At 34.4% G+C, this 57,671-nt stretch carries 47 protein-coding genes (2 of these 47 only partly in view); 23 read left to right on the forward strand and 24 right to left on the reverse strand.

Annotated elements, in window-relative coordinates:
• The 4 genes from coaBC to LX80_RS06475 form a co-directional block, all read right to left on the reverse strand.
• Window positions 1-914, reverse strand: partial view of a bifunctional phosphopantothenoylcysteine decarboxylase/phosphopantothenate--cysteine ligase CoaBC gene (gene coaBC, locus LX80_RS06460; protein ID WP_111294427.1) — the 5' portion only. It extends 289 nt beyond the left edge of the window; 914 of the gene's 1,203 nt are visible here — the first part of the coding sequence; the start codon lies at window positions 912-914; its stop codon lies beyond the left edge, outside the window.
• Between the two features lie 88 nt (window positions 915-1,002).
• Complete coding sequence (locus tag LX80_RS06465; protein WP_111294429.1) at window positions 1,003-1,347, reverse strand: DNA-directed RNA polymerase subunit omega; 345 nt, start codon at window positions 1,345-1,347, stop codon at window positions 1,003-1,005.
• A complete protein-coding gene (locus LX80_RS06470) occupies window positions 1,316-2,170 on the reverse strand; it encodes an outer membrane protein assembly factor BamD (RefSeq protein ID WP_111294431.1) in 855 nt (284 codons plus the stop codon). The genes LX80_RS06465 and LX80_RS06470 overlap by 32 nt, the downstream gene beginning before the upstream one ends.
• Before the next feature lie 187 nt (window positions 2,171-2,357).
• Complete coding sequence (locus LX80_RS06475; protein WP_111294433.1) at window positions 2,358-3,872, reverse strand: OmpA family protein; 1,515 nt, start codon at window positions 3,870-3,872, stop codon at window positions 2,358-2,360.
• Window positions 3,873-4,089: 217 nt separating this feature from the next.
• Between LX80_RS06475 and LX80_RS06480 the strand changes: the two genes are divergently transcribed.
• Complete coding sequence (locus tag LX80_RS06480) at window positions 4,090-5,052, forward strand: polyprenyl synthetase family protein (RefSeq protein ID WP_111294435.1); 963 nt, start codon at window positions 4,090-4,092, stop codon at window positions 5,050-5,052.
• Window positions 5,053-5,163: 111 nt separating this feature from the next.
• Window positions 5,164-6,912, forward strand: coding sequence for a single-stranded-DNA-specific exonuclease RecJ (recJ, locus tag LX80_RS06485; protein ID WP_111294437.1), 1,749 nt, complete (start codon window positions 5,164-5,166; stop codon window positions 6,910-6,912).
• A 108-nt stretch (window positions 6,913-7,020) separates the two neighbouring features.
• On the opposite strand, the gene htpG is transcribed toward recJ, so the two are convergent.
• The 3 genes from htpG to LX80_RS06500 all read right to left on the reverse strand — a co-directional run bounded on the left by htpG (window position 7,021) and on the right by LX80_RS06500 (window position 13,691).
• The gene (gene htpG / locus LX80_RS06490) at window positions 7,021-8,907 is read right to left on the reverse strand and encodes a molecular chaperone HtpG (RefSeq protein ID WP_111294439.1); all 1,887 of its coding nucleotides are present in this window, start codon (window positions 8,905-8,907) and stop codon (window positions 7,021-7,023) included.
• A gap of 139 nt (window positions 8,908-9,046) precedes the next feature.
• Window positions 9,047-11,125 carry a DUF5689 domain-containing protein gene (locus LX80_RS06495; protein WP_111294441.1) on the reverse strand — a complete coding sequence of 693 codons (2,079 nt, stop codon included), beginning with the start codon at window positions 11,123-11,125 and terminating at the stop codon, window positions 9,047-9,049.
• 10 nt (window positions 11,126-11,135) lie between these two features.
• A complete protein-coding gene (locus LX80_RS06500; RefSeq protein ID WP_111294443.1) occupies window positions 11,136-13,691 on the reverse strand; it encodes a TonB-dependent receptor in 2,556 nt (851 codons plus the stop codon).
• 152 nt (window positions 13,692-13,843) lie between these two features.
• Between LX80_RS06500 and LX80_RS06505 the strand changes: the two genes are divergently transcribed.
• Window positions 13,844-14,884 (forward strand): endonuclease/exonuclease/phosphatase family protein, encoded by a 1,041-nt coding sequence (locus tag LX80_RS06505; RefSeq protein ID WP_111294445.1) that lies wholly within the window; start codon window positions 13,844-13,846, stop codon window positions 14,882-14,884.
• On the opposite strand, the gene LX80_RS06510 is transcribed toward LX80_RS06505, so the two are convergent.
• The 4 genes from LX80_RS06510 to LX80_RS06525 form a co-directional block, all read right to left on the reverse strand.
• Entirely contained in the window at window positions 14,879-16,780 is a 1,902-nt protein-coding gene (locus LX80_RS06510) for a sensor histidine kinase (protein ID WP_111294447.1), read from the reverse strand. The genes LX80_RS06505 and LX80_RS06510 overlap by 6 nt on opposite strands.
• Before the next feature lie 122 nt (window positions 16,781-16,902).
• Complete coding sequence (locus tag LX80_RS06515; protein WP_111294449.1) at window positions 16,903-17,868, reverse strand: YitT family protein; 966 nt, start codon at window positions 17,866-17,868, stop codon at window positions 16,903-16,905.
• Window positions 17,869-17,975: 107 nt separating this feature from the next.
• A complete protein-coding gene (locus tag LX80_RS06520; RefSeq protein ID WP_245898006.1) occupies window positions 17,976-20,477 on the reverse strand; it encodes a M14 family metallopeptidase in 2,502 nt (833 codons plus the stop codon).
• 123 nt (window positions 20,478-20,600) lie between these two features.
• A complete protein-coding gene (locus LX80_RS06525) occupies window positions 20,601-21,005 on the reverse strand; it encodes a hypothetical protein (RefSeq protein WP_111294451.1) in 405 nt (134 codons plus the stop codon).
• A 241-nt stretch (window positions 21,006-21,246) separates the two neighbouring features.
• Between LX80_RS06525 and LX80_RS06530 the strand changes: the two genes are divergently transcribed.
• Together LX80_RS06530 and LX80_RS06535 are read left to right on the forward strand one after the other, a co-directional pair.
• Window positions 21,247-22,194 carry a fasciclin domain-containing protein gene (locus tag LX80_RS06530; protein WP_146250404.1) on the forward strand — a complete coding sequence of 316 codons (948 nt, stop codon included), beginning with the start codon at window positions 21,247-21,249 and terminating at the stop codon, window positions 22,192-22,194.
• Window positions 22,195-22,475: 281 nt separating this feature from the next.
• On the forward strand, window positions 22,476-23,207 hold the full coding sequence (locus LX80_RS06535) for a LytR/AlgR family response regulator transcription factor (protein WP_111294455.1): 732 nt from the start codon (window positions 22,476-22,478) through the stop codon (window positions 23,205-23,207).
• A 150-nt stretch (window positions 23,208-23,357) separates the two neighbouring features.
• Here the strand turns inward: LX80_RS06535 and LX80_RS06540 are convergent, their stop codons facing one another.
• Together LX80_RS06540 and LX80_RS06545 are read right to left on the reverse strand one after the other, a co-directional pair.
• A complete protein-coding gene (locus tag LX80_RS06540; protein WP_111294456.1) occupies window positions 23,358-24,515 on the reverse strand; it encodes a homogentisate 1,2-dioxygenase in 1,158 nt (385 codons plus the stop codon).
• 214 nt (window positions 24,516-24,729) lie between these two features.
• Window positions 24,730-25,200, reverse strand: a complete 471-nt coding sequence (locus tag LX80_RS06545; RefSeq protein WP_111294458.1) for a hypothetical protein — start codon at window positions 25,198-25,200, stop codon at window positions 24,730-24,732.
• A 208-nt stretch (window positions 25,201-25,408) separates the two neighbouring features.
• Here LX80_RS06545 and LX80_RS06550 point away from each other — a divergent pair, with 208 nt between their 5' ends.
• From LX80_RS06550 to LX80_RS06570, 5 genes are all read left to right on the forward strand, one after another.
• Window positions 25,409-26,233 (forward strand): tetratricopeptide repeat protein, encoded by an 825-nt coding sequence (locus tag LX80_RS06550; protein ID WP_111294460.1) that lies wholly within the window; start codon window positions 25,409-25,411, stop codon window positions 26,231-26,233.
• Window positions 26,234-26,277: 44 nt separating this feature from the next.
• Window positions 26,278-26,928: a ribulose-phosphate 3-epimerase gene (gene rpe, locus LX80_RS06555; protein ID WP_211307713.1), complete on the forward strand. Its 651-nt coding sequence runs from the start codon at window positions 26,278-26,280 to the stop codon at window positions 26,926-26,928.
• Window positions 26,929-26,947: 19 nt separating this feature from the next.
• A complete protein-coding gene (locus tag LX80_RS06560) occupies window positions 26,948-27,433 on the forward strand; it encodes a DUF1003 domain-containing protein (RefSeq protein ID WP_211307714.1) in 486 nt (161 codons plus the stop codon).
• A gap of 3 nt (window positions 27,434-27,436) precedes the next feature.
• Entirely contained in the window at window positions 27,437-28,108 is a 672-nt protein-coding gene (locus tag LX80_RS06565; protein ID WP_111294464.1) for a MarC family protein, read from the forward strand.
• 233 nt (window positions 28,109-28,341) lie between these two features.
• A complete protein-coding gene (locus LX80_RS06570) occupies window positions 28,342-29,322 on the forward strand; it encodes a PhoH family protein (RefSeq protein ID WP_111294466.1) in 981 nt (326 codons plus the stop codon).
• Between the two features lie 46 nt (window positions 29,323-29,368).
• On the opposite strand, the gene LX80_RS06575 is transcribed toward LX80_RS06570, so the two are convergent.
• Window positions 29,369-30,571, reverse strand: coding sequence for a bifunctional 3,4-dihydroxy-2-butanone-4-phosphate synthase/GTP cyclohydrolase II (locus LX80_RS06575; RefSeq protein WP_111294468.1), 1,203 nt, complete (start codon window positions 30,569-30,571; stop codon window positions 29,369-29,371).
• Window positions 30,572-30,775: 204 nt separating this feature from the next.
• Between LX80_RS06575 and LX80_RS06580 the strand changes: the two genes are divergently transcribed.
• Both LX80_RS06580 and LX80_RS06585 read left to right on the forward strand, forming a co-directional pair.
• A complete protein-coding gene (locus tag LX80_RS06580) occupies window positions 30,776-34,066 on the forward strand; it encodes a TonB-dependent receptor (protein ID WP_111294470.1) in 3,291 nt (1,096 codons plus the stop codon).
• Window positions 34,067-34,234: 168 nt separating this feature from the next.
• Entirely contained in the window at window positions 34,235-37,519 is a 3,285-nt protein-coding gene (locus tag LX80_RS06585; RefSeq protein ID WP_170120393.1) for a TonB-dependent receptor, read from the forward strand.
• A gap of 79 nt (window positions 37,520-37,598) precedes the next feature.
• Here the strand turns inward: LX80_RS06585 and LX80_RS06590 are convergent, their stop codons facing one another.
• On the reverse strand, window positions 37,599-38,408 hold the full coding sequence (locus LX80_RS06590) for an alpha/beta hydrolase (protein ID WP_111294472.1): 810 nt from the start codon (window positions 38,406-38,408) through the stop codon (window positions 37,599-37,601).
• 216 nt (window positions 38,409-38,624) lie between these two features.
• On the opposite strand from LX80_RS06590, the gene LX80_RS06595 reads away from it, so the two are divergent.
• The 5 genes from LX80_RS06595 (at window position 38,625) to LX80_RS06615 (ending at window position 43,828) form a co-directional block, all read left to right on the forward strand.
• The gene (locus LX80_RS06595; RefSeq protein WP_111294474.1) at window positions 38,625-39,578 is read left to right on the forward strand and encodes an ATP-grasp domain-containing protein; all 954 of its coding nucleotides are present in this window, start codon (window positions 38,625-38,627) and stop codon (window positions 39,576-39,578) included.
• Window positions 39,579-39,612: 34 nt separating this feature from the next.
• Entirely contained in the window at window positions 39,613-40,722 is a 1,110-nt protein-coding gene (locus LX80_RS06600; protein ID WP_111294476.1) for a carboxylate-amine ligase, read from the forward strand.
• Between the two features lie 155 nt (window positions 40,723-40,877).
• Window positions 40,878-41,414, forward strand: coding sequence for an RNA polymerase sigma factor (locus tag LX80_RS06605; protein ID WP_111294478.1), 537 nt, complete (start codon window positions 40,878-40,880; stop codon window positions 41,412-41,414).
• Entirely contained in the window at window positions 41,414-42,817 is a 1,404-nt protein-coding gene (locus tag LX80_RS06610; protein WP_111294480.1) for a hypothetical protein, read from the forward strand. The genes LX80_RS06605 and LX80_RS06610 overlap by 1 nt, the downstream gene beginning before the upstream one ends.
• Window positions 42,818-42,844: 27 nt before the next feature.
• Window positions 42,845-43,828 carry a hypothetical protein gene (locus LX80_RS06615; protein WP_111294482.1) on the forward strand — a complete coding sequence of 328 codons (984 nt, stop codon included), beginning with the start codon at window positions 42,845-42,847 and terminating at the stop codon, window positions 43,826-43,828.
• Window positions 43,829-43,844: 16 nt separating this feature from the next.
• Here the strand turns inward: LX80_RS06615 and mbfA are convergent, their stop codons facing one another.
• The 9 genes from mbfA to LX80_RS06660 form a co-directional block, all read right to left on the reverse strand.
• Window positions 43,845-44,798 carry an iron exporter MbfA gene (gene mbfA / locus LX80_RS06620; RefSeq protein WP_111294484.1) on the reverse strand — a complete coding sequence of 318 codons (954 nt, stop codon included), beginning with the start codon at window positions 44,796-44,798 and terminating at the stop codon, window positions 43,845-43,847.
• A 188-nt stretch (window positions 44,799-44,986) separates the two neighbouring features.
• Complete coding sequence (locus LX80_RS06625) at window positions 44,987-45,952, reverse strand: hypothetical protein (protein ID WP_111294486.1); 966 nt, start codon at window positions 45,950-45,952, stop codon at window positions 44,987-44,989.
• Window positions 45,949-46,524, reverse strand: coding sequence for a peptide deformylase (gene def, locus LX80_RS06630; RefSeq protein ID WP_111294488.1), 576 nt, complete (start codon window positions 46,522-46,524; stop codon window positions 45,949-45,951). The genes LX80_RS06625 and def overlap by 4 nt, the downstream gene beginning before the upstream one ends.
• Window positions 46,525-46,583: 59 nt before the next feature.
• A complete protein-coding gene (gene ruvX / locus LX80_RS06635; RefSeq protein WP_111294490.1) occupies window positions 46,584-47,000 on the reverse strand; it encodes a Holliday junction resolvase RuvX in 417 nt (138 codons plus the stop codon).
• 13 nt (window positions 47,001-47,013) lie between these two features.
• Complete coding sequence (locus LX80_RS06640; protein ID WP_111294690.1) at window positions 47,014-47,922, reverse strand: UbiA-like polyprenyltransferase; 909 nt, start codon at window positions 47,920-47,922, stop codon at window positions 47,014-47,016.
• A gap of 18 nt (window positions 47,923-47,940) precedes the next feature.
• Window positions 47,941-48,561 carry an RNA methyltransferase gene (locus LX80_RS06645; protein ID WP_317046462.1) on the reverse strand — a complete coding sequence of 207 codons (621 nt, stop codon included), beginning with the start codon at window positions 48,559-48,561 and terminating at the stop codon, window positions 47,941-47,943.
• Between the two features lie 53 nt (window positions 48,562-48,614).
• On the reverse strand, window positions 48,615-51,011 hold the full coding sequence (gene lon / locus LX80_RS06650; protein WP_111294492.1) for an endopeptidase La: 2,397 nt from the start codon (window positions 51,009-51,011) through the stop codon (window positions 48,615-48,617).
• Between the two features lie 195 nt (window positions 51,012-51,206).
• Entirely contained in the window at window positions 51,207-51,776 is a 570-nt protein-coding gene (locus LX80_RS06655) for a porin family protein (RefSeq protein WP_111294494.1), read from the reverse strand.
• A 123-nt stretch (window positions 51,777-51,899) separates the two neighbouring features.
• Window positions 51,900-53,141 carry a metallophosphoesterase gene (locus LX80_RS06660; RefSeq protein WP_111294496.1) on the reverse strand — a complete coding sequence of 414 codons (1,242 nt, stop codon included), beginning with the start codon at window positions 53,139-53,141 and terminating at the stop codon, window positions 51,900-51,902.
• A 126-nt stretch (window positions 53,142-53,267) separates the two neighbouring features.
• Here LX80_RS06660 and LX80_RS06665 point away from each other — a divergent pair, with 126 nt between their 5' ends.
• The 6 genes from LX80_RS06665 to LX80_RS06690 all read left to right on the forward strand — a co-directional run.
• Entirely contained in the window at window positions 53,268-53,948 is a 681-nt protein-coding gene (locus LX80_RS06665) for a metal-dependent hydrolase (RefSeq protein ID WP_111294694.1), read from the forward strand.
• A 230-nt stretch (window positions 53,949-54,178) separates the two neighbouring features.
• The gene (locus LX80_RS06670; RefSeq protein WP_111294498.1) at window positions 54,179-54,979 is read left to right on the forward strand and encodes a ParA family protein; all 801 of its coding nucleotides are present in this window, start codon (window positions 54,179-54,181) and stop codon (window positions 54,977-54,979) included.
• Between the two features lie 43 nt (window positions 54,980-55,022).
• Window positions 55,023-55,946 (forward strand): ParB/RepB/Spo0J family partition protein, encoded by a 924-nt coding sequence (locus LX80_RS06675; protein WP_111294500.1) that lies wholly within the window; start codon window positions 55,023-55,025, stop codon window positions 55,944-55,946.
• 2 nt (window positions 55,947-55,948) lie between these two features.
• On the forward strand, window positions 55,949-56,611 hold the full coding sequence (locus tag LX80_RS06680; protein WP_111294502.1) for a DUF5683 domain-containing protein: 663 nt from the start codon (window positions 55,949-55,951) through the stop codon (window positions 56,609-56,611).
• Between the two features lie 14 nt (window positions 56,612-56,625).
• On the forward strand, window positions 56,626-57,345 hold the full coding sequence (dapB, locus tag LX80_RS06685; RefSeq protein ID WP_111294504.1) for a 4-hydroxy-tetrahydrodipicolinate reductase: 720 nt from the start codon (window positions 56,626-56,628) through the stop codon (window positions 57,343-57,345).
• 131 nt (window positions 57,346-57,476) lie between these two features.
• On the forward strand, window positions 57,477-57,671 hold the beginning of the coding sequence (locus tag LX80_RS06690) for an RrF2 family transcriptional regulator (protein WP_111294506.1). The gene runs 219 nt beyond the window's last position; only the first 195 of its 414 coding nucleotides appear in the window; it begins with the start codon at window positions 57,477-57,479; its stop codon lies off the right edge, out of view.

Below are 57,671 nucleotides of genomic sequence, written 5' to 3' on the forward strand. Positions count from 1 at the left end.
GTTGTTTTAACTAAAGTCAACTGCCATTCCGATTCTGATTTTTCTTTTTTAATTTTCTGTGTTGCTTGCTGAACAGGAGTAAAATCAGCTACCGCCGCATTCATTATGATAATATCTGCTGTTGGTGCTTCAGTTTTGCATTGTTCCAACATTTCATTGGCAGTAGTAATATTTATGCGCTTTATTTCATCATAGTTCAGTTTTTCAGAGGAAGGACCTGCAACTAAAACTACATCAGCACCTTGCAAAAAACAAGCTTCAGCAATTGCAAAACCCATTTTTCCCGATGAATGATTGCCAACAAAACGAACCGGATCGATGGGTTCATAAGTAGGGCCGGCAGTTACCAGTACTTTTTTATGTTGCAATAAGTGTCCTCTAAAAAAATGAGCAACCAAAAAATTAATGATATTTTCAGGTTCGGCCAAACGCCCCTCACCGACTAAACCGCTGGCTAATTCACCATAACCAACAGGCATTACGGCAACTCCATCTTGTTCAAGCAATTTCAAATTACGTTTTGTTGAAGGATGTTTCCACATATCTTCATCCATTGCAGGGGCAACGGCTACGGGACATGTGGCGGAGAAGTAAACAGCCAACAATAAATTTTCGCAAATGCCATTGGCCATCTTAGCCAATGTGTTTGCACTTAAAGGGGCTATCAAAAAAACATCGGCCCAACGTCCAAGCTCTACATGGTTTGCCCAAGTAGATGCACTGGATAAGTTTTGCAATACCACATTTTTGCTAAGTGTTTCCAAAACCAAAGGACTAACAAACTTTGTAGCAGATGGTGTCATAATTACTTTTACTTCCGCACCCTGTTTTGTTAGCATCCTTACCAGACCTATTATTTTATATGCTGCAATACTGCCAGTAATACCAATTAAAATTTTCTTATTTTGAAGCATATATTGAAATTTATTTCAATTAATAAAACAGGCAGTATAAAAATATATACTGCCTATTTTTTATTAATTATAAAGATATTTAAAACTATTAGCGAAACAAGTCGTTGTCAGTATTTAATCTGTAATAAATTTTTCCTTCCATAAATTCATTTAATGCCAATATTGCGGGATTAGGCATTTTTTCATAAGCACGAGAAATTTCAATTTGTTCTTTGTTTTCATGAATTTCTTCCAAGCTATCCGTGTGACTGGCGAATTCATCTAACTTATTGTGCAACTCTTCACGAAGCGTAATATTAATTTGATTGGCACGACGTGCAACTATGGCAATAGATTCGTAAAGATTGCCGGTAATTTCTTTAATATCTTTCAAACTTTTAGGCTCAACAGAGCTAGGTATATTAGCGCTGAGCTGTCTTCTTAGCTTGCTCATTTTGTATGTTTTTTATTAAGTTATTTGTTTCTGTTTTTATTTTTTGTATTTCGTTGGTGTATTTGCTTCCTTGAAAACGATCCATGAATTCAGAACAATCGGCTTTTACCTTCTCATAACGTTCTAATTGTTTGTCCGGATAACTCATTTCAGCATATTTAAAATAAGAAAGCACTGCTTGATATTTGTATAAATCACCATTCTTTGAATCAGGATAATTGTCCAAAACACCCGAAAAAGTAATGGCAGCAGCTTTATAATAGCCTAAGTTATAATACAATTGAGCATTCAAATAATCTTTGGTTTCCAGCTTTTCTCTGCATAAATCAATAATATGGTTGGCCTCATTTACTTTAGGTGAACCGGGGTGCATATTGATAAAGGCCTGCATTAAACCAATGGCTTTATTGGTATTGGTTTGGTCTAATTCAGGTTTGGGTGATTGTTTATAAAAAGTATAAGCACGCATATATTCACATTCTTCCGATTTTACGCTGGAAGGGAATGTTTCTGTGAATGTTTTAAAATAATTTTCTGCGTTCAAATAATCTTTTTGATAGTAATAGCAATAAGCCAATTTATAGTACATATCCTCGTACCTATCAGTACCTTTCACGTACGGAAATAAATCTTCAAAGAGCTGCTGAGCAAAGTTGTATTTCTTGTTTACATAAAATTGTTCAGCCATTTTAAACTTGTAATCTATGTCTTTACTTTTTAATATTTGCGAAAAGCGATGGCTTCTTTGAAGCCTAACCCCTTTGCGCGAACAGGCAGTAAATCCAACTATTATCACTAATGAAAACAATACAAGTTTCTTCATACAAGTTTGCGAAGGTAAATAATTTTGCAATATAACTATGCAGCTTTTAAGTATACGTTAATTTTTGCTATTTTTTTTAAATCTACGCAAATATTTATCATTGATTGAAAGGTATATTGTAGACAGGTTAAATAACTGAAAAAAGCCCCAAAATGGGGCTTTTTCAAGTAAGAAAACTATTATTTAATTAGTTTCTGCTTCTTAAGTTTGGATGAGGAGCAGGAACTGTATTTGGACCATCTTCAGTAGTTCCTTGTAAGTCAATAGTATTAGCATCGCCTGAACCACCATCGTATGAGAAGATGAATCTGCTTTCAGAAATACCTTGTTTATCAACTAAGTATTTAATTACGGCATTTACTCTTTCCCAAGCCATTTGTTGAGCGGCTTTGCTGGCAGCAGGATGGCCAATAACTTTTACTTTACAATCAGGATTTGCTTTAATGCTGGCAGCTGCTGCATCTAATAATTGCATAGCTTCTTTGCTCAGTTTACTTCCTTTTTTAAACTGTACACTGGGTAAGCTATTGATATTACATACCGGAGCTTTTTGCATATTAGCAATCATATCTCTTAACTCTTTGCAACATGCTGGTTCTGGGCAAGTACCAACACCGTCGGCATTAACAGGGAAACAGCTTTGTGGAGTTAAGATTTCTTTATCTCTATAGTCAGGAACACCATCACCATCGGTATCTTTTGCTCTACCATGAGAGTCAACAGGTGCACCGGCAGGTGTGTTGGGCTCTAAGTCAAATTGGTCAGTTACACCATCACCATCAGCATCAGGCAATACAACTTTAGGCATTTTCATGTGCTTGGGGCTGTTCAACTCATTGTATTCATAGTTGTAGGGGTTAATCCACCATAAGGGTTGAACTCTTTTAGCAGTTTTACCTAAGTTAATGTTTAAATGAGCAGTTGAGAAGCTGTATTGATCGCCAGAGTTACCTAACTTATTACCATCTAAATAATCGTTACCGAACATAGGAACAGTAAATCTTTGTTCAATACCAATGTTAACTCTGTTGCTTATTTTGTAAGAGATACCGGCACCATAGCTTAAACCATGCATTAATGCCCAAGTATGACGACCGTTTACAGCAGGTACATCGTTAGGGAAATTAGAAGTACCGATTAAGTTTGTTTGAGGATAATATAAGTTGTGCAATGAACCACCTTGGTTAGTCATTACTCTTGTATAAATTAAAGAGTAACCACCAAATACATAAATATCCCATTTAGGATTACCTCTGTAGTGACTCATAGAATTTAAAGATGCAATCGCATCAATTGATCCCATATGGGTATAATTTTTTGCCCATACAAAGCCGCTAGCATTGCTAGGGATAGAAACGATTGATCCGTTGTATGCACCTCTTAATGAGAAAACATGGCTAAGTGATTTGCGAAGCGAAATGCCACCAACAATACCACCATTGTAACCACCGGTTAAAATTGCTCTGTCGCCCAAAATGAATGAGCTACCGGCACTTAAACCTAATTCCCACTGATCGCGAGGTTTAGCAGGATAAGGGTATTGGTTGTTTAAAAACTCATTGTATTGAGGAATTCTTTTGGTGGGAATTTTGGAACTATCTTTCCAATCCCATCCCCAATCTGTTGATGTTTGCGCAAAACCAATGCTCTGAAACAGAACAAACATTGCCGCAAATAACGAAATGTACTTTTTGCTTGCCATAGCTTATGTTTAATGTTGATGATAAAATTCCCGACAAAAGTATTGTAATCGGAATGAACAATCAAATTTTATATTATGTTTTTACATAACTGCCTGAAAAGACAGTTATTTCCCCAAAAACGTTGCATTTATAAAATTATTGTACAACTTTTGGTTTTAACATACTGTTATCTGCTGGTTAGAATGTTTATATTGCAGCACTTTATATAAAATAGGCATGGATTTAGCGCTTCAGGTAATTAAAAATGAATTAGATGCTTTTGAAAAGCATTTTAAAACAGCTGTTCAGAGCAGGGTACCCCTTCTAGATAGGATAATGCAATACATTGTAAAAAGAAAAGGGAAGCAATTACGACCCATGTTTGTTTTACTTTCAGCTAAATTAGGAGCCCCCGTTAATGAAAGTACCTACCGGGCTGCTTCATTAGTTGAATTATTACATACCGCCACATTGGTACATGATGATGTGGTTGATGAAGCCATGGAACGGCGGGGATTCTTTTCAATTAATGCCCTTTGGAAAAATAAAGTAGCGGTTTTAGTAGGTGATTATTTGCTTTCAAAAGGATTATTATTATCACTCAACAATAACGATTTCAACATTTTAAAAATATTATCCGAAGCAGTAAAACAAATGAGTGAAGGTGAATTACTGCAAATGGAAAAAGCCAGAAGTTTAAATATTAACGAAAGTACTTATTACGAAATTATTAAAGGCAAAACTGCTTCATTACTGGCATCAGCTTGTGCAGCAGGTGCTGCTACAACTTTTCAAAATGAACAACAAGTTGAACAAATGCGACTATTTGGGGAAAAAGTAGGTATGGCATTTCAAATTAAAGATGATTTGTTTGACTATGGAAGCAATAATGTTGGGAAACCCACAGGCAATGACATTAAAGAAAAAAAATTAACCCTACCCTTAATTTATACGCTCAATAATTGCTCAAACAAACAAAAACGAGAAATTATTTATATCTTAAAAAATGAAAACAAGAATAAAACAAAAGTGCAACAGGTAATAAATTGGGTAAATGATAGTGGGGGAATTGAATACACCGTTTCCGTTATGAATCAATTTAGAGATGAGGCACTCGCTATTTTATTTGGATTTCCTCAATCGGAAACACGTGATGCCTTGGAAGAAATGGTGCGATACACTACGGATAGAAAATATTAGGCAATAATAATTTCGAATACTAAATTCACTTACCGCATAAAAATCATTCTTGGAAAATTTTATTGAATTAACCAATATCTTCACCATAAAAAAACTATTCATTTTCACTACATGGAAAAACGCTGGACTCTACCGGAATGGGATGAAAATAAAGTATTGCAATTGCAGGCTTCACTAAAAGTGAACCGGGTAATTTGCCAAATTTTAGTACAACGCGGTATTGATAGTTATGATAAAGCTAAACAATTTTTTCGCCCCCAACTTTCGGATTTGCATAGCCCATGGTTAATGAAAGATATGGATAAAGCAGTTGCTAGAATAATGCTGGCATTTGAAAATAATGAAAAAATATTGGTGTATGGTGATTATGATGTGGATGGAACAACTTCAGTTGCTTGTCTATTTCAATTTTTACAAAGCATATACCCTCATGTAGGTTTCTACATTCCTCACAGATATAAAGAAGGATATGGTATTAGCCAACTGGGTATAGATTATGCCAATGAAAACAACTATAGCTTAATTATTTCATTAGATTGCGGCATTAAAAGTGTTGAATTAATTCAATACGCCAAGAATTTAAACATTGATTTCATTGTATGCGATCACCACTTACCCGATAAGATACTTCCACCGGCAGTTGCTATTTTAAATCCCAAACAAAGCAATTGCAATTATCCTTATAAAGATTTATGCGGCTGTGGTGTGGGTTTTAAATTAATAACAGCCTTATCGGAAAAATTACAACTTCCGGAATCGGCCCCATTTGAATATCTAGACTTGGTTGCTTGTGCCATTGCAGCAGATATAGTGCCCATTACAGGCGAAAACAGGGTTTTAGCTTACTACGGTTTAAAAAAAGTAAATGAAAAGCCTTGTGCAGGCATCAAAGCTTTATTACAACTGGCCGGCATGCAAAAGGAAGTTCGTATTAATAACCTGGTATTTATTATAGCACCCAGGGTAAATGCTGCAGGCAGAATGGATGATGCTAAAAAAGCCGTACAGCTATTTATAGAAAAGGATATAACAACAGCTTTGCAATTAGCTGAAATGCTGCACAATGACAATACAGACAGAAAGGAAGCTGATTCCAGCATAACCGCAGAGGCATTGGCCTTAATTGAAGAAGATAAAAATCATATACACAAATGCTCTACCGTTGTTTATAAAGAACACTGGCATAAAGGAGTTGTAGGCATTGTAGCCAGCCGTTTAATTGAAAAACATTATAAACCTACTATTGTATTAACCAAAAGCGGTGATTACATTACCGGAAGTGCCCGAAGCGTTGCGGGCTTTAACTTATACGAGGCTATATATGCATGCAAGGATTATTTAATTGGATATGGCGGTCATTTTGCTGCTGCTGGTTTAACATTAAAAGCCGAAAATTTACATGCATTTTCAAATGCATTTGAAAATGTTGTTAAAGAAACTATTCATCCTAATTTACTAATACCTGAAATTATTATAGATGCCATCATTGAGTTGAAAGATATTACTCAGGGATTTTATAACATTATTAACCAAATGGAACCCTTTGGCCCTGATAACATGCAGCCGGTTTTCATGCTGAAGGAAGTAACCGATACGGGTTATTCCAAGATTGTAAAAAATGAACATATACGCTTCGTAATAAAACAAGATAAATTATCCATTACCGGCATTGGGTTTAATATGGCACATCAATTTCATTTATTAGCCAATCAAAATCCTGTAAACCTGGTTTGTACAATAGATGAAAATGAATATATGGGCGAGAAAAACTTACAAATTCGGGTAATTGATATGAAGCCCGCACATAAAAATATATCTGAGAATGGCATAACATATCGTCAAAAAAATGTACAGGCATAAGCAATTGAAACAGAATAAATAGTTTTACTATTTATTATAGTTTATGTTTATTAAACAGGCCAATCCATTTTATGAATTGGCCTGTTTTTAAAAAAATAAAAAAATTATTTATGCCTTTTCTGCTACTTGTTGGTGCATTAATTCAATATTGCGGTTAATGAAACCTGTTAAATAATTGCCTTTTAACAATCCTTGAGAAAGCAATGCCAAATCGGCCAAATTCCTTACTTGCTTTTCTTGTTGATCTTTATCTTCCATTTTTAATATTTTTTGAAAGATTGGATGATTACCATTAATAGTTAATGTTACTTCATCGGGCATCTGAGCATAAAATGCTGCCATTCCACCACCTATTGCCCCCATATCTTTCATACGACGCATAAATTCCGGACGAGTAGCAACTACCGGTGTAGCATCGGGAGTTAAGCCTTTTACTTCAACAGTAACATGTAAATCATTAATAGAAAAATTAAATAAATTTTTCAAGGCCTCCTGTTCATCTTTCGATAATACTATGTCGTTGTGTTCTTGTTTGTCAATTAAATTATCAACAATATCTGCATCTACCCTAACAAAATGTACATTTTCCCATTTCATTTCCATGGTGTTAATAAAAGCAGCATCAATTAGGGTTTCCATTTTTACAACTTTGAAACCCTTTTCGTTGCATGCTTTTATAAATGCATGTTGTTGAACAGGCTGGGTTGTATATAAAATTACATGTTTACCTTCTTTGTTTTTTTGTAAAGCGCTTGTTTCATTTTTATATTCATCTAATGTAAAAAACTTGGGTTTATTTTCCGGGTTTGTATCATCGGCCAACGCTTCTTCCATAATTAAAAACTTGTTGGCTTTTTCTAAAAATTTGTCATCAGTCATCATACCATACTTCACAAATAAACCTAAGCTCTCCCATTTTTCTTCAAAAGAAGCCCTATCATTATTGAAAATTTCTTCTAATTTATCTGCTACTTTTTTAGTAATATGATTATTGATTTTACGGACATTTGGATCGCCCTGTAAATAACTTCGGCTAACATTCAATGGAATATCAGGGCTATCAATTACACCATGCAAAAGCATTAAAAATTCAGGTACAATATCTTTTACCTCGTCGGTAACAAATACCTGATTACAATAAAGCTGTATTTTATCCTTTTGAATTTCGTGGCTTTGTTTAATTTTTGGGAAGTAAAGAATACCGGTTAAATTAAATGGATAATCAACATTCAAATGAATCCAAAATAATGGAGTTTCGCCAAAAGGATATAATTCTCTATAAAATTTTTCGTAATCCTCTTTTGTTAATTCGCTGGGCTTTTTTATCCAAATAGGTGCAACGTTATTAATTGGAGTTGGGGCTTCATCCCCTTTCTTTTCTTCAGCTGCATCTTTAAAATAAATGGGTACCGGTAAAAACTTGCAGAATTTTTCTAAAATTCCCTTTAACCTATGGCCATCTAAAAACTCTTTACTGTCTTCAGCAACATGTAAAATTATTTTTGTACCTCTATTTCGTTTTTCAACTTCGTACAATTCAAACTCCGGACTACCATCACAACTCCAGTAAACTGTTGCCGCATCAGCATTATGGCTTTGTGTAAGTAATTCAACTTTTTCAGCCACCATGAATGAACTGTAAAAACCTAAACCAAAATGACCAATAATATTTGCATCCTTATATTTTGACAAAAATTCTTCCGCTCCACTAAATGCCACTTGATTTAAATATTTATCAACTTCTTCTTTAGTCATTCCCACACCGTTATCTGTTATGGTAATGGTTTTTTCTTTAGCATCTAATGCAACTTCAATATTTAAATCACCCAGTTCACCTTTAAATTCACCAATTGATGACAATGTTTTTAACTTTTGAACAGCATCAACCGCATTACTTACCAATTCGCGCAGAAAAATTTCATGATCACTATATAAAAACTTTTTGATAATAGGAAAAATGTTCTCAGTTTGAACCCTAATTTGTCCTTTTTGCATATAGATAGCAGTTTATATTGAATAATTGAAAAATTGTCAGGTAAGTTAATCGAAACATTATGGATATAATGTCTTTTTTAACTTCAACAATTTTTAGCAAAATAAATACCATATTCAAAAAACTGACAAGCTGACAATTTTAATTATCCCAGCTTATTATAAGATCATCTATTGCTGAAACAGGCCGGCTACCGCTTCCACTCGTGGTTGTTTTGGTAACTATACGAATCCAAATTTCACTACTAATATTATTCAATAAATTATTGAAATTAACAAGAACTTGTTGTGAACCAAATTGACTGTTTCCGGTAATCAAATTACCTGTTACGGGCACCTGATTGAATAGGGATGGTGTTTCGCCTAATCCATATTCTATTACCCAACTAGCCGTTCTGGCACTATTAACATCTAACGATTGTAGTTGAAACGAAATTTGTAAATTTTTTTTACCTATGGTATTGGCTAAATGTAAAACAAAAGCTGCTCCAGGATCAAAGCCACCTGTTGAGGTTTGACGCAAAGCAATTGCTCTATTGCTTGCATTATCTTGCTGCGCGGTAGTAGCTGATGATGACATACCTAAAGCAGAAGCGCAATTTTTAAAACCACCTGATGTGTTACCCCAACTTGTTTTAGTTACATTAAATGCAGCAACAGTTCCCAAACTATTATTGGTTGCATTAGTATATACAAAACAACCTGTAGGAAGCCCATTTCCAATATCATTAAAATTAAATACCAGTGGCGAAGCATTTAAATAAATAGCATTATTTACATTTGAGTTATTGGCGGGTAATAATTCAACATCATTTAAATTTCGAATGTATAAAACAGGCAATGTATCCATAAAACTTAACCAACCGGTTATAGTTTTAATAGGTTGTACGGACAAATGAACATTGTAAAAGCTGGCAGACAATAGGGTACTACAATTTATTGAACCGGTAGCATCAGAAATTGTCATATGCTCATTCCAAATATTACCATTTAAAATGGGATAGTGAATTTGAATTAAAGTGCTTTCTAACAGCTTAGCATTTAATTTAAGTTGTTGAATGGTCATTTGCTTTGCCTCAATGGCTTTTGCGTAAGAATTTATTTGTATAACACTACTATCTATATTCTTTAACACTAAAACACCATTTTCTTTGCTTAAAATTCCATTTTTTAAAAAAATGGATAATGAATCACCTTGCTTATAATGATGTAATGTTTTTAAACGAACAACAATACCCGCACCATTATTACTTTCCTGTACAACTATATCGTTAGGAGCAATATTTCCATTAACTGCATCTGTAATTACATTACCTGTAATTAATTTATTATCGTTCAAAACCAATGGCGTACCGTTGTACATGTTTCTAAGTTCGGATATTGTAATTTTAGTAAACCCTGGGTTCCCGCATCGGGAATTGTAAAAATTTACATCAGCCGTGTCACGAATAAATAGTTGTTTTGCATTGCCGAATATGGAATAAACAGCAACTAATTTTCCATTGCCATTGGGCACTTTAATAGAAGCAAAATTTGCATATCCGCTGGTTCGCAATGAAATAGTATTTCCTGAACAATTTTTAATGGTTAAATTCAAAGCTTGCTTATTCAAAGCATCGGCATAAGTTTTATCTAAATCAGATATTGAAAATTCAACATTTTCTAATTGAATTAATGTGCTTTGTAATGTATCTTGTAGGTTTGTAGTAAAGGCATTTATGTTTACTGATTTAGGTGCTAACATATTATTGAATGTGCCTTTAATAATATATTTATCGAACAATGACATTGGTATAGGCATTAAGGTTGGATTATTGGGATCCGCATTATCAATGCCCATTCCTAATTGAATAACTCCTCCATAATCGCCTAAATACAAATCTTTCAATTTAATGGCAACCTTCCTGCCAACCGGGAAGTTGGCATATAAGTTATTAGCATCCATTCTAACTACAATTCCGCCACTTTCATCTTGAATAATAATTTGCTTATACCAATTACCGCTTTTATCATTTGCAATAACAATTCCCTGAATAATTAATTCATCTGCTATTTTTTCAAAATTATTCTTTATATGAAGCTGTTTAACATTCCTTATTGTAGTATTGGCATTAGGCAATGCAATATTATTTTCAGGAGGTGCATCAAAAGGTTTTGTACAACAATTGAATAGAACAAATGAAAAAACAAACCAGATGCAAATAGTAAACTTGTTCATCATAGTATTGATTTTAAAATTTTATACTTGTACTGATAAAAAATTGTGTACCATATGCTGAAAAATATTTAGGAGCAAATTTTGAAATATCTTGAGAAGCAAAATCAAATCGCATTTGCTCATAAGCACTACTGAACATTTGCTGGTTGTTCAATAAATTAGTTACACCTGTACTTATCCAAATAGGCTTTAATTTTATAATATTGCTTTTAGGAACATTTAGTTGAAAAGCAGCAAAAAGATTAACAAACAGGTATTTCGGAAGCTCACCGGGTTGAATAACATTAGCAAAAGCTATACTTTTTGCATCTAACCCTTGCACTGCTCTTGAGGTTCTTCTAATGGGATTGAGCTGCATCCAATTATCACTTAAATAATTTGTTGAAACACTCATATACGCATTACGCAATGGCCTATACGTTATAGAAAAATTAGCAGCTTTTTGAGGTGAACCCGGAACTTTAAAATTTTTCCAATAAACTATATCTTTCTGAATAATAGCAGCAGTATTCTCTACTCTTAAGGTAGCTTTAGCACGGTTGGTATAGCTATAATCGCCCAAAACAAATGCAGTAGAAAATTGCCATTTGTCATTGTATCGCCATTCTGCACCAAATTCTATACCCATATGCCTTTGTGCTATGTTAGTTAATTCATTATTTATGAATGAAAAAATATCGTCATCGTAATAGGTGTATATTTTAGAAAGATTGTTGATTGCTGTATAAAATCCGGTAATTCTTAACTTTAAAGTGTTTGTATTTTTATAATAATTGAATTCGGCTGACTTATATTGCACAGAGCGAATATCTTCCTGCATAAACGAATTGAATTTTGGTGAAATAAATACATCGAAAAAATTTGGTGGTAATGACTGCTGCAATAAATTAAGATTGAAATAATTTTTACCGTTTTGCTTATAAGTAACACCTAATTTCATTCCATAATTCAAAAAAGTTAATTGCTTTGACATTCCAAAAGAATTATCGGGAAATAGTCCGTTTTGTACCCTTCCATTCCGTTGAAGTTGAGTGTAGCCAATACATTCAGCTATATTAATGTCAACTTTTTTAAACTGCTTAACTACTTGTAGAAACCTCGATAACTTAAATACGGACGCATCAAAATCATAGCCATACTTGCCGCCTTCTTTTATTAACTGATTAGGTTGTAACAAATTATATTGAATACTATTTGAATTATTATTGTTTGTAGCAATGGCAAATTGATTCCAGTTTACCCAAAAGTCGCCACCCAATAAATCATTTACCGATTGAAAATAATGACTCTGTTGATATTGTATTTGCGCACCTATATTTAATTGCCAATTATTTGTAAATACTTTTTGATAAATTGTACTTGCGGCGAAATGAATTGTGTTTATATGATTATCTCTTAGTATATATCTGCTTCTTAAACCGGTAAAACTTTCATTAGTATTACCATTAACATTGAATATTGTTTCTTTATTATTACTGTTTACGGTGTATAGATTGCTCCAATTAATTTGTAAAGCGTCCGGGTGCTTTATTAAATAATTTTGAATGGCATTTCGTAAAACAGAATCAGCTTGAAATGAGGGCAAATACTTATAATAGTCCGGACGAGGGTCAGGAACATTATTCCAATCGAAACCGCTTTGCTTTTGTAAGCTTATTCCTGCTAAAAGCCCAATTTTAAAAGAACTAAGGGCATCCATTTGCCAATGGTAATTCATAAGCGCAATGGGTTGAATTGTTCTTCTGACAACCGCATTTCTCTTCTTCCCGTTTTGATATCCCCAATTAGCATTATAATATCTGCTATTGCTTAGCAACATTAATTCTTCTGTTGCAGGTGCTGCCATATTGTTACTATTATAATTTCCCAAAAAATTAAATGTGAAAAAATGTTTATTATTCAAACTTTTTTCTGCAGAGAAGAATGAAGCAAAATTTTTCATACCGGTACCCGGTACATAATTTTCATTTGCCCACTGCCATGCTGCACTGTAAACGAATGCCCACCCATTATTTAATTTTCCTGTATAGTGAGTTAATGCATTCCTGTTAGCATATGCTCTATTAGAAAAAGCAACATTAATTATGTTTTGCTTGGATTGAGTATTGGGTTTAACAACTATATTCACCACAGTTCCTAAATTGCCAAAAGAAAAATTATTTTGTTGCAATCCTAATACAAGTTCTCTATTCTTAAAAACATCGGTTAATCCATTCCACAAATTGACAAGGTTACCTCCATTAATTAAATTATCAAGCGGCACTCCATTAAAATAGGTAGAAAACAAATTTTTAGAATATCCACGCATTGAAAATCGTGCTATATTCCAATTAAATGCTGCGGCATTATATAACACGTCTTTTCCGGCATTTAATAATGAAGCATAGGCATTAAAATTTTCATCCGCCAGTTCAGCATCATCTAAAGCAATCAAGCCTATTTCATCACTGGTTTGTTGTTGTAATTGACGCCAATTTTCCCAAAGTACTTTATTGGTTGTATCATTAACTGTTTGGGCATAAGCACAATTTAACGTTAATAGTAGCAGAATAAGCCAGGTATAGTGCATATGGATATTGTTTTCAAAACTTTAGCCTGCTTATTAATTTTTACAATCATGCCCTTTACCCACAAGTATAGCAGGATTATAAAAATAAATTTAATACATTTTTTAATTACTTTAATCATTTTTTAATATTTTTATTTTATAAGATATTTGCTATGAAAAACATATTATTTTTTCTGCTATTCATAGCCGGCATAAGCTATGCTCAAAAAAAGAATATTTATAAATCGGCTATCATAGCATTTTATAATGTTGAAAATTTTTATGATACCATTGCAAGTAACAAATACAGAGATGAAGAATTTACCCCTAAAGGAATGAGGAATTATACAAGTACAAATTATTACTCAAAGCTGAATAACATTGCGTATGTAATTGCGGGAATTGGAAAAGATGCATTTGCCAACCAAGTAATATTGCCGGCACTAATAGGTTTGGCTGAAATTGAGAATGAGTTAGTGTTAAACGACTTAATTAATCATTCATACTTACGAAGTGGTAATTATTCATATATACACTTTGACAGTAAAGATTTGAGAGGCATTGACGTTGCTTTGTTATATCAGCCCAATTATTTCAAAATATTGCAAAGTAGGCCAATATCCGTTATATTATCAGGAAAAAGCAAAGAAAGCAAGTTTACGAGAGATATTTTATGGGTGGAAGGTTGGTTAGATGGTGAATTAGTTGATGTTTATGTGAACCATTGGCCTTCAAGATATGGAGGTACCCAACATAGTGAAGCTGCCCGTTTAGAAGTAGCACAAATTTTAAAAAATCATATAGATAGTATTAAAAGAATAGATTATAAAAGAAAGATACTGGTAATGGGCGATTTCAATGATAATCCAAACAATACCAGCATTTACAATATTTTAGACGCCAAAGAAGTTAAGTATGAAAGGTATAATGGTTTGTACAACCCATTTTTTAACATGTTTAAAAATGGCAATGGAACTTTAGCTTTCCAAGATGCATGGTCATTATTTGATCAAATCATCCTATCAACCGAATGGATTGATAAACAACAATCGGGTTTTTATTTTTATAAAAGCAGTATTTATAATGCACCTTATTTATTAGAATCTTCAGGTAAATACAAAGGTTATCCTATGCGTTCATGGGAAGGAATGCAATTTAAAAATGGTTACAGTGATCATCTTCCAGCATATATCATTCTATTAAAAAATTTATAATCTTTCATCATCATTTTCAATTAAAATACTTGCATGTAATGTACAACCGTTCCCGGGTGATGAATCGATGTACATTTTACCATTATTTAATAATAAACGGTTAGCTATATTTCGCAAGCCAATTCCCTTTGGCTTTGCAGAAGTATCAAACCCTTGACCATTATCTTTTAAGGTTAAATACACATAGCCATTTTCCGAATTAAGTTCAATTACTGCTTCGGTAGCTTTTGCATGCTTTAAAATATTATTCATTTGTTCTTGAATAATTCTATACAAAACAAGCTTAATATTTTTGCTTAAACCTTCTTCTATAAAATTATCAAATACAAATTTGAACTTCACCACACCATTATTATTAAGGGTATTTACCAAATCTTTTACCAAAAGTTGTAAACTGTCTTCTTCCAATGATGGTGCAACTAACATTTTGCTGATTTTTCTGATTTCCTGTATGGCCTTATCTAAAATATCCATGCTTTTATACATTAAATCATGACTCATGGATGCATTTTTAATAGCCATGTCTAAATATATTTTTGCACCGGCTAATAATTGATTAATGTTATCGTGCAACTCGCGGCCCATTTCTTCACGCTGTTCTTCCTGGCTTTGAATAATTGCCTCTGTAATTAGTTGTTGTTCTTTAATTTGTTGGTTTTGAATTTGTTTTTCTAACTGTTTCTTTTCTGTAATATCGCTAAAAGTGCAAATAATTTGTTGAAGATTATGATTCTCATCAAAAACGGGTATGGCATCAACTAAAAGCCAAATCCAATCATGATAAAGAGGTCTGTACATGCCCATGGTACAATTGTGCACAGGTTGTAATGTTTCTACAACAATTGGAACCGGAAATTCATTACCCGGCATAAATGTGCCATCATCACGAATTACTTTCCAATCGGTATCATAAGCTGATTTACCTAATAATTGCTCGGAAGAATAACCCAATAAATTAGATGCTGCTTTATTAAACATTAAAATTTTTGCATGTTCATCCATTACCAATAATCCAACCTGTAAATCTTCAATTAAATTCTTAAACTTGGCTTCACTTTGTTGTAACGCATATTGGGTTTGCTTTAGTTCGGAAATATTTACAATCCCTGTTAAAAAAAGTGATTCGCCATTCATTTCAACAACATCACCAGAGGCATAGCAAGTAACAAGTTGATTGTTTGCTTTTTTAAGCGCCACTTCCATATTTCTTACTTTTCCAAACTGTTTAATGGAAGTAACATATTTTTTTTGGTCAGCTTTATCGGCTAGAAAATAAGCAACTGATTTGCCTACAATTTTTTTGGAAGGCAAACCAATTAATTGCTCAACCGCGCGGTTTACCATTATAATTTCCTCATTCTCTGTATTGGAAAGCAAAAGCCCCACAGGTGAAGAATTAAAAATTTTTTGAAGGCTTTCTTCACTCGCCTTTAGTCGTAAACTATTTTCCTTCTGCAGGGTAATATCCTGATGTTGAATAATTACATTTTCCAATTCTCCATTTTCATTCAAAACCGGATAGGCCGTATTCGAAAACCACTTTGTTACCGGCAAAGCAATGGGAATGTTTTGTGATTTTGAGGCGTTATCAATGTTAAAAAATACCTCCCATTGTTCAATTGACTTTTCAGTATATACTTTTTTTAATAATTTATCAATACCATGCTTTTTAATTTCTGCATCTTGAAAAATATTATACTTCTTACCTTCTATATCTTCAGGTAAAACACCGAATATTTCAGACAATTTTTTATTAATGCGTACACACCACCCTTCTTTATCCAGAATTTGTGTGCTTACGGTGGATTGCAAGAAAATTTCTTCAAAAATATTTTTGGGAGTTTGAGGAATATTTTTAGAAAGTTTTGAATTACTTAACATGTTTTTTGAGCGCATAAAAATTTATTTGCATATACATGAACAGTCAAAATTGCTATTTTTAAAGTTACTGTGCAATAAGAGTTTATGAAAGTTACATGTAGGAAAACATAAACTAAAAAATAAACAAAATCAAAATGTTATACACTTCGCTTTTTAATCATACCTCCTTTTGTATCTTTCACACTGCTCATCACTACAAATGCATTGGAATCTATCCGCTCAATTTCCGCATTTAGCTTATTTAGTTCAAGCCTTGTAACAACAGTATAAATAATATCCACTTCTTTGGTTTCACCATTTTTCCCGAAGCCTCTTTTACCACTGTAAACAGTAACGCCCCTACCCATTTTATGTATAATCATTTGTCGAATAGTTTCATGGTGTGGTGAAATAATGGTTACACCTATATATTCATCAATACCTTCAACTATAAAATCAAGCGTTTTTGATGCAGCCAAATAGGTTATTAAAGAATACATTGCAGCTTCAATAGATAATAAATAAGCTGCTGCAGAAAAGATAATAAGGTTAATTACTACAATAATATCGCCAATAGTAGTACGTAATTTTTTACTTAAGAAAATAGCCAAAATTTCAGTACCATCAATAACAGCACCCCCACGTACCGAAAGCCCAATTCCGGCACCAAGGAAGAATCCGCCAAACACAGCTACCAACAAATGATCATTAGTGATTACCGGAAAATTTAATAAGGCTAAACTAATTGCCAACCCTGCAATAGCTAACGTTGACTTAATAGCAAATACTTGATTAATGACTCGAAATGCCAATAAGATGAATGGAATATTTATTATGATAATGTAAACATAAATTGGCAAGTGGGTTAATGCAGCCATTAACAAAGAAATTCCGGTAACACCGCCATCAATAAACTTATTAGGCAACAAAAACCCTTTTAAACCAAAAGCAGCAGATAGAATACCACCAACCAGCAAAACAACATCTTTCAAAAACCTATAAAACAGTAATTTAAAAAAACGAAATCCTTTGGCTTTTTTATAATTAGAATCTGTTTTTTCAATAACAACACTTTTCTTTCGTAAAATTTGATGATATATAAATTGCGACCAAAATGGATTCATTTTTTTATGAACAATATACAAAAAATTATTTGATTGCTGAAGATAACATTCCATTAAAAAGCCCGTTATCTAACGGGCTTTATTACATATACATTTTTTAGCATTTATTATTGCACCATAAAAATGGCATTCGCTAACATTAATTTCCCGTTCTCCCAAAACATTCTAAATATAGGGTCATCAGCCATAAATACGTAATTACCTTTTCCAAACTTCAGTGCACCAAATAGTACACCGTTGTTCAGCTTATTTTTTATTTTACTGCCAACAAATCCGGCAACATAATTATTACCTGCAATGGTACCAACATTCCAACCTTTATTTAATAATTCATATACATCTGTATTTTGCTTTAGTGTATAATAAATTTTATCATATCCATATGCAAGTGGATGCGTATTATCTAATTGCACGCTATAAATACTTCCCGGTATAGAAAAAGATAGGTCTTTTCTCTCAGACTCATTGTAAACCGGAAGCTGGCGAATATTTATTGTGTCTTCTGTATTTATTTCTTTTTGCTTTAATCCAAAAATATTGGTACCAATTAAAGCGGTAGCATTTTGAATAGTAATTAATTTTCCACCTGCGGTTACAAAACTTTTTAGTTTGTCTGCCACAGATTTATCATTAAAAACCTTATAATATCCATCGGGTACAATAATTACATTATAGGTATTCAAATTCAACCGATAAATATCAGTTGCATTTAATAATGTAACAGGATACTCCAAGGCCTTATCAAAATAATTCCAAACTTCACCGGCATCGGTTGCTGAGCTTTGCTCACCTGTAATTAATGCAACCTTAGGCACATTTATTACGGAAATATCAGGACTACCAAAATCAGGACCTTTTTGCATTAAACCTGTAGTTACCTCTACGGGTAAAATATTGTACTTAACGGCTGCATTTTTTACCAACGATACCCAATTTACGTATTCATTACTCGTTTTTAATACCAATAAAGTACCAACAGGATAAGTTATATTATTGTATGTAATAGGCTTAGCTGTAACCCTAACTTTTACATGATTATTGGTTAAATAAGCTAACAAACGGGCAGCGTTGAAAGACTGATAAGGGATAATGTAACCATAAGTACTTGTAGGAATACTATTTGCATTGATTACATTGGCTACAAATGGTTTTAAATTAAGTTTATCATTTAAAGCATATGCATCTACTCCAAATGTATAGGGTATACTCCAAGCTGTAATATCATAAGTGGCACTATCAGAGAGTTTTGAGGCAGGTTCAAACAAAACTCTGGCTAAGCTGCTTTTGGGCTGGAACATGGATACTGCTAGTTGATATTTTTGTAACTGAACATTTTCAACAGCATTTGTAGAATAGTGAAAACCTTTTAAATTATTTGCTTCCACAATACCATACTCAATATTATTTTTATCTAGCAACTCTTTAACTGCATTTATCTTGTTAGCATCATTACTGGTAACAATGTATGTCTTATAAATGTTATTAACTGCATTATTGTTATTATCGAAATATTTTTTAAAATTATCTACTAATTGTTGGTGTTGTTCAGCACTTACCTGAACAGTAGAAATTCCGGTAGTGAAATGATGCAATACTCTATCGCGCAGAGTTAAAGTATCACCATCATCATTAATTACACCAAGACCTGCACGTATGCCGCCTTGTTCAAATGTCATTCCTATGGCACCATCATAAATTGGATAGGTATCGCCATAGGATGGATAAAATAAATCGAAACGTTCTTTGGTGAAATACAACCAACCATTTTTATCGAAATAAGATGCATTATTTTTCCCAATCAATTGTTGAAAATCGCGTTGCCATTGAGTAATTACTTCGTGATAGGGTTCAGCTGCAGGTGCAAAATAATAGGGCTCATTAAAACCTTGTTCATGGTAATCAACATGCACTTCTGGCATCCATTGTTGGTATAGCTTTAAACGTTGTTGTGTTTCTACTTGTGTTTGCCAAGCCCAATCTCTGTTTAAGTCAAAATTATAATGATTGGTTCTTCCGCCCGGCCAAGGTTCCATGTGCTCGCGAGATTGTATATCAACATTCATTTGTGCCCCTACTACACTATTATACCAGTTGATATATCTATCACGCCCGTCAGGGTTTATACATGGATCCATAATGACTACTTCATTTTGTAACCATTTCTGTGCTTCAGTATTATCGGGCTTCACCAATGTATAAAGCGTTAACATAGCCGCTTCACTTGATGCCGCTTCATTTCCATGCACATTATAACTTAGCCAAACAATGGGTACTGCATTAGTTGTATTTGCTGCTATACCGTCTTTCAACATACCGGTTATCCGTAAATTATTTTTGCGTATATCTTCAATTCTTTGAAGATTATTCGGGGTTGCTATAACCGCTACCAGCAATTCACGTCCTTCATTTGTTTTACCATAGGGTATTATTTTAACCCAATCAGGGCGTTGTTTAGCAACTAATTTAAAATAATCAACTATTTGATGATGCCTGGAAAATTTATTACCGACTGTATATCCTAAAAATTCGTCGGGGCTGGTAACTTCTTGTTGAGAAAAGCTTACTAAAGAAAATTGCAATAGCAACAAAAACAACATCCATTTACGCATAATGTAGAATTTATTAACAATGATTGAGTGTATAACAATTAAAGCGTGAATATAATTAAACAAAAAAAGCAGTCCAAAAGAACTGCCTTTATTTATGATGAGTGGAAATGATTGAAATATTTATTACATAGGTTCTGTAGTCAAATGAATTTTAGTCATGTCACTATAATGATTTTGGAGTTGATGTATAAAGTGTACATTAGGATGATAGCGCCTGTCTTCTCTATACCATAAATCGATGGCAGAAAAATCACCATCACCGGGAATTAGCATTCTAAAAGCACCTTTGCTATATTTGACGGACCCATCAGGCATTTGTTCTTTCTTGAACTTTAAACGTTGCAACTGTTCATCATTTAAAGGTAATGGATCAAGCGCATCAGGTGAATACCAAAACTCCTGCACTTCCGTAGCCACACAAACCTGTTTTTCATCATTGTTCAAATCAGTTACTTCGCCATCCCATTGTTTTCCATTATAGGTGCATTTAACATAATTACCTACTTTAAGTTCGTGAAACGGTATCATATTGGTAAGTTTTAGAACATGAATATAAAAAAAATATGCCAATAAAATTTAGCATTCATTTTTTTCAAAAAACATTATAGGCATTTTAATAAGCTTCTTTTTTAGTTACATCTTTTGGGTGTGTAATTGTGAAAATTTACTCAAAAAAAACAATTCAGCCATTAAAATATACAGTTCAGTAACAGTTGCATAACTGTTGTTTGAGATTGATGTTATAAAAATTAAACAAAATGTTACCGTTATGAAAAAAATATTATTCAAAACAGTTGCAATGGGTTTATTGGCGTCGGCCATAATATTGGTTGGAACTGCCTGCAAGAAAAGCTCAAATAATCCATCAACTAATCAGCAAACTATTACTACCATTGTTTCTAACAATTCAAACTTTAGTTTATTGAAAAGCGCAGTGGTAAAAGCCAATTTAGCAACCACATTAAACGGACCGGGTCCCTTTACTGTTTTTGCGCCCAGCGACACTGCATTTGCCGGAAGTGGAATTACTGCTTCTACCATTAATGCATTGACACCCAGCCAGCTAAGCACCTTATTATTATATCACACAATTCCAGCCAACATACCGGCAGCTAATGTACCTGCAGGACCAAATGCGAAAGTAATTACGGCCAGTGGCGATTCTGTTTTTGTTACTAAGAATGCTAATGGTGTTTTTGTAAATGGTATTCCGGTAACCCAAGCCGATATAATGGCCAGTAACGGTGTTATTCATGCCATTGCAAGAGTATTGATTCCCCCAATTGGCAATATTGTTCAGGTAGCTCAAAGCGATACTAGTTTTAGTTATTTAGTTGCAGCAGTACTTCGTGCCAGTCAGGGTTCAGTGAATGTAGCAGCTGTACTTTCAGGTCCCGGTCCGTTTACCGTATTTGCACCTACCAATGCAGCATTTCGAGCAGCAGGTTTTGCTACCGTTAATGATATAAACAATGCCGACCCTGCTACTTTAACTTCAATACTCACTTACCATGTTATTGCGGGCAGGGTATTTTCATCTGACTTAACACAGGGTGCCCAACCCACTACTTTAAATTCTGAAAAACTAACAATTTCCTTAATGGGCGGTGCAACCGTTAAGGGTAACGGTAACACCACTGCCTCTAATATTATAGCAACAAACATAATGGCTACCAATGGTGTAGTGCATGTAATTGATCGGGTTTTGCTACCCTAAAGATTCAATTGTAATACTCAAATATAACTTATGTAAAAAGCCTTTCACTAACTCCCATTGTGAAAGGCTTTTTCATATTTATGTTATTACATTAAAAAATGTTCAAACATTAAACTATAATAGAAAGTCAATACTGCAGTAAAAGTTTTATAATATGAACCAATATGAAAGATTAACTGTTATAATGAAACTTAATATAATTTGTTGTTAGAAATATTTTAAAGTACACTTTAGTATTTAGCAAATGGACTTTACACAAACAATTCACTAATTTATTTGCTATGCAGGTACTAATTATAGAAAAAGATATTTTAAGCGCGAAACGCTTGAAACAACTATTGCATCATATGCATTCCAACATAGTTGTTGAATTGTTGGTTTGTGAAATAAATGAAGCGTACCAATGGTTTGCAACTCATCAATTGCCTGACGCTATTTTCATGAATGTAGAATTAAAAGGTGGTAATGCATTTGAACTTTTAGGTAAGCAAAATTTTAAATGCCCTATTATTTTTATGGGAACACAAGCTGCTTATTCTTTAGATATATTTAATTATTTTAGCATACATTATTTATTAAAGCCAATTACTAAAAAACATTTAAAAATTGCTTTAGATAAACTACAACTGATTAAACAATTTAAAGAATATCCGGAAGAAAGCAGAAATGGATACATGAAGCAATTTTGGGGAAGACTGGGTAGCAAACAATATTTAATACCCATCAGTGACATTTCATTTTTTAAATCAGAAAATAAGTTAGTGAATCTTTTTAGCCATTCAGGGCAAAAATTTTTAATTAATTATAATTTAGATGAACTTGAAACACAACTTAATCCTGCAGAATTTTTCAGAATTAATCGCAGCTATATCATACACCAGAAAAGTATCAACTATATTAAACCCTTCATCAATCAACGCCTAAAAACCTTTCTAAAATTTGGTGAGCATTTAGAAGAAGCAATTGTGAGCAGACCAAAAGCCATAAAATTTAAAGGTTGGGCAATGGTATGATTTAATTTTTCAAGCAATAATAATTTTTAATTATTTTAATTTATAATATAAAATTTCAACACTTGAATTTTGACATTAAAAAAGCTGCTACGCTAATTGGGTAACAGCTCTTCATTTCAATGATAATTGTTTTAAGCAATTATGTAATCATTATTCTGCCCAACTCATAATATAATCTTTATTTTCAATTCCCAAAACGGTTTTAGTTAATTGTAAAGGATGAAACGTATCCACCATTACAGCTAGCTCTTGTGTTTCTTTTTTTCCGATACTTTTTTCAACTGCACCGGGATGAGGTCCATGAGGAATACCCGCAGGATGCAAAGTAATCATTCCCCTTGTTACATTTTTTCTGCTCATAAAATCACCATCAACATAATACAATACTTCATCACTATCAATATTACTGTGATTATAAGGTGCAGGAATAGCTAATGGATGATAATCGTATAACCGCGGAACAAAGCTGCATACAACAAAATTATTAGCTTCAAAGGTTAAATGCACCGGAGGCGGTTGGTGCACACGTCCGGTAATTGGTTCAAAATCGTGAATACTTAAAATGTAAGGATAGCAGCAGCCGTCCCATCCCACAACGTCGAAAGGATGATTGGCATAATGAATACCATAAAGCATTCCACGTTTTTTTGTTTCAATTAAAAAATCGCCTTTGGCATTTATGGGTTCCTTAAATTCAGGTAATTTTAAATCGCGTTCAGTGTAAGGTGAATGTTCCAATAATTGTCCATTTTTACTGACATATTTTTTGGGAAAACGTATAGGGCTGTATGACTCAACAATGAATAATCGGTTATGTGCACTTTGAAAGCTAATTTGGTAAATAGTGCCACGAGGAATAACAATGTAATCACCATATTGAAAGTACAAATCACCATATTGAGAATGCAAGATACCATTGCCTTCATGAATAAATATAAGTTCATCTGCATCAGCATTTTTATAAAAATATCCTTCCATGCTTTTTTCCGGTGCGGCAACAGAAATTGCACAATCATTATTCACCAATAAGGGCTTTCTACTTTTTAAATAATCCGCTTCAGGCTTCACCTGAAATGTTTCGAAGCAACGATGCTTGAGCATTTTTTCTTCAGCTATTTCAGGCATACAATTAATGGGTTCGTCTACCTTAATAATTTGGGTAGGTGGATGGTAATGGTACATTAAAGTGTAATCGCTACTGAAACCTTCAGTGGAAAATAATTGCTCGGCATATAATGAGCCATCGGCCTGCCGAAATTGGGTATGACGTTTTGGAGGAAGACTTCCTCGTTGAATATAATAAGGCATACATTAAAAGATTTGAGAATAAAAAATAGGTTTACAATTTAGTTGGAGCAATAATGACCTGAGAGTTCCAACATAGTAAGCAAAAAAACATATTTCCATTTCCGCTTATCTATCCAATAAATAAAATTTCTGAAATAAGGCATAACAATCTGCTTCCTTCAAAGATAAAAAAAAGAGGCGAAAGCCTCTTTTATAAAAAATGAAAATTTTTATGTTAAAGCCCACGGAAAAGTGGTAAATCACCAAATCTTCCCGGCCAAGGAATGGAGGCTATAATGATGATTAAAGCAAAAATATACAACACCAAAAGTTTCTTGTTTTTTCTGGCCGGTTCCATGTCCTTTTTAGCAATGCCCCGAGTAATAGTAATTAAAATAATGGCAATAATCATTCCTGTAATATGTTCCACCGCCCAAAAACGATATACCGGATTCTTCATTACTTCCGCCACCCCCATTGTTCTGAAAAACACAAAACCTATTGGACCAAAAAAATACTGATACAACCCAATTAGTAATGTAATATGTGCAGCAATCATTAACCATAAATTCATTTTTTTAGCCACATTACTCAATGGTCGTTGCATTTTTGAAAGGCTATTAAAAATGCCAACTAAAAGTAAAATCAAAATTATCCAACGCAACCAACTATGAATAAAGAGTAATAAAGTGTTAACGGTATTCATTTTTTTAATTTTAAAGCACCGAAGATAAAACTTTCAGCTGCAAAAAACATTACATCAGTACAAATTAAATATTAAGCAAGGCTGTAAGATAATTAGAAAGCTTATTTTTAAATTTTTTTGGCATATAGCCCATTACTTTTGCAAGTACAAATAATTCAAGTGTTCAATTAAATTTATACGCTATCTGTCATTAAGTAATATAACAGCTATGCAACCAAGCAAATACCTAATTATATTTTTTCTTTTTTTTATGGTAATGGCTTGCCATGAAGCTAAAACCGATAAACAATTCGATGATGCCAGTGCAAACAAAACGAATGTTATTAATCCCTACATTTCTAAGCTTCAACAAACCGTAAATGCCCATCCTGACAGTATATCCTTGCGAATGAAATTAGTGGATGCTTTAGATAGTTTGAATATGTTTAAGCCCGCTGTTCAACAAATTGATTCATTAATTATGAACGACAAATTCAACTATGAGTTATGGTATAGAAAAGGACATTTGTTAGAAAATGCGGAAGATACTGCCGGCGCCATTGATGCTTATAAGCATGCTATTGAAATATATCCTGACGCCAATGCACTATTATCATTGGCTAATTTATATGCCGAACAAAAAAATATAACTGCCATTGATTTATGCAATCAAGTGTTAGATTTAAAACTAGGCAGAGCCATTGATGCCAATTGTAGTTTTATAGAAGGTGTTTACTATGCCCGAACCGGGCAAACAGAAAAAGCTTTAAGCATGTTTAACCAAAGCATTAATTTAAATTTTACTTTAATGGAAGCCTACATGGAAAAAGGGTTTATTTATTTTGATAAAAAAGATTACACGCATGCTTTACAAATATTTCAACTTGCTTCACAGGTAAATAATACCTATGCAGATGCCTATTACTGGCAAGCAAAGTGTTATGAGGCTATGCAAAAGAAAAATGAAGCCATTAAAAACTATCAAACATCTCTTACCTTAGACCCATCCTTGCATGAAGCTGCAACTGCAATAAACCGATTACAAAATCAGTAAATTTGCATGCTTATATTTCCTAAAATTGAAAAATAAAAAATATTATGCCAATCATAGCACCCTCTATTTTAGCTGCGAATTTTTTAGACTTAAAAAATGAATGTCAGCGATTAAATGCAAGTGAGGCAGATTGGTTTCATTTAGATGTAATGGATGGTCGTTTTGTGCCCAATATCAGTTTTGGTATTCCCATTGTTGAAGCCATACGAAAAGCTACCACTAAAACATTAGATGTACATTTAATGATTGTAGAACCGGAAAAATATGTAGAAGATTTTAAAAAAGCCGGTGCAGATAGTATTACAGTACATGTTGAAGCTTGTCCGCATTTGCACAGAAATATACAACAAATAAAAAATTTAGGAATAAAGGTGGGCGTAGCATTAAATCCACATACACCAATTTGTATGATTGAAAATGTGCTGACCGATATTGATATGGTTTTAATAATGAGCGTAAACCCGGGTTTTGGCGGTCAATCATTTATAGCCCACTCTTTAATAAAAATAAAAGAATTGAAACAAAAAATTAATAAAATAGCTCCTCAAGTATTAATTGAAGTTGATGGCGGCATATCACTTGATAATGCTTCGGCGGTAATGCACAGCGGGGCAGATGTTTTAGTGGCAGGCAGTTCTATATTTCATTCAAAATCGCCTGAAGAAACGATCCATCAACTTAAAAAAATTAAATAATCATAATCTGTTTTGCATTATGAATACAATTAATGAAATTATTAACAATAATAATATGGTTTCACCAGATAGCCCTGTAGTAAATGTAAATACGGCATATAAGCAACAACTAACTCCACTTAATAAACTAGCCTTGTGGATTACCATAAAAGTGGGCAGCATGGGTTTTTTCATTTTAATTTTTAGCTGGTCAGCTTTGTGGTTATTATGGAATACTTTAGGGCCGAAGGCTTACCGTTTTGACCCCTACCCGGCATTTGTACTTTGGCTATTTATTTCAAACTTAATTCAGCTACTGTTAATGCCTTTAATTATGGTTGGACAGAACCTACAAGGCATACATGCAGAAATAAGAGCAGAAACTGATTTCAGAATTAACCAAAAATCAGAAATGGAAATTGAAACCATTTTACTGCGCTTAGAAAAACAAAATGAATTGATATTGGAAATATTAAAAAAATTAGATAGTCAAAAACAACCCACCAATACCTCAAACCCTGCATAAAAAATGAATGTTATTTTTAATATTTTAAACCTTGCTTTTATAGGATTTGTCGCATTGTTTCCTCCCGTAAATCCAATCGGTACTGCATTAATAATGGACCCCTTGCTTGATCATTTAACAAGAGCCCAAAGAATAATTGCAGCTAAGAAAATTGCCATTTACAGTTTTATGATTTGTGCTGTTGCAACTATTATTGGCAGTTGGATTTTCAAATTGTTTGGCATTTCAATACCGGTGGTACAAATTGCGGGTGGCATTTTAATTTGCAAAATGGGTTGGCAATTATTATCATCTAACAATGATGTTAAGCCGAAAGAAGAAACTAAAAGCCCTGATACGGATACGGATATGGCCAGTGTTAATAAAATTTTATTCTATCCATTATCCTTTCCAATGACAACCGGTGCCGGCACTATTTCTGTTTTGTTAACTTTAAGTGCACATGGCAATGCCAAAAAAATATCTGCGTATTTCATCAATTTAGGCGCATTAATTTTTGCGGTTTTGCTAATGGCCGTTGTTATTTTTTTAAGTTATGCTTACACCCCCATACTCATTAAAAAATTAGGTGAAAAGGGCGGACAAATAGTAAATCGCTTAAGTGCATTTTTGGTTTTTTGTGTAGGCTTACAAATTGCTACTTCGGGAATTATGCATTTAATACATCCTGAATAATAAGAAAATAATCATTCCAACAAATCCATGTTGTTAACAAAATAATAATGGTTAACTGCTGTTATATTCATTAAATTACAACAAGCTTGTAATGATAGGTGTTACTATGACATAAAAATTCTTTCCACACATGTGCATAAACAAGTTTGTAATTAAATGAATAAAAAAATTAAATTTGAAAGAAGCGGTTACTTATTATTAACCTTATTTGTTAACCCTAAAATCCAAATACATTGACAGATACAATTATTAGCCTAAACAATGTTAACCCCATTGAGTTTTTTGGTGTAAACAACGGCAAGTTTGATTTATTGAAAAAGAAATTTCCATTATTAAAAATCTTATCAAGAGGCACACAAATTAAAATTAGCGGTGCACCGGAACAAATTGATGCAGCCAAAGAAAAAATTGAACTTATACTGCAATATTTAGAACGAAATGGTCATTTAAGTGAAAACTACTTTGAACAAATACTGGGTGGTGATGATGCCGAAACTGTAGACCATTTTATTGATAGGCATCCCAATGACATTTTGGTATTTGGCCCCAATGGTAAAACTGTTCGTGCCCGTACTGCCAACCAGAAAAAAATGGTACAAGCCATTGATAAAAATGATATTGTTTTTGCCATTGGTCCTGCCGGAACGGGTAAAACCTACACTGCAGTTGCATTAGCGGTACGTGCTTTAAAAAACAAGGTGGTTAAAAAAATAATTTTAACTCGCCCCGCAGTTGAAGCGGGAGAAAGTTTGGGTTTTTTGCCCGGTGATTTAAAAGAAAAAATTGACCCTTATTTAAGGCCATTGTATGATGCATTAGATGATATGATACCTGCCGACAAATTGGGTTATTACATGACTACGCGCACCATAGAAATTGCGCCCTTGGCTTATATGCGTGGTAGAACTTTAGATAATGCCTTTATTATTTTAGATGAAGCACAAAATACCAATGATTTACAATTAAAAATGTTTTTAACCCGTATTGGTGCCAATGCAAAGGCAATTATAACAGGCGATCCTACCCAAATTGATTTGCCGCGTAATCAAAGAAGTGGTTTACACAAGGCAACCCGTATTTTACAAAACATTGAAGGTATTGAACATGTTGAATTGTCTGAAGAAGATGTAGTAAGACATAGGCTGGTAAAAGCCATTATAAAAGCTTATGAAAAAGAGTATGAACGAGAGGAAGCTTATTTAAAAGACAGATAAAAGTTAAAGCGGTAATGTTTAAAAAACATTACCGCTTTTTTTATGCTTATTTCTTTAAAATTTCATGCCCCATTTTATCGCGCTTGGTTTGCAGGTATTTTTCGTTAAAGGGATTAGGTGGAATTTCAATAGGCACAACTTCTACAATTTCCAAACCATAACCTTTTAAAGCAGCTCTTTTTTTAGGATTGTTACTCATTAAACGCAGTTTTGTTACATTTAATGCCCTAAGTATTTGTGCGCCAACACCATAATCACGCTCATCCATTCCAAAACCTAAATGTAAATTCGCTTCAACGGTATCCATACCTTCTTCCTGCAATTTATAGGCTTTTAGTTTATTCATTAATCCAATACCTCGTCCTTCTTGGTTCATGTATAAAATAACACCTTTACCTTCAGCCTGAACCATTTGCATGGCTTTGTGTAATTGTTCACCACAATCACATCGAAAACTTCCTAAAATATCACCTGTAAAACAACTGCTATGAACACGAGTTAAAACAGGGTCGCCAGCTTTCCATTCACCTTTAATTAGTGCTAAATGTTCACCCCCGGTAAGTTTTTCTTTAAAAGCAACCAGCTTAAAGTAGCCGTATTTAGTGGGCATTTCAACCCTAGTAACTTCTTCAATTAATGAATCTTGTTTTAAGCGGTATTCAATTAAATCTTTTATAGAAATTATTTTTAAATTGAATTTTTTAGCAATATCAAGCAATTGTGGTAATCGGGCCATACTACCATCTTCATTCATAATTTCTACTAAAACCCCTGCTTCTTCAAAACCCGCCAACCTAGCCAAATCAACGGTAGCTTCGGTGTGCCCAGTTCTACGAAGTACACCACCGTTTTTGGCACGTAAAGGGAAAATATGCCCGGGACGACCTAAATCTTCAGGTTTAGTATTTGGGTCTATTAAGGCTTGAACAGTTTTTGCACGGTCGTGAGCACTAATACCCGTAGTACAACCATGTCCTAGCAAATCCACACTAACGGTAAAAGGGGTTTCATGTAAAGCGGTGTTTTGATTCACCATTAAATCTAGCTGCAATTTTTGAGCTAAAGCCTCTGAAATGGGAGCACATATTAACCCTCGCCCCTCTTTAGTCATGAAATTAATGATTTCGGGAGTTACATTACGAGCAGCGGTAATAAAATCGCCTTCATTTTCACGGTCTTCGTCGTCAACAACAATTACTAATTGGCCATTTTTAATAGCGTCTATACCTTCTTGAATAGAATTCAACATATATAATAATTAACTACAAAAGTACAGCTTAATGGGGGTTTTTGTTTAAAATTAAGTGCCTGTTTATTACGATTATCTGTTTAAAAAAAATGTGGATTTCCCCTTAAAATCGGTAAACGTTTATAAAAAGCAACGATTTGTTAATATTTTAATGTTGCTGAACCTAAATAATTCATTTTATTTGCCTCTGAAAAATTTAACATTATGCTTAGTAAAAAACTACTGCGAGTCCTTGTATTGCTATTACTATGCTTACCGGTAACTCTATTTGCCCAGGTAACCACCAGTAGCATTAAAGGCTTTGTAAAAATGCAAGACGGAAAACCTTTAGAAGGTGTTTCAATTACTGCAACCCACATTCCTTCGGGAACCGTGTACACAACAGTATCGCGTAAAAGCGGTGAATACACTTTGCCTAACGTAAGAATTGGCGGCCCCTACAAAATTGAGTTTAAATATGTAGGCTTAAGGCCGGAAGTAGTAGAGGATTTTTACCTAAACTTAGGTGAACCCTACATTGCCAATGTAACCATGCAAGATGCAACGAACAATTTAACCGAAGTGGTGGTAGCATCACAAGCACGGAAAATTAACACAGACCGTACGGGGGCTTCTACCCAAATTTCACAAAGACAACTATCAACTTTACCAACTATTAGCAGAAGTATTACTGACTTTACTCGTATTACCCCTCAGGCTAATGGTAACAGCTTTGCCGGTCGCGATGGTAGGTATAACAATGTGGTGGTTGATGGTGCCAACCTAAATAATAACTTTGGTTTAAGCTCTGACCCTTTACCGGGTGGTGGTAACCAGCCCATTTCATTAGATGCGATTGAAGAAGTTTCAGTAAATATTGCACCTTATGATGTTCGCCAATCGGGCTTTACCGGTGCCGGTATTTTTGCTGTAACCAAAAGCGGTACCAACACTTTCCATGGCTCTGCTTATACATTATATCGCAACCAAGATTATAATGGTAAAAAAGTAGGTTCTGTTACTTTAACAAACCCAGCACCTTCTACCAAAAAAATCTATGGTTTTACTTTAGGTGGACCCATTATTAAAAACAAATTATTCTTCTTTGCTAACTACGAGCATGAAGAAAATACTTCACCCGGTATTACCTATTCACCAACAGGTGGAAGTGGTACAGGCAATATTTCACAAACCCCAATTGACTCTTTGAAGAAATTATCAGATTTTCTGAAAAACACTTACAATTATGACCCGGGGGCTTATGATAACTTCCCCAACTTTGTTGCAGCCAATCATAAGTTATTATTAAAGGTTGACTGGAACATTAATAAAGTGCACAAATTGAGTGTTAAATACAATGAGTTGGTTGGAACTGATATGAACCCATTAAACGGAAGTAGTATTCCTAATGCTGCACCATTTTCAGTTGTAGGTGCAAGTGGACAAATTAGCCGTTTGCCCAATAACCGCTTTAGTTTACGTTCAATGGCCTTCAGTAATTCTAACTACGGTTTCAATCACTTAGTTAGATCAGGTGCTGTTGAATTAAACTCAAGTTTCAACAGTCGCTTCTCAAACCAGTTCATTGCAACCATTACCAAAATTCGTGATACCAGAACCATTCCTGGTGGACAAGTTTTCCCTACTATTGATATTTTCAATAATAATGGACAAAATTATATGTCGGCAGGTAATGACCCCTTTACTCGTAATAACGATGTTATCAATGACATTTACAATGCCACTGACAACTTTACTTATTATGCAGGAAAGCACACCTTAACTTTCGGTGCTACTTATGAATATCAACGAGTAGGTAATATGTTTATGCCCGGCGCTTCAAGTTACTATGCGTATAATTCACTTAGTGATTTTATGAATAATCGTGCACCGGTATTCTTCTCATATACCTTCTCGTTAGTACCCGGTACACCGGCACCTTATTCAGCCGATTTAAAAATTGGGCAATTGGGCATTTATGCTCAGGATGAGTTTAACGTTAATGACAAGTTGAAGATTACCTATGGTTTAAGAATTGATAAACCTGTTTATCCCCAGCAACCATTGGCTAACCCCAACATTGCTGCATTAACTTTTCCTGACAAAAATGGTAACCCAACCCATTACTCCACAGGACAATGGCCCAAAAGCACATTATATTTCTCACCACGTGTAGGTTTCCGTTATAAAATAGATGAGGAGAATTTAGTATTCCGTGGCGGTACCGGTTTATTTACAGGAAGAATACCTTTTGTATTCTTAACAAATATGCCATCTAACAGCTTTATGTACCAAAGCGGCCAGGCAGTAAACAACCCTGCTCAATTACAAAATTTCTTATTCAATCCCAATCCGGATGCTTACTTAAGCAAATTCAACCCTACTCCCGGTGCATTACCGAACAATGCTAATATTGTGTTGATTGATCCCAACTTTAAGTTCCCACAAGTTTGGCGTACCAACTTAGCATTTGATAAAAAATTGGGTAAAGGTTGGTTAATTACTACTGAATTCTTATATACTAAGGATGTTAATGCAGTAGTAATGCGCAATGCCAACTTAAAAAATCCGGATGCTACCATTAATGGTATTGATTACAGAGGAAGATTTTCGTCTGTTGCTGCAAGGAATGTGTACAGCAACTTGAATACTGCTATTGTTTTGGAGAACACAACTTTAGGATCAAGTGGTTCTGCTACTTTCCAAATTCAGAAAGCTGCAGCTAAAGGATTCTACGGATCATTTGCTTACACTGCCAGCTTTGCTTCTGAAGTAAGTGCTAATCCCGGATCTCAAGCAACTTCAGTTTGGAACAGTAATGCAACTACCGGAACACCTAATACCGTGCAGTTGGCAACATCATCATATGTTACTCCGCACCGTTTTATCGGTACCCTTTCCTATCGTTGGGAATATTTAAATCATATGGCAACAACCATCAGCATTTTTGGTCAGTTAGCTAAACAAAACAATTACAGCTATGTGTACCAAGGCGATATTAATAATGATGGTTTAAGCGGCATTGATTTAATGTATATACCTAAAGACCCATCACAAGTTCTTTTTGTAACCAACAGTGGTACATACAATGGTGTGGCTTACAGCTATACCCCAGCTCAACAAGCTGCAGCATTCCAACAGTTTGTACAAAACACTCCTTATTTAAGAAACAATAAAGGAAAAGATGCTGAAAGAAATGCTGCTTACTTGCCGTGGTTAAGTACTTTCGATGTTAGAATTTTACAGGACTTTTATGCTAAAGTGGGTGAAAGAAAACATACCTTACAACTTTCTGTAGATATTTTAAATGCCGGCAATTTGATAAATAAAATGTGGGGGGTTCGTCAACAAACCACAACTACTCAACCCTTAATTTTTAATGGTTTAAACAGTCAGGGGCAACCCACCTTTAAAATGCAAACCTTAAATGGTCAATTATTAACTAAGCCTTGGCAGAATACACTAACTACTGCTAGTACCTGGGGTATGCAGTTAGGCTTAAGATACTTCTTTTAAACTTTAGCTTAATAGCAATTAAATTTTGATAAAGAAGCCTCGAATTATTCGGGGCTTCTTCTTTTTAACGGAATCTTTGCAGTATGTTAATGAAAGCGTAACAATCATTCAAAGGAATGTTAAAGCTTTAACCTTCAATTTTGCAACCAAAATTAAAAATCAAATCACATGCTAAGAAAACTGCTACTTATGTTTGCCCTTTTTATTGGGGCCATTAGTTATGCAACAGCACAAGAAACCACTTCCGACGTACAGGGAAGGGTTATGGACGGAAATACCCCCATTCAAGGTGCTGTTGTTACTGCTGTTCATTTGCCTACGGGCACCAAGTACGTAACCACAACCCGTAAAGATGGCCGATACAACTTGGCCAATATGAAAGTGGGTGGACCTTACCAAATTACCGTTACCTTTTTGGGTTATAGAACAGAACAACAAGACAATATATTTTTAGTATTAGGACAGGAATTTAAAGCTGACTTTAGTTTAACACCAGCAGCCAATGAACTTAAAACTGTTGAAGTAAAGGGTTTAAGGCAAGATAAAGTGTTTAACACCGGCCATACCGGAAGCCAGGAAATTGTTAGTCGCGCACAAATAGAACGTTTACCCACCATTAACCGAAGCTTACAAGATTTTACACGTCTTACTCCTTCCGCTAATGGATTGAGCTTTGGCGGTATGAATAGTTCTTATAATAACATTACCGTTGACGGTGCTAATTTTAATAACGCATTTGGTTTAGCATCTACTTTAGGTGGACAAACTAGTTCACAACCTATTAGCTTAGACGCTATTGAACAAATTCAAGTGAATATTTCTCCTTATGACGTTCGTCAAGGTAGCTTTGCAGGTGCAGGTGTTAATACAGTAACACGTAGTGGTACCAACCAAGTAAAAGGGTCTGTTTACACCTACATTCGCACTCCCGGATTACAAGGATACAATGTAAGAACGAACACTGTACCACGTCCAAGCTATACTTATAATTTACGTGGTGCATCCATTGGTGCTCCTATTATTGAAAACAAATTGTTCATATTTGTTAGTGCTGAATCTGAAAGAATTAGCCAGCCTGCAACTACTTATGTTGCTGCAAAACCCGGACAAGCTTCAGTTCCCGGTGTTATTTCTCAAGCTGTAGCCGATACTTTAGATGCTTTAAAGAATTTCTTAATTCAGAAATATGGATACAACCCGGGCAACTATCAAAACTATAACTACAATACTTATAGCGATAAGTTAACTGCTCGCTTAGACTGGAACGTAGGCAAAAACAGTACTTTCACTTTAAAGTACAACTACTTAAAATCTTATCGTGATATTGCGGCCAGTAATAGTGGCGCTCCAAATGGTAACCGTCAACCTAGCTTAACAGGATTACCATTCAGCGGTAGTGGTTACAGAATCAACAACAATTTTAATATTGTTATTGGAGAATTAAATACACGCTTTAGCAATAGAGTTTCCAACAAATTACAAATTGGTTATACTGCTTTAAGAGATTTTAGAGCTAGTCTTTCCGGGGCAGATTTCCCAATGGTTGACATTATGAATGGTCAAGGTCAAAGCTATACTGCCTTTGGATATGAACCCTTTACTTACAACAATAAATTGAATACCAATGTATTTCAGTTTTCTGATATCTTAACTGTGTATAAAGGCAACCATGAAATTACATTAGGTACTCAGAATTATATTAAAAGGTTTGTAAACGGTTTTGCACCAAACTATGCAGGCGATTACCAATTTAATACCTTAACCGACTTTTATAACAGTGCCATTAATGGTGCTCCTACTGCCAAAAACTATACACTTCAGTATGCTTTAACGCCGGATGGTTCATTCCCCTATGCTAGAGTTGGCGCCAATGAATTGGGTGTTTTTGCACAGGATAAATGGAGAATGAAGGATAACTTCACGCTTACTTATGGTTTGCGTTTAGATGCTCCTATATTTACCAATAGTTTTACTGCTAACCCTTATGCTTCGCAGTTACAGTTTAGATATGGTAAAACTTATGATGTAGGCCATAAACCCAATACGCAAGTATTAATTTCTCCAAGAATTGGCTTTAACTGGGATCCCAATCATAACCACCAAACACAAATCCGTGGCGGCTTTGGTTTATTCGCCGGACCTCCACCGTTTGTATGGATTAGCAACCAAGCCAGTAACAATGGAGTACAGTTTGGTTCATTTTTCCAAGCTACAACAAACCCGGCAACAGGTCAACCTTGGGTATTTAGTCCAAATATCAATACCTACAGACCTTCCTCTACTTCGCCCAATACTTCCTATAACTTAGTATTTACTGATCCACACTTTAAATATCCACAAGTAATGAAGGTAAGTAGTGCTGTTGACCAAAAATTACCCGGCAATATTGTAGCTACTGTTGAATTAACCTACTCAAAAGATGTGAATGGGGTTTACTTCCAAAACGTAAACCTTCCTTCAACAGGAACACCATTAGTAGGACCTGATAATCGTTTACGTTACTCTTCACCCAAAATATGGTCTGGTGCCGGTGGGGCAACTGTAACTAATCCTAATATTAGTAGTGCTATTTTAATGGCTAATACCAATAAAGGATATGCTTACACTGCAACTGTTCAGTTCCAACGCTCTGTTAAAAACCTAACTACCAGCATTGCCTATACTTATAGCCAAGCTAAAAATGTGAATGATGGTGGTTCTATTGCACAAAGTATGTGGAGAGACAGACCTACACATGGCGACTTAAACTCTGATGAATTAGGTTATGCAGGTTACTATCAACCTCACCGCGTTATCGGTTATGCACAATATCGCTTTGAGTATGGTAAACATTATGCAACTTCAATAGGTTTTGTATTTGAAGCAGCTACTGCAGGTGTTGGTTCATATACCTACCAAGGCGATTTAGTAAATGCTGCTACAGGTGGTAACAGTTCCTTAATTTACATTCCTAAAACTCAATCAGACATTGTTTTAGTGCCTGTAAACACAGGTGGTGGTGGTGCCATAACAGATACACGTACACCTGATATTATTTGGAATCAACTGAATAATTTCATTCAACAAGACCCCTATTTAAGTAAGCACAGAGGTCAATATGCTGAAAGAAATGCAGTGGTATTACCTTGGTACAAACATTTAGATATGAATGTTACTCAAGACTTCTATATTAAAGCAGGTAAAAACCGCCATACACTTCGTTTAACATTCGATTTAATTAATGTTGGTAACTTCTTAAATCCAAACTGGGGCATTGCTAAAACTTTCACCAATACTTCTTTCCTGAAATTTGAAGGGATAGCACAATCTGGTGTAAATGCAGGTAAACCCATGTTCTCATTCTTATATCAGGATCCTAAAAACCAAATTCCACAGGTTAATAGTTTCCAAGATAACACCAGCATTTTCTCACGCTGGCAAGGACAAATTGGAATACGTTACTTGTTTAACTAATTACACTAATACCTACATAAAAAAGCCGGAAGCAATTGCCTCCGGCTTTTTTATGTAATTAATTTAAAAACGAAATAATTTATTTTCCCCAACCCCATAACAAAAATTCAGCCATTGCACTGCCCCAAGTTGTAAAATTGTGTTTACCATTTTCAACCAGTAAATAATGAATGTGTGCATCAGTAAAACCTTTAGCCTTTAATGCTACAATCAAATCAAGTGTATCATCAATGCTATCAATAACACCATTATTATTTCTATCAGCAGTTTCGTCTAAGGTTCCGCATTGTAAAAAAAATTGTAACCACGGATAAAATGTACCATGCTGCACCTGCAAGTGCATAAGCCTGTCTGTTTCATCATTATAGCCATCCTCGTAAGCTTTTCTTCTCCACCATAAACTTCCACTAAATACACCTACTTTAGCAAATTCTGTTGCGTGGTTCCACACAATGTCCAAAGCACTTAACCCACCTAACGAAAATCCCGCAAAGGCCTTTTCTTTAAAAGAGGGTGCATGAAATTTTTTTCTTACATAAGGCAGTAACTCATCAAAAATAAATTTTGTGTATAGTCCGGCTTTATCACCTCGGCCTAAATAATCGGGGCTGTAAGCAACTCCATATTCTCTTTTGCGTTCTGCGCCACAATAAATGCCAACACATAAAAGTGGATTTAATTTGTTTTCAGCCTGCAATTGATTTAATTTTTCTAATAATGGAATTTTACCCAAATCCTGACCATCATTAAAAAACAATAAGCTAACTTCTTCTAAAACATGCATATCCGGAGGTACATAAAATTCAACCTCAACATTGCGTTCTAAGTACTGAGAGTATAAACTATGTGCAACAACCGTGAATTTGGTTGTTTCTTGCAAAGCGTCCATTGGCATAAATCAAATATAACAATTGAAGTATTGCAAAAGTTAAATTTTTGTCTGCAATTGTTCATTAAGCATTTCCGTATTCTGGTTACTTACTATTTTCATTTTAGAAAAAAATTCAATAAACATATGGCAGCATAAATAAAAAAGCTTATTTTAATGTTGTAATTTTTTAAAAAAGTTCTTTGTTGAAAAAACCATTATTCAAATTTAAATATTATGAAAAAAATAGGTATATTGTTTGGAAAAGAAAGAAGTTTTCCTCAGGCAATTATTGAAAGAATTAACCACAAACAAATAGATGATATTATAGCAGAACCCGTATTAATAAGTAAGGTTATGCAAGGTGAAGACAGCGGTTATACTGTTATTATAGATAGAATTAGCCAAGATGTGCCTTTTTACAGAGCTTATTTAAAAAATGCAGCTTTATGTGGGACCGCCGTTATTAATAACCCTTTTTGGTGGAGTGCCGATGAAAAATTTTTTAATAACTGCTTAGCAACAAAAATAAATGTGCCTGTTCCTAAAACAGTAATATTACCTTCAAATTCATTACCCGATGATACTTCTGATGCATCATTCGCTAATTTAGTATATCCATTAGATTGGGAAAGTATTTTTCAATATGTTGGTTTTCCTGCATATATGAAACCCTTTGCGGGCGGTGGATGGAAACATGTATTTAAATTAAAAAACGAGGAAGACTTTTTTGAAAAATATAATACCACAGGCCAATTAGTAATGCTATTACAGGAGGAAATTATTTTCGAAGAATACTATCGCTGTTATTGTATTGGCGGTAAATATGTAAGAATAATGCCTTATGAACCCCGCAATCCGCATCATTTAAGATATGAAGCTCATTTTAATCCTTCACCGCAACTATTGCAAGAAATGACCGATATTGTTATCAGAATTAATCAATACTTAGGCTATGATTTTAATACCGTAGAACTGGCTGTACGTAACGGTATACCCTTTGCGATTGATTTTTGCAACCCCGCACCCGATGCTGACAAAGCAAGTGTGGGTGAAGAAAACTTTGAATGGGTTGTAGAAACAGCAGCTAATTTTGCTATTGAAAGAGCTCAAACTCAACTACCGGGAAGAGATAACTTAACCTGGGGTGAATTTGTAAAAAGAAGTTGCGCACAAAGCAAATTGTATTAATGCTTCAAAATAAAGAATTGAAATAACTTTATATATGTCAACCCCTAACTACCATCAATTTTCAATAGGTATTGAAGAAGAATACATGGTTATTGACCCCGAAAGCCGGGAATTAAAGAGCCATGAACAAAAAATTGTAATTGAGGGACAAAAACTTTTGAAAGATAAAGTAAAAGCCGAAATGCATCAGGCAGTTGTAGAAGTTGGTACTGATGTTTGCAGTAACATTAATGAGGCATTAGATGATGTTGCTGCCTTAAGAGGGAATATTTCTGCCATTGCCAATAGTATGGGATTGGCTGTTGGGGCAGCCGGTACACATCCTTTTAGCCATTGGAATAGCCAATTAATTACCGACCATGATCGTTATCACCAAATTGTAAACGAGTTACAAGAAGCCGCTCGAAGCAACTTAATTTTTGGATTACATGTACATGTGGGAGTAGAAGATAGAAAAATGGCCATACATATTGCCAATAGTGCCCGCTACTTTTTACCGCATGTGTACGCATTAAGCACAAACTCACCCTTTTGGGAAGGGCGTTTTACCGGATACAAATCATTTCGTTCAAAAGTGTTTGATAAGTTTCCCCGCACGGGTATTCCCGATCATTTTCAAAGTATTGAAGCATATGAAGCCTATGTTAACTTATTAATCAAAACCAATTGCATTGATAATGCTAAAAAAATTTGGTGGGATGTAAGAGTGCATCCATTTTTTAACACAGTTGAATTTAGGATTTGTGATGTTCCCTTAAAAATAAAAGAAACCATTGCAATTGCTGCTCTATTTCAAGCTATTTGTGCCAAACTATATTTACTACGCACCCATAATCTTAATTTTATTTCTTACCAAAGAGCTTTAATTAATGAAAATAAATGGCGGGCCAGCCGCTATGGAATTGACGGTACTTTAATTGATTTTGGGAAAGAAACCGAAGTACCTACTCGTCAGCTCATTTTAGAATTGCTTGATTTTGTTGATGATGTAGTGGACCATTTAGACAGCAGAAACGCTTTACAATACATACATACTATTTTAGAAGAAGGAACCGGTGCCGATAAACAAATTCAGGTTTTCCAAAAAACCAACAGCCTGCCCAAAGTAGTTGATTTTATTCAAGCACAATTTTTACAACTATAAAAATCTCTACCATTAAACAATAAGGCAACCTTAACAGTCTATTTTGTTAACAATTTAAAACGATTGGGTATTTTTAAGGAAAGAGTACTTAGTAGGCAGCATTATGCACCACTATGGCATCTTTTTATTGTTAACATATAAAACCTGCCCCTCAGTTGACAGAGTTGGAAATAATTAAAGGCTGTATTAAGCAACAGGCATCTTGCCAGCGTATGCTTTATGAGCAGTATGCAGGTAAGTTAATGGCTGTTTGTTTGCGTTATGCCAAAGACCCCATGGAAGCAGAGGATATGTTACAAGATGCATTTGTTAGAATTTTTAATTACATTAATCAATTCAAATTTGAAGGGTCATTTGAAGGGTGGATGCGTAGAATAACGGTAAATGTGGCATTAAAATATATTCAGAAAAAAAAGCTGGTATTTTCTGAAGTCAATGACCAAAAAGAATCAAGTGCACAAATTCCACCTACTGCCTATAGCCAATTGGGTGAAGAAGTATTAATGCAACTCATACAACAATTACCTACGGGTTATAGAATAGTGTTTAACTTAAACGTGATAGAAGGATACAGTCATGAAGAAATTGCAACATTATTAAATATAAAAGCAAGTACTAGTAGAAGCCAACTGGTAAAGGCAAGAAAAATATTACAGGAACAAATTTTACAACTTCAAAAAATTGCTGTGTAATGACAGATAAACAATTGGATGAATTTTTCAGCCATAAACTGAAAAACTACTCCGCCCCCGTTCCACCCGATATGTGGGAACGAATTATGGCTGAGCGACAAAAAAAGCCTAAAGCATTTTGGTTAACACCATCCCAAAAGCTTATGCTGGCTGCTACTTTTTTTATAGCAGCTCTATTGCTCGGATTTTATTTCTTTAACAACACAAGTCAAAATAAAAATACTATCGAACAGAATACTACACCTGCCTACTCCGCAACACCTAATAATGGAAATAATGCTACAACAGAAAAGGATAATTCAAATTTGTCAATTAATAAAACACCCAACAGTATTAATTCTTCCAACTCTGATGTGAAAGCTAACTCCAACAGCGTAAACATCAATAATATCGAAGCAAACTCAACCTCTATTATTTCATCATCAAAAAGATCTCAAACTTATAGCAACCTTAACTCCTTATCAGCTAAGTATAAAACCGTAAATAATTTTTCTAATGATGGGGATGATTTAAATAGCAATAATTTTGGTTATAATCAAGTAAATGCTGAGCCTGCTTTAAAAAACAGCTTACTATACAATACCAATTCAATACACCTACCCCCACTTAACTTAAGACGCATTTTAGGCTTAGATGCCTGCCCCAACGCCAATGGAGCACAAAGGAATGACTGGTATATTGAATTATACGGTTCACCGGATTATACTTTTAAATCCATTACAGGCAATGGTGCCAGTGCTAATTATTTACAGAAAAAAGATAGTACAGAGCATTTACGTGGTGGCTTTACCGTGGGCGCCAGATTTAGTAAAACCATAGGTGAACATACTTATTTAAAATTAGGTATTCAGTACAACCAAATTAATGAATTGTTCAGTCAAAGAAAAGAAGATCAGGTGCAAACTACTACAGTTATAGTTCGCAGAACCATTACTACGCCACAAGGTACCACAACAACGGTTACAGACACTTCATCCGTAACACAAATTGGATATAGGGTTATTAAAAGCATGAATCATTATAAGAATGTGGAATTACCGGTTATGTTGGGTTATGAATTTGGTATGCCCGATGCCAATTGGCGCTTCACTATAAATGGAGGACTTATTTTTGGCCTGTCATCATGGTATATGGGCGAAACATTAGATACCAGTTTACAAGTAGTTGCCATTAATAGTAAATCCAATTCAGGGGTTTATGAACATAGTTTTACAACCAGCATTTATGGTAGCTTAGGAATTTATAGACGAATAACACCGCAGCTGGATGTATTTGCTGAACCATATTTTAGATATAATATTTTAGGTACCAATTCTTTATATGGCGTAAATCAACGTTTTGGTGCAGCCGGAATTAGTTTAGGTACGCGTATTCAATTAAACGGACGCAGGCAGCATTTATAAATCAATTGCTATCTTATTGCAAACGCTATGAAAAAAATTCTTTTTTACTTGGCACTTCTTTTTATAACCATTAGCAGTTGTAAAAAAGACTTTTCTGATGAGTTTACACCTTATCAGGGAGTGGCTTTTAATGATACCACCTGGACTAACGAACCCATTAGTAATAGTTTTATTGATTCATTACAATCGCAAATTGGATTAACAAATCCTTTTTTAAATTTATTTAATCCCAGCTTGGATACGACAGTATGGCTAAAAAATAATATTAGAATAAAAATACCTGGGAAAAGTTGTGTTTACCAAAACAATAATTTAAATGCTGTTACCGACTCAGTTCAGTTAAAATTAATTCAGATAAGAAAAAGAGGTGATTTTATTCGCTACATGCTTTCGGCAACATCCGGTCAATATCCTTTAGTTGTTGCCTCAGCATTTTATGTAACCTATTCCTGCAAAAACCAACCGGTATCTATAGATCCAAACAAGCCTATTACCATTCAATGGGAAGATGACGATGCAGTAAGTGGAATGCAATATTATAGCGGTATTCCAAATTCAAGTGCACTATACGATATTAACTGGCAAATAGACAATACCGGTACCGTTAGTAACTGGGATACAATGATGAATGGGAGTCATATTATTGGCTATACCATACAATCAACACACTCACAATGGTTTAGTGCCGGTGCTCCAATGGACACAAGCTTAGGCACTACCAATTTAAATGTAGTATTACCATTAAACTTTACTAACAAAAATACGCTTGTATTTGCTGTATTTAATAATGTTAGGTCCGTTTTAAAATTAACCCCTTCTGCCGGCGAAAAAGGTTTTTATGCACAACACATCCCTACTAATGCCAATATAACTTTGGTAAGTATTTCATTGATTAACAATAACCTTTATGTTGGCACTAATGTCCTATATGGTATAAATGCAGGATTACAAAAACTATTTCCGACCAAAATAAGCCCCCAGGCATTAAACGAACTTCTCAACAATCTTTAGTAAGTTTCCTTCAAAATTATCCTGCACCAATTAGCCAACCCACAATAAATACCAATATTCCACCTACCACAACTTGGAATATTGCTGAGAGTAGCGGTGTATCCATAAAATGATTTCGAATCCATGAAATAACGGCAAGTTCAACCACTACTACAATAATGGCTAATGTTAATGCCGGTTTAAATTGAGGGATAAGAAAAGGAAATGTATGACCTAAACCTCCAATAGAGGTCATTGCGCCACAAACTAAACCGCGTAATACCGGTGACCCGCGACCACTGATTTTGCCATCATCAGATAATGCTTCGGCAAATGCCATACTTATTCCCGCTCCGATAGATGCTGCCAAACCAACTTTAAAAGTATCACCGGGATTAGCAGTTGCAAATGCAGCCGCAAACAACGGTGCTAAAGTTGAAACAGAACCATCCATTAATCCGGCTAATCCGGGCTGTACAAAACGCAGTACAAATAATCTTTTTGCTGTTTGTCTTTCTACATTAATTATTCCTGAAGCAATTCTTTCTTTATCAATTTCTTCAGCTTTATGCTCATGATTTTCTTCTTCTTTTGCTAAATTGGATAACAATTCCCGTATAGAAGCATCATTTGTTTTTTGGGCTGCTAATTCATAAAAGCTGCGAGCTTCTTTTTCCATTAAAATTGCTTCTTGCATGGCTTTTTCAGGAGTAATCATTTCATTAAACCAAAATGCTTTTCGCTGAAACATACCTTTTACATCCTGCCTTCTTATAAGCGGAATATGCTCGCCAAATTTACTTTTATATAAATCGGTTAAATGTTGTTTATGACGATCTTCATCTTGCGCCATATTCTCAAAAACAGAAGCTGATTCGGGAAAATCAAGCTTAAAACTTTCAGCAAAGTCGCGGTATATTCTGGCATCTTCATCTTCCGTATGAATGGCTAAAGCTAAAATTTGTGCTTCCTTTAAATCTTTAAACCGCATACAAGAAATTTATCAAGTAATAAAAATATAAACTTACAGCAAATTAATACTTTTTTTAATTTTTTAGGCAATAGTGTTTATCAATCGCTGCATTAATTTTATCAATCAACAATATTTAATCTAGTGTTTTTTGTTGCAATATGTGTTTGCAAATGTTTAAATGCGGTCTTTCCGCATTAGCTATTTTCTTATTGAAAATTAAATAAGGTTGCAGTAAAAACGCCCCTCTCTCTTTTTTTAAAGATAACATCCCAGTTACCTTTATAACGCAAAATGGAAGGCACTAAATAATTTTTATAATGTGTCATTTCAACTTCCATGGTCACATCAAAATCATAAACACCGGCTTTATAACTTAATATGTACCTTCTGCCTTGAACTTCCAAAGTTTGAGTATTAAACCATGTAACCATTTCATCAACCACTACGTCATCTTTTTGTGCTGCAGTTAAATCTTCTTTAGGAGTAATAGTAAATACATAGCATAATTGCTGATGATATTCTTGTATATCTAACCTATAATCATAAAGTTCATGCGCTTTACTATCGTATAAATCTAATTTGTTTCCAATAAAAGGAATACCAGGAACTTTTTTACCCGGATTGAAGAATAGCATTTTTAATTGCTCTTTGTGCTTATCAATGCCCGATTTTTGTGCAGTAGCAATGCTATGACCTTTTACAATATTATTCTCGCCGCAAACTTTTCCTTTTGTAAAAAACAAAGCCGCATACAGCTCAGCAGTTAAATAATTGTATTCGTGTTTTTTATTATAAAAATTGCCGGTAGTTTTTTCTTCCAACACATCCATGGTTCTACAACCATCGTGATAATTTTGACGGATTTTACTGTACATAGATGCGATGGTTGCACCTGCTTTATCTTTCATTTGAATATCGTTATAAGCAGTAAAACCAAGCACACGCAAGTTGCGAAACGCCTTATAAAAAGTAGTATCTTCTTTAATTTGCTGCAATAATTTTTCGTAACCAAAGTTGGTTCGAACTAAAACGGCAGGCAATGTAAAACGCCCGGAGTTGCCAAACCCAACAGTTGTATCTGCGAGGTAAGTTTGCGAAGTAGTGTCTTGTGCCAACACTGTTCCCGTTAAACCGCTTAGCATTATTACAACAAAAAGTTGCAGTAACCTCATTTGGCAAAAAGCATTTTATAATCAACCTTTATTTTGCCTTTGCTAATGTCGTTTAATTTACCTTGTAATAACTTCTTTTTAAGCGGCTTCAAATAATCAATAAACAATTTTCCATCAATATGGTCGTATTCATGTTGAATAACACGTGCAGTTAAACCTGTAAAGGTTTCTGTATGAGGCACAAAATTTTCATCAACATATTTCAATGTAATTAACTCAGGGCGCTGAATATCTTCCCTAATTTTTGGGATACTTAAACAGCCTTCATTATATACCCATTCTTCACCGGTTAAATCAATTAATTCAGCATTTATAAATACCTTTTTTATGCCCGGCTCATCAGGATAACGTTCATCATCTTCTTCCATATTGGCAAAAATTTGGGCACTATCAATTACAAATAAACGAATGGGTTTATTTACCTGCGGACCCGCTAAACCAACACCACTACTGGCATACATTGTTTCCCACATATCATCAATTAGCTCCTTTAAACCCGGATAATCGGCAGTAATAGGTGCCGCCGGTTTTCGTAAAATGGGATTTCCGTATGCTACAATTGGTAAAATCATATAATAAATTATAATAAATTCAACAATACATTCAATACCCCAAAGATAAAAGAATATGGCTACATTGACCGCTCTTGCAAATAAGTTTGTAACATAATAGCAGCCGCTATTTGATCAACATTTTCTTTTACCTGACGTTGCTTTTTTTTCATTCCCATTTCAACCATGGCCTTAGAAGCCATTTTTGAAGTGTATTGTTCATCAACTGTTTGAATGGGAATGCCGGGAAAATTTTTTTTAAGGTTTTGAATGGCTTTATGCACTAATGGTGTAGCGTGAGTAACGGTTTGATCTAAATTAAAGGGTTCACCAATTAAAATAAGTTCAACAGCTTCTTTGGCCACATAGTTTTTTAAAAAAGATATCAATGTATTGGAAGGGATGGTAGTTAGTGGTGTGGCAATGATTTGCAAGGGGTCAGTAACCGCAATACCGGTTCGTTTTCCACCGTAATCAATACAAAGTATTCTTCCCATTGCTTTTAATTTTCTAGAAAATAAACAAATCGGCAATTACAAACAAACTGAATACTACACTGGCAATGCCATTAGCGGTCATAAATGCAATATTCACCCTGCTTAAATCGTTCGGTTTTACAATTGAATGTTGATATAATAACATTCCAACAAAAACGCCAATGCCCAACCAATACAAAATATGAAAATAGCCATATAATCCGGCATATATTACACATGCAGCACTTAAAAAATGTAAAAACGAAGAAATATTTAATGCGTTGGTTTTGCCAACAGTTGCTGGTATAGAGTATAGTTTTTGCGATTGGTCAAAATCAATATCCTGCAGTGCATAAATAACATCGAACCCACTAACCCAAAAAATTACTGCAAAAGAAAACAACAAAGGCAATAAATTAAATTGGCCGGTTACCGCCAAATATGCACCAATAGGCGCCAAAGAAAGACCAATACCCAACACTAAATGGCATAATGCAGTAAACCGTTTGGTATAACTGTAAAATAATATTACAAATAAAGCAACCGGTGCTAAATAAAAACAAATTTTATTGATAAAGTAGGTTGCGGCCAGAAATAATAAACAGTTTAGAATAACAAATCGCAGGGCACTTTCAGGCGAAATAATGCCTTTAGGAATTTCGCGAATAGCTGTGCGAGGATTACGCGCATCAAAATGACGATCTAAATAGCGATTAAATGCCATTGCCGAATTGCGTGCCGTAACCATGCAAATAATAACCAACAAAAATTTTTGTACTAAATATTGCCATGAAAAATAATGGTGCTGAATAGTTTGGTCTGCATCGGAAAAACCTGCACTTGAATGCATTACCCCTAAAAAAAAACCGATGAATGCAAATGGCATTGCAAAAATGGTATGCGAAAACTTAACTAAGCTTAAATATTTTTTTACTGTGTGCATCATTACAAATCAACATTTTTAAGATTGCAGTTGTTTAACCAATTCCCATAAAACTATGCCTGCGGCAACTGAAACGTTTAAGGAATGTTTAGACCCCCACTGTGGAATTTCAATACATCCGTTGCACAAACTTAGTGCTTCTTCACTTACCCCATCTACTTCATTCCCCAAAATGATGGCTAATTTGTTATGTCCGGCCATGGAAAATTGTTGCAATGCTATACTGCCTTTTGCTTGTTCAACTGCAAATATTTCGTAACCTAATTTTTTAAGTTCGGTAATAGCGGTAGTAGTTTCGGGCATGTACATCCAATCAACAGTTTCGGTTGCACCTAAAGCAGTTTTTTGAATATCACGATGAGGTGGTTGCGGAGTATATCCACATAAACATATTCCTTCTAATAAAAAAGCATCACAGGTTCTAAAAACACTACCTACATTATGCATACTGCGTATATTATCCAACACCACAATTATGGGGTGTTTGGTAGCGGCCTTAAACTCTTGAACCGATTTTCGGCCAAGGGCATCCATACTTAATTTTTGCATGCGCAAATGTACAATAGGCAACAGAATGGTGTACATAAAAAAAGTTCCCCCATAAACATGAGGAAACTTAACCCTTAAAACAACCAACATGAAAACATTATAACAGTTATTATCTGTATTTGTTCATAGGTTGTACTATAATTTTAAACTAACGCCAAATCAAGCACCTGCTGCATGGTTTTTACATAATGAAACTGAAGACCTTCAATAAAATTGCTGTCTATTTCCAGCACATCTTTTTCATTTTGCCAGCACATGATAATTTCTTTTAGTCCGGCACGTTTTGCGGCTAAAACTTTTTCTTTTATTCCTCCAACCGGCAATACTTGACCACGTAATGTAATTTCACCGGTCATAGCCAAATAAGGCTTTACTTTTCGGCCGGTAAATGCCGAAGCTAATGCAGTAAGCATTGTAATACCTGCACTGGGACCATCTTTTGGTGTTGCACCTTCCGGAACATGCACATGCACATTATGCGTATGAAAGGCTTCATTTTCAATACCCAGTTTTTTAGCATTGGCCTGTAAGTAGGTGTAGGCAGTAGTTGCGCTTTCCTTCATTACATTGCCCAAATTCCCCGTTAATTTTAATTCGCCCTTTCCTTCACTTAGCACAGTTTCAATAAATAAAATATCACCACCAACATAAGTCCAAGCCAAGCCAACGGCAACACCGGGCATGTTGGCCATTTTATACATATCATTGTTATAACGTTGCGGGCCCAAAATTTTCTCAACATCGGATAAGGTTAGTGTTGATTTTATTTTCTGTTTGGTAGCATATTCTTTCGCTTCATAACGCATAACGGATGCCAATTGACGATCAAGTTCGCGAACGCCACTTTCGCGGGTATAATTTTCAATAATTTTTTCCAATACTTTATCGGAAATTTTAAAATTTATTTTTCCCAAGCCATGCGCTTCTTTTTGTTTTGGAATTAAATGGCGTTTCGCTATTTCCACTTTTTCTTCAATGGCATATCCGCTCAAATCAATAATTTCCAAACGATCGCGTAATGCGGGTTGTATGTTTTGAATATCGTTGGCCGTTGCAATAAACAATACTTTACTCAAGTCATATTCCAACTCTAAATAATTGTCATAAAATGTATTATTCTGCTCAGGATCTAATACTTCCAGCAAAGCAGATGAAGGATCGCCACGAAAATCATTGCCAATCTTATCTATTTCATCTAAAATCATTACCGGGTTTGAAGTTTTTACTTTTCTTAAATTTTGAATGATACGACCCGGCATTGCACCGATGTATGTTTTGCGGTGGCCCCTGATTTCACTTTCATCATGTAATCCACCCAAGCTCAATCGTACATATTTTCTACCCACAGCATGCGCAATGCTTTTACCTAATGAAGTTTTACCAATACCCGGTGGACCAACAAAGCACAAAATGGGGCTTTTCATATCGCCTTTTAGCTGTAATACTGCTAAATATTCTAAAATTCTATTTTTAATTTTTTGCATGCCATAATGCTCGGCATCTAAAACTTGTTTGGCATGTTTTAAGTTGTAATTATCGTTCGTATATTCTTCCCACGGTAAATCAAGTAACAAATCAAGATGATTGTAAACAATGGAATAGTCAGGCGTACTGGGATGCATCCGTTCTAACTTTTCAATTCCCAATTGAAACATATTTTTTGCCGCCTCTGGCCAACGTTTTGTTTCGGCCTTTTTTTTCATGTCGGCAATTTCTCTTTCATTGGGATCGCCACCTAACTCTTCTTTAATACTTTTTAGTTGTTGTTGTAAAAAGTAATCGCGCTGTTGTTTATCTATCTCAAGCCTTGTTTTGCTGGTAACTTTATTTTTTAATTCAGCAAATTGAAGTTCTTTATGTAAAAAAGCAGTTAACCTTTCAGCTCTTAGTTTAATACTTTCCAGCGTTAACAAATCTTGTTTTTCTGTAATGGAAGTATTTAAATTGCTACTAACAAAGTTGATAAGAAAAGAAGGGTTTTCAATATTTTTTAATATAATGGATGCTTCAGTAGGAATATTAGGCGATAGCTTAATAATTTCGGTAGCCAAATCCTTAATAGTACTGATATAAGCATCAAAATCAGGATCATTTTCTACTGCTTTGTCTTCCAATAATTTAATCTGAGCTACAAAAAAAGGATCCTCACTAATCATGTGCAAAAATTCAAACCTTTTTTTGCCCTGAATAATGATGGTGGTGCCACCATCAGGCATTTTAATTAATTTCAATATTTTAGCAACTGTTCCAATTCGGCATAAATCATTTACCGTAGGATCTTCTACTTCAGTATCATTTTGTGCTAAAACGCCAATTAATTTATCGGACTTATAGGCTTCTGTTACCGCTTTAATACTTTTATCGCGCCCTACAGTTATGGGTAATACCACACCCGGAAATAACACGGTGTTTCTTAATGGCAATAAGGGCAATGTATCGGGAATAGATAAATCTTCTTCATCATCTTTCTCATTAATGGCAATAATGGGCATGAAATCATTCTCATCTTCAGCTGATAAAAGTAATTTGTTTTTATTCATAAGCTATTTTCTAAAATAAAAGTCAATTTGTCATTTATACAGAAGTATAAACGAATTATTCTTGATTAATAGAACGGAACAATATTAATGCCATGAGGTTAATTTCAAATTTTTAGGTACAAATTGGCGCAAAAAAGTGGCACATCCTGTAAGATATGCCACATCAACAAACTAAAAATATAGCATTGTGTTTTTTTAGAATCGTAAGCCAATACCCAATTGTAATTGTTGGCTTTTCCAATTATTTTGGTTATTAATATCATTTAAGTTATTTAAACCAATAACATACCTGCCATACACCCTTAAATATTTAAAATTCAGTTGAAGGCCGCCCACCATTGCAAAGTCGCCCGATGTAAAAGCATTTTGACCGTTCTGCAATAAATTGTCATTTTTGTTTAATAGGATACTGTATTGAGGTCCTGCATTTAAAGTAACTAAATTACCAATATTGTACCTAAGCAAAAGTGGTATTGATAAATAATCTAATTTAATATCTTGATCAGGCAAAAAAATAGTATTAAAAGTAGCCGATTTAGCAGCAGACTGGCTCCATAAAACCTCCGGCTGTATACCCCATTTTTTATTGAAATCAATTTCAGCAAAGCCGCCTAGCTGATAAGCTAATTGAAAACCTTGATTGAAGGATTCACCATCAATTTTGGTAAGGTTGCCACCGGCTTTAATACCAATTCTGAATGACTGTGCTTTAATACCGGCCGTAGTTATAAAAACCAACAAAATAAGTGTGGTAATTCGTTTCATAAGTTAAGTTTAAGTCATTGTAATTCAATCATTATGCCAAAGATATATTGATGTATAATCACTTATTTTCAAGAAAAAAATGAATAGTGCCATTTAACAATATAACAACATTTAACAAATTTATCACGACAACTCTATAATAGTAATTTCAGGTAAAATACCCACCCTTCCCGGATAGCCGATAAAACCAAAACCCCTATTCACATATAAATACTGATTGCCTTCTTTATACAAACCGGCCCATTGCTTATACATCCACTGTACGGGACTGAATTTAAAAAACATCGTTTCAACGCCAAATTGCATACCGTGGGTATGTCCGGCAAGCATTAAGTCAATATCAGGATATTTAGGTCTTACCTCTGCATCCCAATGGCTGGGGTCATGACTCATTAAAATTTTGAATGCATAAGGTTCGGTGCCCTTATATGCTTGCTCCATTTTTCCGTATTTTGGAAATCGCCCTTTTGCACCCCAGTTTTCAATGCCAATTAAAGCAATGGCATCGCCATTTTTTTCAATAATTACATGTTCATTCATTAACAAACGCCAACCCAAAGATGCATGTACTTTTTTCAAATTTTCCAGATTCTGTTCTTTTGCTTGTAAAGATGGCCAGGCTATGTAATCACCATAATCATGATTACCCAGTACACTGTAAACACCAAAAGGTGCGCGTATTTTGTTAAAAACATCAATGTAATTATTCATTTCTTCATAACGGTCATTTACCAAATCACCGGTAAATAAAACTAAATCGGCTTTTTGTTGCATTAACAAGTTTACACCTTTTATTACTTGTGCTTTATTGGTAAAACTACCACTGTGTATATCACTAATTTGTGCAATTTTAAAGCCCTTAAAAGCTTTGGGTAAATTAGGAAATTGCAAATGCACATATTTAACTTGATAGTTATATTTATTTCGATAACCGTAAATAAATGTGCCTAATAAAGTTGTACCAAAACCTATACCCAACCAACTCATCACAACAGAACGATGAATGGCTGCCATTTCGGGCCTATTTGTATTTTTAGCAGACATTAAATGCACCAACCATTCAATGCCTCTTCTAATATCGTCGGCTGCAAAAAAAACGCAGCCAACAAGCTTTGCAATAAATAAACCCACCAATACAGAAAAAATATAATTGCGATAAAATTTGGTTATCTGTACACTTCGTAAATAAGGCATGGCAAAAAGTGCTAACCATGCAGCCAACGCAATAATCCAATAAATAATGGTAACAGCTAATTTTACGGAAGGAGAAAATCCTTGCATTACTGTTGTTACTGCCTGAAAAAAATAAACATCAACTAGTATAAAAATTACTATAACAAACCACCAAAATCCTGTTCTACGCATACATAAAATTTAAATAAGTATATACTTTGCTTTTGAAATTTGATTGAGCATTTAATGTTGTTTAAACATCTTTCAAGTAATTTTGTTACAAGGAATGAATTTATTTTTCAACCAAAAAATTATAATATGCAATTCACATTTTATGGTCATGCTTGCTTCATGATTGAGGTACAAGGCAAAAAAATACTTTTCGATCCATTTATTACATATAACGAACTGGCGAAAAACATATCTATCGATAGTATTAAAGCCGATTACATATTTTTAAGTCATGGCCACGCCGACCATATAGCCGATTGTATTACCATTGCTAATAATACCGGCGCAAAAGTAGTGGCTGTTTTTGAAATTCATGAGTGGCTCAACAAAAATGGTGTAACCAATACGCACCCCATGAATACCGGCGGAAAATGGCAATTTGAATTTGGCACCGTAAAATGTGTAGTAGCACAACACAGTAGTGCTTTACCCGACGGAAGTTATGGTGGTAACCCCATTGGTTTTGTATTTACAACCCCTGAAGGAAATTTTTACTATAGCGGTGATACTGCCTTAACACTCGATATGCAGTTAATACCCGGCTGGGCAAACTTAAACTATGCCATATTACCTATCGGTGATAATTTTACCATGGATGTACAAGATGCCATTAAAGCCGCTGATTTTGTAAAATGCAATCAAATTATTGGAGTACACTATGATACTTTTGGTTACATAAAAATTGATAAAGCCGCTGCCAAACAAGCATTTGCAAATGCCGGAAAAACGTTGCATTTGCCTGCCATAGGCGAAACAATTACCTTATAGTTTTTTTTAATTATTGAAACATAGCCTCTATTCCAAACAAGAATAGAGGCTTCTTTTTTAATGCCGGGCAAAGCAACCTTTTCTCTATTAAAAATGAATGGTAATCACCGCATTGTTAAAATATACCCAATTAAAAATGAACTCATGCAACAGAATGCTTTAGATTTGCAACCTTGACGAATTGAAATGAGTAAATAAATTTTTTAATTGCCTTTTAAGCAATATACCCTATGGCGCGAATTATTAGCATTGCAAATCAAAAAGGAGGTGTTGGTAAAACCACATCGGCCATTAATCTGGCAGCCAGCTTTGCCGTATTAGAATACAAAACTTTATTGGTTGATGCCGACCCGCAAGCCAATAGCACTACAGGTGTTGGATTTGATTTGCATAATATAACCAACAGTTTATACGATTGTATGGTTAACAATGCTACTGCAGAAGATGTTATTTTAAAAAGTGAAATGCCCTACTTAGATGTCATTCCTTCACATATTGATTTGGTAGGGGCAGAAATTGAAATGATTAATTATCCTAACCGTGAAAACGTTTTAAAAACTGTTTTAGAGCCCGTTAAAAGTAAATACGATTTTATTATTATTGATTGTTCCCCTTCTTTAGGGCTAATTACGGTTAACTCATTGGTTGCTGCTGATAGTGTAATTGTTCCGGTACAATGCGAGTTTTTTGCCTTAGAAGGATTGGGTAAACTTTTGAATACCGTAAAAATTGTACAAAACAGATTAAATCCCGAGCTTCAAATTGAAGGTATTTTAATGACCATGTATGATGGGCGTTTGCGTTTATGCAACCAGGTAGTGAGTGAGGTTAGAAGGCATTTTGACGATTTGGTATTCTCAACCATTATTCATCGTAACACCCGTTTAAGTGAGGCACCAAGTGTGGGTAAACCGGTAATTTTATACGATGCAGAGAGTAAAGGCTCGGTGAATTATTTAAATTTAGCAAAAGAAATTTTACAGAAAAATGAAATGACAAATATGAGCAATACAGAAAGAATTATTGAATAAAGAAAAAAATTGCTTCATTTGCCATTAATTTATAACCTTCAATATGAGTGCACCCAAACAAAATAAAGCTATGTTAGGCAAGGGCATTCGCTCGTTGCTTCAAAATATTGATGAAGACTTAAAAAATACCTCAGGCCATTTAAAAAACAAAGTGGTTGAACAGGTTACCGGGGTAATGCGTATTCCAATAGATGATATACAAATAAACCCCAAGCAACCACGCCGCGACTTTGATGAGACTGCATTACAAGAATTAGCAACATCAATTAAAATACATGATATCATTCAACCATTAACCGTATCAAAATTAGCTAATGGTAAATATCAACTTATTGCCGGCGAAAGGAGATTTAGAGCCAGCAAATTGGCAGGCTTAAAAGATGTTCCGGTTTATGTAAGACAAGCTAATGATACGGAATTGTTGGAATTAGCATTGCTTGAAAATTTACAACGTGAAGACTTAAATGCCATTGAAATTGGCTTGAGTTACAAGCGCATGATGGAAGAACTAAATTATACACAGGAACAAGTAGCAGAAAGAATGGGAAAAGAAAGAAGCACCATTACCAACTACATGCGCCTATTAAAACTTCCACCCGACATTCAATTGGCCGTTAGAAACGGAAATATAAGCATGGGACATGCCAGAGCACTCATTAACATTGACAGCGTTGATAAACAACTGTATGTTTTCAATGAAATTAAAACAAAAGAATTGAGTGTTCGGCAAACGGAAGAGCTGGTTAGACAAATGTATAAAGCGCAAAGCCAGTCAGCTGTTAAATCTTCTTCAAAAAATCAACTTCCACCCGCCTATAAAAAAATTGAAGATAACTTAGCTTCGCATTTTGCCACCAAAGTTACTTTGGCACATCAAAAAACAGGTAAAGGAAGTATTACCATTGAATATTATTCACTAGAGGAATTGAATAAAATATTAGAGCTTATGAACATAAGCGTTAGTTGAACATGAAAGCAACTATCAAATTAATTTTAATTACATTTTTTTTACATGGGTTTGTTACTGCATTTGGCAATAACAATGAATTTGTTGTTGAAAGTATTTTGGCTGAAAAACCAATAAAAGACACTACAAAAGATACCAACGGCATAAAAGAAACAGCACCCATTATTAAAAAAAAACATAACCCTAAAATTGCAACACTTCGTTCAGCAATACTTCCGGGTTTGGGACAAGCCTATAATCGCGAATATTGGAAAATTCCAATAGTATATGGAGCATTGGCAATACCCACCATAACATTCATTTACAACAATACTTGGTATAAGCGTACACGCGATGCGTATACCATTAAAGTTACTAACGACACAGCCCATTTTGGCAACATCTATCCCATTTTACAAAATATTGATCCTGTTGCATTACAAACCTATCGAAATCAGTTTAGAAGAGACCGCGATTACTCCATTCTTTGGTTTGCAATTTTATGGGGATTAAATGTGGTAGATGCTACTGTTTATGGACATTTAAAAGACTTTGATGTAAGTGATAATTTAAGTTTACATATTGAACCTACTTACAATTCAACTTTATCAGCTCCGGGTTTAAGTTTTACATTTAGCTTTCGAAATAAACAACCAATTTTAAAACCATTACCTACTGCCAGGTAAAAAACTATCATAAAATGAAAATTGCGTTAATTGGATATGGTAAAATGGGACAGGCTATTGAGCAAATAGCATTAAATAAAGGTCATGAAATTGTTTTAAAAATAGATGTAAACAACATTCATGAATTTACAAATGAAAATTTGCAAAAAGCTGATGTAGCCATTGAATTTACCGGCCCCCATAGCGCTTTTCAGAATGTAATGCAATGCATTAACTGGGGGGTACCGGTTGTATGTGGTTCAACCGGATGGTTAGAAAAATTACATGAAGTAGAAGATGCTTGTAAACAAAAAAACGGTGCATTTATATATGCCAGCAACTTTAGTATTGGCGTAAATTTATTTTTTGAGCTGAATAAGTTTTTGGCTCATTTAATGAAAAAACACAGTGAATATAATGTTAGCCTAACAGAAATACACCATACCCAAAAAAAAGATGCACCCAGTGGCACTGCAATTACACTGGCTGAACAAATAATGCAGGAAATAACTACCAAGCATAAATGGGTAAACAATCCTACTCAACAACCCGAAGAATTAAGCATTATTTCTGAAAGAATTGATCCTGCACCGGGCACTCATAAAGTTTTGTATCAATCCCCTATTGATGATATTGAAATTATACACACAGCCCATAACCGTGTTGGCTTTGCTGGCGGTGCCGTATTAGCTGCTGAATTTTTGAAAGATAAAAAAGGCATATTTACCATGAAAGATGTATTAGGCTTCACATAATGCTTTTTTTTCATTAAACATTTCTTTGAAACATTTTGCAATTAAAAGTTAGCATTTCAGTATATTGAAAAACAAAATTTGTTACCGATATTAGCTAAGCTTTTTGTTTTTCATACATTAATACCCTGTATATGCTATCGAAAAAAACACAATATGCGTTTAAAGCTTTAATTTATTTGGCTCAACACCAAAATAACGGTCCTGTTCTCATTGCAGAAATTGCCCGCAAAAAAAACATTCCCCTTAAATTTTTAGAAAATATTTTACTTGAACTTAGAAAAGCCGGCATATTGGAAAGCAAAAAGGGAAAAGGTGGTGGCTACTTA

This window comes from Hydrotalea sandarakina, from assembly GCF_003254115.1.
In the GTDB taxonomy this organism is placed as follows: Bacteria; Bacteroidota; Bacteroidia; order Chitinophagales; family Chitinophagaceae; genus Hydrotalea; species Hydrotalea sandarakina.

Coding starts and splice junctions, on each gene's coding strand:
- def (WP_111294488.1), bottom strand. CDS start 46,524: ATGATTTTACCAATTGTAGCATACGGAAATCCCATTTTACGAAAACCG.
- LX80_RS06505 (WP_111294445.1), top strand. CDS start 13,844: ATGAAAAACATATTATTTTTTCTGCTATTCATAGCCGGCATAAGCTAT.
- LX80_RS06565 (WP_111294464.1), top strand. CDS start 27,437: ATGAATGTTATTTTTAATATTTTAAACCTTGCTTTTATAGGATTTGTC.
- LX80_RS06550 (WP_111294460.1), top strand. CDS start 25,409: ATGCAACCAAGCAAATACCTAATTATATTTTTTCTTTTTTTTATGGTA.
- LX80_RS06610 (WP_111294480.1), top strand. CDS start 41,414: ATGACAGATAAACAATTGGATGAATTTTTCAGCCATAAACTGAAAAAC.
- LX80_RS06675 (WP_111294500.1), top strand. CDS start 55,023: ATGAGTGCACCCAAACAAAATAAAGCTATGTTAGGCAAGGGCATTCGC.
- htpG (WP_111294439.1), bottom strand. CDS start 8,907: ATGCAAAAAGGACAAATTAGGGTTCAAACTGAGAACATTTTTCCTATT.
- LX80_RS06500 (WP_111294443.1), bottom strand. CDS start 13,691: ATGCACTATACCTGGCTTATTCTGCTACTATTAACGTTAAATTGTGCT.
- LX80_RS06520 (WP_245898006.1), bottom strand. CDS start 20,477: ATGCGTAAATGGATGTTGTTTTTGTTGCTATTGCAATTTTCTTTAGTA.
- LX80_RS06680 (WP_111294502.1), top strand. CDS start 55,949: ATGAAAGCAACTATCAAATTAATTTTAATTACATTTTTTTTACATGGG.
- LX80_RS06470 (WP_111294431.1), bottom strand. CDS start 2,170: ATGAAGAAACTTGTATTGTTTTCATTAGTGATAATAGTTGGATTTACT.
- LX80_RS06590 (WP_111294472.1), bottom strand. CDS start 38,408: ATGGACGCTTTGCAAGAAACAACCAAATTCACGGTTGTTGCACATAGT.
- recJ (WP_111294437.1), top strand. CDS start 5,164: ATGGAAAAACGCTGGACTCTACCGGAATGGGATGAAAATAAAGTATTG.
- dapB (WP_111294504.1), top strand. CDS start 56,626: ATGAAAATTGCGTTAATTGGATATGGTAAAATGGGACAGGCTATTGAG.
- LX80_RS06640 (WP_111294690.1), bottom strand. CDS start 47,922: ATGCACACAGTAAAAAAATATTTAAGCTTAGTTAAGTTTTCGCATACC.
- lon (WP_111294492.1), bottom strand. CDS start 51,011: ATGAATAAAAACAAATTACTTTTATCAGCTGAAGATGAGAATGATTTC.
- LX80_RS06560 (WP_211307714.1), top strand. CDS start 26,948: ATGAATACAATTAATGAAATTATTAACAATAATAATATGGTTTCACCA.
- LX80_RS06530 (WP_146250404.1), top strand. CDS start 21,247: ATGAAAAAAATATTATTCAAAACAGTTGCAATGGGTTTATTGGCGTCG.
- LX80_RS06615 (WP_111294482.1), top strand. CDS start 42,845: ATGAAAAAAATTCTTTTTTACTTGGCACTTCTTTTTATAACCATTAGC.
- rpe (WP_211307713.1), top strand. CDS start 26,278: ATGCCAATCATAGCACCCTCTATTTTAGCTGCGAATTTTTTAGACTTA.
- LX80_RS06645 (WP_317046462.1), bottom strand. CDS start 48,561: ATGTTGGTTGTTTTAAGGGTTAAGTTTCCTCATGTTTATGGGGGAACT.
- LX80_RS06585 (WP_170120393.1), top strand. CDS start 34,235: ATGCTAAGAAAACTGCTACTTATGTTTGCCCTTTTTATTGGGGCCATT.
- LX80_RS06515 (WP_111294449.1), bottom strand. CDS start 17,868: ATGAATCCATTTTGGTCGCAATTTATATATCATCAAATTTTACGAAAG.
- LX80_RS06465 (WP_111294429.1), bottom strand. CDS start 1,347: ATGAGCAAGCTAAGAAGACAGCTCAGCGCTAATATACCTAGCTCTGTT.
- LX80_RS06665 (WP_111294694.1), top strand. CDS start 53,268: ATGCAATTCACATTTTATGGTCATGCTTGCTTCATGATTGAGGTACAA.
- LX80_RS06540 (WP_111294456.1), bottom strand. CDS start 24,515: ATGCCTTATTATATTCAACGAGGAAGTCTTCCTCCAAAACGTCATACC.
- LX80_RS06580 (WP_111294470.1), top strand. CDS start 30,776: ATGCTTAGTAAAAAACTACTGCGAGTCCTTGTATTGCTATTACTATGC.
- ruvX (WP_111294490.1), bottom strand. CDS start 47,000: ATGGGAAGAATACTTTGTATTGATTACGGTGGAAAACGAACCGGTATT.
- LX80_RS06655 (WP_111294494.1), bottom strand. CDS start 51,776: ATGAAACGAATTACCACACTTATTTTGTTGGTTTTTATAACTACGGCC.
- mbfA (WP_111294484.1), bottom strand. CDS start 44,798: ATGCGGTTTAAAGATTTAAAGGAAGCACAAATTTTAGCTTTAGCCATT.
- LX80_RS06475 (WP_111294433.1), bottom strand. CDS start 3,872: ATGGCAAGCAAAAAGTACATTTCGTTATTTGCGGCAATGTTTGTTCTG.
- LX80_RS06575 (WP_111294468.1), bottom strand. CDS start 30,571: ATGTTGAATTCTATTCAAGAAGGTATAGACGCTATTAAAAATGGCCAA.
- LX80_RS06525 (WP_111294451.1), bottom strand. CDS start 21,005: ATGATACCGTTTCACGAACTTAAAGTAGGTAATTATGTTAAATGCACC.
- LX80_RS06625 (WP_111294486.1), bottom strand. CDS start 45,952: ATGAGGTTACTGCAACTTTTTGTTGTAATAATGCTAAGCGGTTTAACG.
- LX80_RS06495 (WP_111294441.1), bottom strand. CDS start 11,125: ATGATGAACAAGTTTACTATTTGCATCTGGTTTGTTTTTTCATTTGTT.
- LX80_RS06545 (WP_111294458.1), bottom strand. CDS start 25,200: ATGAATACCGTTAACACTTTATTACTCTTTATTCATAGTTGGTTGCGT.
- LX80_RS06660 (WP_111294496.1), bottom strand. CDS start 53,141: ATGCGTAGAACAGGATTTTGGTGGTTTGTTATAGTAATTTTTATACTA.
- LX80_RS06595 (WP_111294474.1), top strand. CDS start 38,625: ATGAAAAAAATAGGTATATTGTTTGGAAAAGAAAGAAGTTTTCCTCAG.
- LX80_RS06510 (WP_111294447.1), bottom strand. CDS start 16,780: ATGCGCTCAAAAAACATGTTAAGTAATTCAAAACTTTCTAAAAATATT.
- LX80_RS06600 (WP_111294476.1), top strand. CDS start 39,613: ATGTCAACCCCTAACTACCATCAATTTTCAATAGGTATTGAAGAAGAA.
- LX80_RS06535 (WP_111294455.1), top strand. CDS start 22,476: ATGCAGGTACTAATTATAGAAAAAGATATTTTAAGCGCGAAACGCTTG.
- LX80_RS06480 (WP_111294435.1), top strand. CDS start 4,090: ATGGATTTAGCGCTTCAGGTAATTAAAAATGAATTAGATGCTTTTGAA.
- LX80_RS06670 (WP_111294498.1), top strand. CDS start 54,179: ATGGCGCGAATTATTAGCATTGCAAATCAAAAAGGAGGTGTTGGTAAA.